This window comes from Pantoea sp. CFCC18177, from assembly GCF_059412425.1.
Genome location: NZ_JBNBPL010000019.1, coordinates 1 through 57,407, shown reverse-complemented (window position 1 = coordinate 57,407; position 57,407 = coordinate 1). Strand labels below are relative to the sequence as shown.

At 54.1% G+C, this 57,407-nt stretch carries 55 protein-coding genes (1 of these 55 running past the window's edge); 30 read left to right on the top strand and 25 right to left on the bottom strand.

Annotated features, from left to right (window positions below):
* Nucleotides 1–369 carry the beginning of an alpha/beta hydrolase gene (locus ACPUC8_RS18260; RefSeq protein WP_331436246.1) on the bottom strand. It extends 381 nt beyond the left edge of the window, so only the first 369 of its 750 coding nucleotides appear in the window; it begins with the start codon at nt 367–369; its stop codon lies off the left edge, out of view.
* 423 nt (nt 370–792) lie between these two features.
* Here ACPUC8_RS18260 and ACPUC8_RS18255 point away from each other — a divergent pair, with 423 nt between their 5' ends.
* Entirely contained in the window at nt 793–1,920 is a 1,128-nt protein-coding gene (locus ACPUC8_RS18255; protein WP_039328448.1) for an EpsG family protein, read from the top strand.
* 240 nt (nt 1,921–2,160) lie between these two features.
* Nucleotides 2,161–3,201: an acyltransferase family protein gene (locus tag ACPUC8_RS18250; protein WP_039328447.1), complete on the top strand. Its 1,041-nt coding sequence runs from the start codon at nt 2,161–2,163 to the stop codon at nt 3,199–3,201.
* 112 nt (nt 3,202–3,313) lie between these two features.
* Here the strand turns inward: ACPUC8_RS18250 and ACPUC8_RS18245 are convergent, their stop codons facing one another.
* The gene (locus tag ACPUC8_RS18245) at nt 3,314–4,306 is read right to left on the bottom strand and encodes a LacI family DNA-binding transcriptional regulator (protein WP_494926948.1); all 993 of its coding nucleotides are present in this window, start codon (nt 4,304–4,306) and stop codon (nt 3,314–3,316) included.
* A 403-nt stretch (nt 4,307–4,709) separates the two neighbouring features.
* Here ACPUC8_RS18245 and ACPUC8_RS18240 point away from each other — a divergent pair, with 403 nt between their 5' ends.
* Nucleotides 4,710–6,173, top strand: coding sequence for a sugar porter family MFS transporter (locus ACPUC8_RS18240; RefSeq protein WP_058973197.1), 1,464 nt, complete (start codon nt 4,710–4,712; stop codon nt 6,171–6,173).
* 13 nt (nt 6,174–6,186) lie between these two features.
* Here the strand turns inward: ACPUC8_RS18240 and ACPUC8_RS18235 are convergent, their stop codons facing one another.
* The 4 genes from ACPUC8_RS18235 to ACPUC8_RS18220 form a co-directional block, all read right to left on the bottom strand.
* A complete protein-coding gene (locus tag ACPUC8_RS18235; protein WP_039332079.1) occupies nt 6,187–7,320 on the bottom strand; it encodes an ROK family protein in 1,134 nt (377 codons plus the stop codon).
* A 15-nt stretch (nt 7,321–7,335) separates the two neighbouring features.
* Nucleotides 7,336–8,076, bottom strand: a complete 741-nt coding sequence (gene dnaC, locus ACPUC8_RS18230) for a replicative helicase loader DnaC (RefSeq protein ID WP_039332076.1) — start codon at nt 8,074–8,076, stop codon at nt 7,336–7,338.
* On the bottom strand, nt 8,076–8,612 hold the full coding sequence (dnaT, locus tag ACPUC8_RS18225) for a primosomal protein DnaT (RefSeq protein ID WP_039332074.1): 537 nt from the start codon (nt 8,610–8,612) through the stop codon (nt 8,076–8,078). The genes dnaC and dnaT overlap by 1 nt, the downstream gene beginning before the upstream one ends.
* A gap of 97 nt (nt 8,613–8,709) precedes the next feature.
* Nucleotides 8,710–9,402 carry an autotransporter gene (locus tag ACPUC8_RS18220; protein ID WP_494926947.1) on the bottom strand — a complete coding sequence of 231 codons (693 nt, stop codon included), beginning with the start codon at nt 9,400–9,402 and terminating at the stop codon, nt 8,710–8,712.
* Nucleotides 9,403–9,597: 195 nt separating this feature from the next.
* Here ACPUC8_RS18220 and ACPUC8_RS18215 point away from each other — a divergent pair, with 195 nt between their 5' ends.
* The 9 genes from ACPUC8_RS18215 (at nt 9,598) to ACPUC8_RS18175 (ending at nt 18,922) form a co-directional block, all read left to right on the top strand.
* Nucleotides 9,598–10,158: a DNA-3-methyladenine glycosylase I gene (locus ACPUC8_RS18215; protein WP_039332070.1), complete on the top strand. Its 561-nt coding sequence runs from the start codon at nt 9,598–9,600 to the stop codon at nt 10,156–10,158.
* Between the two features lie 109 nt (nt 10,159–10,267).
* A complete protein-coding gene (locus ACPUC8_RS18210) occupies nt 10,268–10,930 on the top strand; it encodes an OmpA family lipoprotein (protein ID WP_039332068.1) in 663 nt (220 codons plus the stop codon).
* 160 nt (nt 10,931–11,090) lie between these two features.
* Nucleotides 11,091–12,095: a LacI family DNA-binding transcriptional regulator gene (locus tag ACPUC8_RS18205; RefSeq protein WP_494926946.1), complete on the top strand. Its 1,005-nt coding sequence runs from the start codon at nt 11,091–11,093 to the stop codon at nt 12,093–12,095.
* A 58-nt stretch (nt 12,096–12,153) separates the two neighbouring features.
* Nucleotides 12,154–13,179, top strand: coding sequence for a LacI family DNA-binding transcriptional regulator (locus ACPUC8_RS18200; RefSeq protein ID WP_058973193.1), 1,026 nt, complete (start codon nt 12,154–12,156; stop codon nt 13,177–13,179).
* 143 nt (nt 13,180–13,322) lie between these two features.
* Nucleotides 13,323–14,072 (top strand): sugar phosphate isomerase/epimerase family protein, encoded by a 750-nt coding sequence (locus ACPUC8_RS18195; RefSeq protein ID WP_039332061.1) that lies wholly within the window; start codon nt 13,323–13,325, stop codon nt 14,070–14,072.
* A 10-nt stretch (nt 14,073–14,082) separates the two neighbouring features.
* Nucleotides 14,083–15,021, top strand: a complete 939-nt coding sequence (locus ACPUC8_RS18190; protein WP_494926945.1) for a sugar kinase — start codon at nt 14,083–14,085, stop codon at nt 15,019–15,021.
* A gap of 253 nt (nt 15,022–15,274) precedes the next feature.
* On the top strand, nt 15,275–16,555 hold the full coding sequence (locus ACPUC8_RS18185) for an MFS transporter (protein ID WP_494926944.1): 1,281 nt from the start codon (nt 15,275–15,277) through the stop codon (nt 16,553–16,555).
* Nucleotides 16,556–16,626: 71 nt separating this feature from the next.
* Entirely contained in the window at nt 16,627–17,601 is a 975-nt protein-coding gene (gene ghrB, locus ACPUC8_RS18180) for a glyoxylate/hydroxypyruvate reductase GhrB (protein ID WP_039332054.1), read from the top strand.
* Between the two features lie 82 nt (nt 17,602–17,683).
* On the top strand, nt 17,684–18,922 hold the full coding sequence (locus ACPUC8_RS18175; RefSeq protein WP_039332052.1) for a valine--pyruvate transaminase: 1,239 nt from the start codon (nt 17,684–17,686) through the stop codon (nt 18,920–18,922).
* 7 nt (nt 18,923–18,929) lie between these two features.
* Here ACPUC8_RS18175 and ACPUC8_RS18170 read toward each other — a convergent pair whose 3' ends face one another.
* Nucleotides 18,930–20,378, bottom strand: coding sequence for an aminotransferase-like domain-containing protein (locus ACPUC8_RS18170; RefSeq protein ID WP_494926943.1), 1,449 nt, complete (start codon nt 20,376–20,378; stop codon nt 18,930–18,932).
* A 170-nt stretch (nt 20,379–20,548) separates the two neighbouring features.
* On the opposite strand from ACPUC8_RS18170, the gene ACPUC8_RS18165 reads away from it, so the two are divergent.
* Genes ACPUC8_RS18165 through ACPUC8_RS18140 form a run of 6 tightly spaced genes read left to right on the top strand, consistent with a single transcriptional unit; the run spans nt 20,549 to nt 26,268 of the window.
* Nucleotides 20,549–22,015 carry a hypothetical protein gene (locus tag ACPUC8_RS18165; protein WP_039332048.1) on the top strand — a complete coding sequence of 489 codons (1,467 nt, stop codon included), beginning with the start codon at nt 20,549–20,551 and terminating at the stop codon, nt 22,013–22,015.
* Nucleotides 22,016–22,032: 17 nt separating this feature from the next.
* Nucleotides 22,033–23,310, top strand: a complete 1,278-nt coding sequence (locus ACPUC8_RS18160) for an ATP-grasp domain-containing protein (protein WP_494926942.1) — start codon at nt 22,033–22,035, stop codon at nt 23,308–23,310.
* The gene (locus ACPUC8_RS18155) at nt 23,298–24,008 is read left to right on the top strand and encodes a class II glutamine amidotransferase (protein ID WP_058973173.1); all 711 of its coding nucleotides are present in this window, start codon (nt 23,298–23,300) and stop codon (nt 24,006–24,008) included. The genes ACPUC8_RS18160 and ACPUC8_RS18155 overlap by 13 nt, the downstream gene beginning before the upstream one ends.
* Nucleotides 24,009–24,013: 5 nt before the next feature.
* Nucleotides 24,014–24,814, top strand: coding sequence for a 2OG-Fe(II)-dependent halogenase WelO5 family protein (locus ACPUC8_RS18150; protein WP_494926941.1), 801 nt, complete (start codon nt 24,014–24,016; stop codon nt 24,812–24,814).
* A 27-nt stretch (nt 24,815–24,841) separates the two neighbouring features.
* A complete protein-coding gene (locus ACPUC8_RS18145; protein WP_039332041.1) occupies nt 24,842–25,342 on the top strand; it encodes a YbaK/EbsC family protein in 501 nt (166 codons plus the stop codon).
* Nucleotides 25,343–25,362: 20 nt separating this feature from the next.
* The gene (locus tag ACPUC8_RS18140; protein ID WP_494926940.1) at nt 25,363–26,268 is read left to right on the top strand and encodes an EamA family transporter; all 906 of its coding nucleotides are present in this window, start codon (nt 25,363–25,365) and stop codon (nt 26,266–26,268) included.
* Nucleotides 26,269–26,316: 48 nt separating this feature from the next.
* On the opposite strand, the gene ibpA is transcribed toward ACPUC8_RS18140, so the two are convergent.
* Nucleotides 26,317–26,733 carry a small heat shock chaperone IbpA gene (gene ibpA, locus ACPUC8_RS18135; protein WP_039332036.1) on the bottom strand — a complete coding sequence of 139 codons (417 nt, stop codon included), beginning with the start codon at nt 26,731–26,733 and terminating at the stop codon, nt 26,317–26,319.
* A 278-nt stretch (nt 26,734–27,011) separates the two neighbouring features.
* Between ibpA and ACPUC8_RS18130 the strand changes: the two genes are divergently transcribed.
* Entirely contained in the window at nt 27,012–27,359 is a 348-nt protein-coding gene (locus ACPUC8_RS18130) for a YceK/YidQ family lipoprotein (RefSeq protein WP_039332087.1), read from the top strand.
* Here ACPUC8_RS18130 and ACPUC8_RS18125 read toward each other — a convergent pair.
* The 15 genes from ACPUC8_RS18125 to dnaA all read right to left on the bottom strand — a co-directional run bounded on the left by ACPUC8_RS18125 (nt 27,337) and on the right by dnaA (nt 45,218).
* Nucleotides 27,337–28,599 (bottom strand): YidR family protein, encoded by a 1,263-nt coding sequence (locus ACPUC8_RS18125; protein WP_494926939.1) that lies wholly within the window; start codon nt 28,597–28,599, stop codon nt 27,337–27,339. The two genes, ACPUC8_RS18130 and ACPUC8_RS18125, sit on opposite strands and share 23 nt — an antisense overlap.
* Nucleotides 28,600–28,800: 201 nt before the next feature.
* Nucleotides 28,801–30,093, bottom strand: coding sequence for an MFS transporter (locus tag ACPUC8_RS18120; RefSeq protein ID WP_494926938.1), 1,293 nt, complete (start codon nt 30,091–30,093; stop codon nt 28,801–28,803).
* Nucleotides 30,094–30,331: 238 nt separating this feature from the next.
* A complete protein-coding gene (gene dgoD / locus ACPUC8_RS18115; RefSeq protein WP_039332030.1) occupies nt 30,332–31,480 on the bottom strand; it encodes a galactonate dehydratase in 1,149 nt (382 codons plus the stop codon).
* The gene (locus ACPUC8_RS18110; RefSeq protein ID WP_494926937.1) at nt 31,477–32,094 is read right to left on the bottom strand and encodes a 2-dehydro-3-deoxy-6-phosphogalactonate aldolase; all 618 of its coding nucleotides are present in this window, start codon (nt 32,092–32,094) and stop codon (nt 31,477–31,479) included. Before ACPUC8_RS18110 ends, dgoD begins: the two co-directional genes overlap by 4 nt.
* Entirely contained in the window at nt 32,078–32,953 is an 876-nt protein-coding gene (locus ACPUC8_RS18105; RefSeq protein WP_494926936.1) for a 2-dehydro-3-deoxygalactonokinase, read from the bottom strand. The genes ACPUC8_RS18110 and ACPUC8_RS18105 overlap by 17 nt, the downstream gene beginning before the upstream one ends.
* The gene (locus ACPUC8_RS18100; protein WP_039332021.1) at nt 32,950–33,648 is read right to left on the bottom strand and encodes a FadR/GntR family transcriptional regulator; all 699 of its coding nucleotides are present in this window, start codon (nt 33,646–33,648) and stop codon (nt 32,950–32,952) included. The genes ACPUC8_RS18105 and ACPUC8_RS18100 overlap by 4 nt, the downstream gene beginning before the upstream one ends.
* 257 nt (nt 33,649–33,905) lie before the next feature.
* Nucleotides 33,906–34,715 (bottom strand): sugar-phosphatase, encoded by an 810-nt coding sequence (gene yidA, locus ACPUC8_RS18095; protein ID WP_058973179.1) that lies wholly within the window; start codon nt 34,713–34,715, stop codon nt 33,906–33,908.
* A gap of 88 nt (nt 34,716–34,803) precedes the next feature.
* Nucleotides 34,804–36,093, bottom strand: a complete 1,290-nt coding sequence (locus ACPUC8_RS18090) for an MFS transporter (RefSeq protein ID WP_494926935.1) — start codon at nt 36,091–36,093, stop codon at nt 34,804–34,806.
* Nucleotides 36,090–36,584: a NanQ anomerase/TabA/YiaL family protein gene (locus ACPUC8_RS18085; RefSeq protein WP_039332015.1), complete on the bottom strand. Its 495-nt coding sequence runs from the start codon at nt 36,582–36,584 to the stop codon at nt 36,090–36,092. Before ACPUC8_RS18085 ends, ACPUC8_RS18090 begins: the two co-directional genes overlap by 4 nt.
* Nucleotides 36,585–36,657: 73 nt before the next feature.
* Nucleotides 36,658–37,581: a dihydrodipicolinate synthase family protein gene (locus ACPUC8_RS18080; protein WP_081998095.1), complete on the bottom strand. Its 924-nt coding sequence runs from the start codon at nt 37,579–37,581 to the stop codon at nt 36,658–36,660.
* A 44-nt stretch (nt 37,582–37,625) separates the two neighbouring features.
* Nucleotides 37,626–38,822, bottom strand: a complete 1,197-nt coding sequence (locus ACPUC8_RS18075; RefSeq protein WP_039332010.1) for a PfkB family carbohydrate kinase — start codon at nt 38,820–38,822, stop codon at nt 37,626–37,628.
* 197 nt (nt 38,823–39,019) lie between these two features.
* A complete protein-coding gene (gene gyrB / locus ACPUC8_RS18070; protein ID WP_039332008.1) occupies nt 39,020–41,428 on the bottom strand; it encodes a DNA topoisomerase (ATP-hydrolyzing) subunit B in 2,409 nt (802 codons plus the stop codon).
* 17 nt (nt 41,429–41,445) lie between these two features.
* Nucleotides 41,446–42,531 (bottom strand): DNA replication/repair protein RecF, encoded by a 1,086-nt coding sequence (recF, locus tag ACPUC8_RS18065; RefSeq protein WP_039332085.1) that lies wholly within the window; start codon nt 42,529–42,531, stop codon nt 41,446–41,448.
* A gap of 180 nt (nt 42,532–42,711) precedes the next feature.
* Nucleotides 42,712–43,812 carry a DNA polymerase III subunit beta gene (gene dnaN / locus ACPUC8_RS18060; protein WP_039332006.1) on the bottom strand — a complete coding sequence of 367 codons (1,101 nt, stop codon included), beginning with the start codon at nt 43,810–43,812 and terminating at the stop codon, nt 42,712–42,714.
* A gap of 5 nt (nt 43,813–43,817) precedes the next feature.
* On the bottom strand, nt 43,818–45,218 hold the full coding sequence (gene dnaA, locus ACPUC8_RS18055) for a chromosomal replication initiator protein DnaA (RefSeq protein WP_039332004.1): 1,401 nt from the start codon (nt 45,216–45,218) through the stop codon (nt 43,818–43,820).
* Between the two features lie 602 nt (nt 45,219–45,820).
* On the opposite strand from dnaA, the gene rpmH reads away from it, so the two are divergent.
* The 9 genes from rpmH (at nt 45,821) to ACPUC8_RS18010 (ending at nt 53,582) form a co-directional block, all read left to right on the top strand.
* Nucleotides 45,821–45,961: a 50S ribosomal protein L34 gene (gene rpmH / locus ACPUC8_RS18050; RefSeq protein WP_000831330.1), complete on the top strand. Its 141-nt coding sequence runs from the start codon at nt 45,821–45,823 to the stop codon at nt 45,959–45,961.
* A gap of 14 nt (nt 45,962–45,975) precedes the next feature.
* Entirely contained in the window at nt 45,976–46,335 is a 360-nt protein-coding gene (gene rnpA / locus ACPUC8_RS18045; protein ID WP_034830013.1) for a ribonuclease P protein component, read from the top strand.
* Complete coding sequence (gene yidD, locus ACPUC8_RS18040) at nt 46,299–46,556, top strand: membrane protein insertion efficiency factor YidD (RefSeq protein WP_007893564.1); 258 nt, start codon at nt 46,299–46,301, stop codon at nt 46,554–46,556. Before rnpA ends, yidD begins: the two co-directional genes overlap by 37 nt.
* 2 nt (nt 46,557–46,558) lie before the next feature.
* On the top strand, nt 46,559–48,205 hold the full coding sequence (yidC, locus tag ACPUC8_RS18035) for a membrane protein insertase YidC (protein WP_039332001.1): 1,647 nt from the start codon (nt 46,559–46,561) through the stop codon (nt 48,203–48,205).
* An 83-nt stretch (nt 48,206–48,288) separates the two neighbouring features.
* Nucleotides 48,289–49,659: a tRNA uridine-5-carboxymethylaminomethyl(34) synthesis GTPase MnmE gene (gene mnmE, locus ACPUC8_RS18030; RefSeq protein WP_494926934.1), complete on the top strand. Its 1,371-nt coding sequence runs from the start codon at nt 48,289–48,291 to the stop codon at nt 49,657–49,659.
* A gap of 160 nt (nt 49,660–49,819) precedes the next feature.
* Nucleotides 49,820–50,068, top strand: coding sequence for a helix-turn-helix domain-containing protein (locus tag ACPUC8_RS18025; RefSeq protein ID WP_039331998.1), 249 nt, complete (start codon nt 49,820–49,822; stop codon nt 50,066–50,068).
* Nucleotides 50,068–51,378: a type II toxin-antitoxin system HipA family toxin gene (locus ACPUC8_RS18020; RefSeq protein WP_039331996.1), complete on the top strand. Its 1,311-nt coding sequence runs from the start codon at nt 50,068–50,070 to the stop codon at nt 51,376–51,378. Before ACPUC8_RS18025 ends, ACPUC8_RS18020 begins: the two co-directional genes overlap by 1 nt.
* A 150-nt stretch (nt 51,379–51,528) precedes the next feature.
* Nucleotides 51,529–52,119 (top strand): malonic semialdehyde reductase, encoded by a 591-nt coding sequence (locus tag ACPUC8_RS18015; RefSeq protein WP_039331995.1) that lies wholly within the window; start codon nt 51,529–51,531, stop codon nt 52,117–52,119.
* A gap of 413 nt (nt 52,120–52,532) precedes the next feature.
* Nucleotides 52,533–53,582, top strand: a complete 1,050-nt coding sequence (locus ACPUC8_RS18010) for a methyl-accepting chemotaxis protein (RefSeq protein WP_039331994.1) — start codon at nt 52,533–52,535, stop codon at nt 53,580–53,582.
* Here the strand turns inward: ACPUC8_RS18010 and ACPUC8_RS18005 are convergent.
* Nucleotides 53,564–54,076 (bottom strand): flavin reductase family protein, encoded by a 513-nt coding sequence (locus ACPUC8_RS18005; RefSeq protein WP_039331993.1) that lies wholly within the window; start codon nt 54,074–54,076, stop codon nt 53,564–53,566. The two genes, ACPUC8_RS18010 and ACPUC8_RS18005, sit on opposite strands and share 19 nt — an antisense overlap.
* Nucleotides 54,077–54,367: 291 nt before the next feature.
* Between ACPUC8_RS18005 and ACPUC8_RS18000 the strand changes: the two genes are divergently transcribed.
* Entirely contained in the window at nt 54,368–55,117 is a 750-nt protein-coding gene (locus tag ACPUC8_RS18000; protein WP_039331992.1) for a 4'-phosphopantetheinyl transferase family protein, read from the top strand.
* A 31-nt stretch (nt 55,118–55,148) separates the two neighbouring features.
* Here ACPUC8_RS18000 and ACPUC8_RS17995 read toward each other — a convergent pair whose 3' ends face one another.
* Nucleotides 55,149–56,462: an NCS2 family permease gene (locus tag ACPUC8_RS17995; protein ID WP_039331991.1), complete on the bottom strand. Its 1,314-nt coding sequence runs from the start codon at nt 56,460–56,462 to the stop codon at nt 55,149–55,151.
* A 151-nt stretch (nt 56,463–56,613) separates the two neighbouring features.
* Between ACPUC8_RS17995 and yieH the strand changes: the two genes are divergently transcribed.
* Entirely contained in the window at nt 56,614–57,273 is a 660-nt protein-coding gene (yieH, locus tag ACPUC8_RS17990; protein ID WP_039331990.1) for a 6-phosphogluconate phosphatase, read from the top strand.
* The last annotated feature ends 134 nt before the right edge of the window (nt 57,274–57,407 follow it).

Below are 57,407 nucleotides of genomic sequence, written 5' to 3'. Positions count from 1 at the left end.
AACCTGATCCTGCGCATCAACAGCCGTGTAATTATTGGCGTCGGGGCTGTTACTCACATTGGCGGCGAGGAATGCCCCGGCTGAAAACCCCATCACGCCAATCTGATTGGAGGCAATGCGATAGTCTGCCGCATGGCCCCGAATCATGCGCATCGCTCGCTGCACATCAGAAAATGCATGATTCCGGTTAACCTCAGAACCCCCGCGCGGCATACGATAAATTAATACAAACGAGGAATACCCTTTTTGGCTCAGCACCTTTGCCACATCGAGCCCTTCAGCGTCCTGCATAATATAAGAAAAACCCCCACCGGGAATGATTAGCACAGCCGAGTGATTATTTTTCCCGATCGGTGGAACATAAATCATTTCTGGAGAATCGACATTTGTGACAGCGCGATTATTGTTGGTCGGGTTTTTACTAAAATTAATAAATTTATTATTTCCTGACACTTCATTTGGCCAGACAGGAATTTCCTTATTGGCAAACGCAGCCGGAAGATACAACAAGAAAAGCACTGCCGATAAATGAGGGAACTTCATCTCTATGACTCCAAATCCTGAGTAAAATCAGTAACAAATGACAAAACCAAAAGTTTCCCTAAGGCTTCGCTGCCCAACGCCTGTCCCAGAGAGAATCAAATCAAATGAATAACCCTGATAAAGTAACAAATAATATTACTCACCTGCACCCACTATAATACTGGGCCAAGAAAAATTAGACTTTTCTCATGTTTACGTTAACAAGGCCATATGTTATAAGTAAATTTTAAACTATAAGAATCTGTGACCATGGGAATTTACTGGATCATAAGTCTTAGCCTGACTTTTGTCGCGCTTGTCGAAGTCATGTTAAGTAAAAATGAAAACACAGCACAAATCAGATCATACGTTTATTTTGTTGCCGTTGTCGTGTTATTTACTTTCGGCGGAATTCGTGGTCTGGGAACAGGTCTGGATGATTTCCAGTATCGTGATTTCTTTGTTCACTTCGTCGATAAAATTGTTATTGAAGGATTCTGGCGTACCGCAGAAGAATTCCGCTACGAACCCGCGATCTACGCCATAGCAGGTCTCACACGTGTATTTACCGCCAATCCCGATATCTTTATCTATGTCTTTACGGTGATCGCGGTCTGCGTCAATGCCTGGTATTTCCGCAAGCTGACACCGCTGCCGATTGTGGCTCTGGCCGTCTACTCTGCTCACCTGTTTATTAACAAAGACATGAACCAGATTCGATTTGGTTTATGTTCCGCGTTCTTAATGGGCTTTGTGTATCATATGTCCCGCCGCAGTAAATCTGGGATGATCACCACCTTTATTCTCTCCTTTATCAGCCACGCAACCGGGATTATTGCCCTGCTCATTCCCATGGCGATGATTGTGAGGAAAAACAAATATATTCCTATTTTGATTGTGGTGGCCAGCTTGCCCCTCGCCTTTATGGGCAGCTCTGCGTTGATTGCTGTGCTTTCCAGCCACCTCGGTGGATTGGGTGACAGGGCAATGGGTTACGCTAACCAAGAATCGACCCAGGATCAGGGTATCCTGACGCTCTCAAACCTGAAGAATATCGGCTTTGTATTTATCTTTAGCTTTATGCTGTTGAGCGACAGAATCAAAAACTTCGACCCGGTGAAGTTTAATACTTATTACATTCTGGTCATCACGTTCGCGATTGGTGCGGGTATCAGGATGGCGCTGCAGGACTACGCCTCCGGTGGCCGACTGGCAAACTACCTGTTGCAAGTTGAACCGGTGCTTATTTCCCTCTGTATTTGGGAAACCAAAAAACTCAAGAAAGTTGCGGCCGTCGCGATTACCGTTTTAATGGTACTCTATTATCTTTATTACAATACCATTTCCAGTAAACAGTCGATAACCGGTTACGAAGTTTCACAAACATTTAAGCTGTAACACCCAATACCTAAACGCTAGCCTCCGGGCTAGCGTTTTTTTATTTCTCAGATAAAGCCGATAGACGCATAAGGAAATTCTGAATGTTTTAGTGGTACTGGTCATCGCTTGCATTTTTCTTTCCATGAACCTCTAATAGACTCACATCTGCGCCAGCAGAGTTAGGAATATTCTTAGCAATTTTAAACCAGGTTATTCAAGACTCACTGGCGCCAAGTCACTCAATGAAAGAATGCAGATATGAACGAAAAAAATAATTTTGATATCGTCCGGTTCTCGCTCGCCTTTATCGTCATGCTGGTGCATGCCGCTGAAGTCACCAGAAGTGCCGATATTCGGTTCCTGTCTCAATTTTTAAATAGTGACTTTGCCGTACGAGGTTTTTTCGCAATAAGTGGATTCCTTATTGCGAAAAGTTACTTAAGAAGTAAATCACTCACGTCCTATTTTATTAAGCGCGCTCAACGTATTCTTCCCGCTTATATCTTCGTCATTGTTCTCTGCTTCGTAATTGGCATGTGTCTGACGACGCTGCCGCTGATGGATTTCCTGAAAAATAAAGAGACCATCAAATATCTGATCGCTAACTTCTCATTCCTGAACTTCATTCAGCCTTCACTGCCGGGTGTGTTTACCAGCAACCCTAACCAGCCGATGGATGGTTCACTGTGGACGATCAAAGCTGAGCTGACACTCTATGTGCTGCTGCCGTTTATCGTACCGCTGATGAAGAAAAGCCCGCTTAAAGTCTGGAGTATCATTTTCGTTATCTCCTGCGCGTGGTTCTTCTACTTCACCTCGCTGTATACCGGGCCGAAGGCTGACACGCTGGCAAAACAGTTTGTTTCACTCTCTTCTTTCTTCTTCTTTGGCAGTCTGTTGGCGATACATCAGCCGACCTTCGATCGCCTGAAGGAGATTACGATTGTGTCTCTGGTGGTGTTCCTGCTGTTCAAGAATACCCAGTATTCCTTCATTATTGAGCCGATCGCCTTCTCGTCCGTGGTGATTCTGTTCTGCACCAACCTGTGCAAAGAGGTCAAGATCAGCCAATACGGTGACCTGTCTTACGGCATGTACCTGTACCACTGGCCGATTATTCAGGTGCTGCAGCATTTTGGTTTGTTTGCCACCAACGCCTTTATCGGCCTGGGATTGACCATCGTGATCACGCTGGCACTGGCTTACACCTCGTGGAATGTGCTGGAGAGCCGTTTCCTGAAGCGCGCACATCACAAACAGCCTTCGATCGCGCCACCGACCAATATCGCACGGGATTGAGTCCCGACGCATCAGGTCGCCATTAATGGCGACCCTACGGCAATCGTGAGGGGTTAGTGGCGACAATCGCGCGATATTCGTAGGGTGCGCATGAATGCGCACCGGTTTCATCTCAGATGGTCGCACCCATGGAAAGCCGGTAATGCAGGTTGACCTGTTCGATGGTGGGTTGCTGATTGATCTTTTTCAACACGATCTCGGTCGCCACTTTCCCCATCTCAAATCGTGGGGTGATCACGCTGGCTAAGCGCGGCGTGGTCGCCTGACCGATATCAAGTCCGTGGAAACCGGCAATCGCCATGGCCTGAGGGACCGCAATACCTGCGGCCTGGCACTCCTGCAATACCCCAACCGCCAAATCATCATTGGTACACAGAATGGCATCCATCTCCGGATAGAGCTGGCGCGCCAGCGTCATCATGCCGGTACCAATCGATACTGAAGAGACCTTGTTCGGCACAATACGCCCTGCCGGAAAACCTGCCGCTTCTACCGCATCACGATAACCCGCATAGCGCTGCTCATCACGGCGATCGGACATCGAACCAAAGTAGATGACGCGCTGCTTGCCGCTGGCCAGCAACATGGATGTCATATCATAGCCTGCGCGATAGTTATCAAACCCCACGTTAATGCGCCCGTTTGCCTCGGTAAGGCCCATCACTTCTGCCACAGGGATGTTGGCGGCATTGAGGTATTTCTCAGCGCGGACGGTGTGCACCGATTCCGTCAGAATCAGCCCTTTGATATTGAACGCCAGCACGGTAGCGATCTGCTCTTCTTCGCGCTGGGCGTTGTAGTCATAGTTGACCACCAGCGTCTGATAGCCGTGCGTACTGGTCACGGACTCAATACCCGCCAGCAAATCAGCAAAGATTTGGTTGTTAAATGAAGGGATCAATACACCGATGCGCGGCTGGCTTTGGTTCGCCACGGCGGCGTTTTCAGGATCGGGGATGTAGCCGATTTCGGCAATCACGCCAGCGATTTTCTCCGCCGTTTCCGTTTTGACCTTTTCCGGCGTGCGTAAATAGCGGCTAACCGTCATTTTGGTGACGCCCGCCAGGGTAGCAATATCGTCCAGAGTGATGCGCTGCGTTTTCATTGCGACGTCCGCAAAGATGGCCTGTCAATCAACGTATTATGCCCGTTGCCCGCCAAAAAATGAAACGAACACACAGTATCAATGATGACGAAAAATCATCGTGAAATTGCAGAATGAAAATTTCAGACATTTTCAATAGAAAACAAAAAATGCAATGTTGTTTTATAGCGATTTGATAAGAAACCCATCATTTCAGCCATTTATGGCCCTGACGAGATCACGACCAACAGCAATTTTCGCAACCTCCTTCACACTTTCTGGAAAAAATGATCCAAAAACCATCATTTAGAACATATATTCCATGATGATTACCTCGAGTGAATAACGCTGAACATCGATAACCTACACCACTCCTCTTTCTGAACACGTAACGTTCAGGCTGTAGAGACAAGGGGCTATAACAATGGATACCAGGCAAAAACGCTACAACATGAAGTACGTCATCCTTTGCTGTACCGTCGCGGCATTTGGCGGACTGTTAATGGGTTATGACTCTTCTATCATCTCCGGTGCAATTGAACCATTAAGCGAATACTTCCAGCTGACGCCCGCAGAGACCGGTTGGGCCGTTTCGAATATTCTGCTCGGCAGTTTAGTGGGTTGTTTTATTGCCCCGCGCCTGAGCGATAAATTAGGCCGTAAAAAGTCCCTCGCTATCACCGCATTACTGTTTACCGTTTCGGTGATCGGCACCGCCATCGCACACAACTTCACCGTGTTCGTGCTGTTCCGAATGATTGGTGGATTAGCCATTGGTCTGGCTTCGGTGATCTCCCCCATCTATCTGGCTGAACTGTCACCGTCGAAATTTCGTGGCCGCACCACCGCGCTCTATGCAGTGTGCTGTGTGGGCGGCCAGTCGGTAGTGTTGCTGACGAACTACTTCATCACCAAGTCCATGCTGCCAGAAGCGATGATAGCCATGGGCTGGCGTTACATCCTGGCCACCGCATTGGTGCCTTGTGCGCTGTTTATTTTCTTCATCGCTTTTATTCCAGAGTCACCACGCTGGAACGTGCTGAAGGGAAAATACAATGAAGCACTGGATACCCTGACCAAAATCTCCAACCGCGAACATGCCGAAAGCGTGTTCAATGAAATTAAACACTCCTTCTCTGAGAAGACCGCGCAGCAGCATAAAGCGCGCCTGCGTCTGGATAAAACCACCATCCCATTACTGGTGATCGGTATTGGTCTGGCCGTGGGTAACCAGATCAGCGGCATCAACGTGATTCAGTATTTTGGTCCAACGTTGCTGAAAAACGTCGCGGGCAGTACTGATTCGGCCCTGCTGCAAACCTTCTGGCTGTCGATTTGTCAGTTCATTGGCGTGCTGGCGGGCATGATGCTGATTGATAAGATAGGTCGTCGTAAACTGCTGTTGCTGGGCGCGATCACCTCTTGTGTCTGCCTTGCTTACTCGTTTATCGCCTTCTTCTATCATCTGCCGGGTTTACTGGCGGTGGTGGGTCTGTTCGCATATATGATTTTCTTTGGCATGACCTGGGGTCAGATTGTCTGGACGGTGCTGGGCGAAATCTTCCCGACGGAGATTCGTTCGATTTGCGTGGGAATTTCCATCTGTGCGATGTCGCTGGCGAACTTTGTCATCAGCAGCACCTTCCCAATTATGAACAGCAGCCCGATGTTACTGGATCTGTTCCACGGCGGCTTCCCGCTGCTGCTGTTCGCGATTTTCTCGCTGGGTATGTACTTCTTCACCTTCCGCTATCTGCCAGAAACAGCCGGCGTATCGCTGGAGAAAATCCACGGCTTAGTGCTGGAGAAGTTTAACGTCGATGCGGAGTTGCCGCAGAGCACCACCAGCAGCAAGGCCAGCGAGTCGTTTGATATCCCACGGCATTGATTGCGCAATCCAATTAATTCACCGCGCGCTCATACTGCTCGATCACCGCCAGCGCCAAACCGTTGGCGGGATCAATACGCTGCGGCAGGAAATGCAGCTGAGTATGGCTAAAGGTAAATGCCAATGTGCCATTCTGTGCCGCTTGCTGCACCGCCTGCACAAAAGCAGGATGCGCATTCCACGGCCCATCAATAATAATACTGGCCGGATTCACCAACTGCATCACATGACTGAGTGCGTGTCCCACATGATGACCGGTTAACGCCATCACCTCATCAACGATCTGCGGTTCACTCGCCGCGTTTTGCCAGCGCAAACCGGTTTTACGTTGTCCTAACTGCTGCTGGATCGCCGGATGGCTGACCAGCGTTTCCAGACAGCCTAACCGACCACAGCTACAGCGCAGACCTTGTGGCTGCACCTGCATGTGCCCAATCTCACCGGCGGTCCAGCTGCCGCCGACAAACACTTCCCCTTGCTCAACCAATGCGCCGCCGACACCTTCGCCAATGCGCAGGTAGAAATGGCTTTGTGATTTATCCAGGTCAAGCTGCTGCACCGAGAGCAGCGCCGCCGCTTTCACGTTGTGCATAATGCGCAGCGGCAAAGTGGTGGCACAGCTCAGCGGTGTGAGTACATCAACATCCTGCCAGTCAAGGTGGGCAGAAAAGTGCACCCAACCACGCTGGGGATCGATGATGCCGGGGAAACCCACGGCGATGCCCAATAGCTCGGGATGAGCAGCGTGCAGTGTCTGGCACACTTCCGCCAACTCCTGCAGCAGCAGCGCAGGGTCGGCCGTGTTGGAGTGCCAGGTCTGTTCGGCAATCACCTGAGAGTAATAGTCGCAGACCCGCCAGTGAATGGCGTTGCGCTCCACCATGATGCCAGCATTTTTCAGCTTTTCTGCGCGCAGCTCTATCTCGATTTTTGGCCGCCCGGCGGCAGCCACGCTCACCGGACCGAGCTCATTGATCAGCCCTTGCGCCAATAAATCATCGACAATTAGGGAAACGGTGTTTTTGCTGAGCTGAAGCGCGAGTGCCAGATCCTGGCGAGAGGTGATGCGGGTGGTACGCAGTTGCGTCATCACCCGCTTAAGATTGTTGAGTCGCAGTAACGCGGGACCTTTACCGGCTGCTTTCATTGCGCGCTTACCTAATCAATACTCATCGCCGCGCACGCGGCTACGGTAGCTTTCCCAGTCGAAACGTACCCACAAACTGGTGCCAAGGCGCATACGGTCCATCACGCGTTCGCCCAGCAATCCGTTCATCCCAGCAGGATCAAGATTGGACAGCATGCCGGTGGGCCGTTTTGAAGAAGAACGACGATCAACAATCTGGTTAATGATCACTTTTTCATAGCGTGACTCACTCTGCATGCCGATCTCATCGATCACCAGCAGATCCACATGGCTGAGATCCTGCAGCAGACGCTCTTCAGTAATATCACTGCCGCCACTGAAGGTGCCTTTCATGCTCGACATCAAATCGGCCACAGTCACAATCAGCACGCTTTTGCCACGCAGGATGAGATCGTTACCAATGGCCGCCGCCAGATGGTTTTTACCGGTGCCGGGACGGCCAGAGAACACAAAACTGGCGATGCTGTTGTCGAATCCGGCGGCATATTCCCGCGCCAAAGCCAGCGCCTTGCGCTGGCCATCGTTCTCAACGCGGTAGTTGTCGAACGAGCAGTTCATATGCAGTTCACGGATACCGGAACGCCCCATGATGCGCTGCATTTTCATGGCGCGGTTTTCCCGCACGATGGCTTCAGATCGCAGACGGCCCTGCTCCTGATTCCACGCCAGCAGCTCTTTACCGTTTTTAAATTTCGGTTGCACATCCGCAGGCATAAATTTTTTCAGGCGACTGAAAAGATCGTTCGGCGTTTTCATCACTCACCTCGGAATCCATCGGGAATATCGTAATTGGTATTGCTGACCTGAGTTACGTCACGCTTCGGCTGTCCGCCGTTGGCCGCACGGTTCATCTGCACGCTGCGCGCCAGTTTCTGCTGCCACTGCACATGATGAAACAGTCGGCCTTCCGCCTGCCAGTAAGCAACAAAAGTCGCCAACTCGGCAGCCGTCACCGGCTCGCTGAGTGCGATGCCCCAAATGGCGGCCTGGCGCTGAAAATCCTGATCGGGCTGCCAGCCCTGATACAGGGCGAATTTCCCCACCGGCGTACTGATCGGCGCGGCATCGGTATGAAACAGGCTGTCATCCAGGGTGACATCATTCGGCTGCTGCGCGGCGGCTTCCAGCGCCAGCAAGTGCGCCAGGCGCTGCGGCGTAATGGCATAAAATGCCGGCGCATTGTTGTGCAACACCGCCAGCACACCGTTATCGGCCTGCTGCAACACGGCAAGCGGATCCTGGCAAAAGCCATCCAGCCCCACCAGCGTTGAAGATAAGATTTTAACTGACATGAAGAAACCTGACGTTGACTAACCTGAAGTATTTAGCGTACAGCTTCGGCACTAAGCGGCCAGTGTACCTGTTTTAATGCGACGGATCGCGCAGGAATTAGAAGCTGGCGCTGACGCCGAGGCTGTAAATAAACTGTTCACCGCTGATCACCGCACCGGTCTGAGAGAAAGAAGCAAAGGCCGCCAGATTTTGCCCCAACGGGACATTCGCGCCCACGCTCACATCCACCCAGCGGCTCTCCTGATTGATTTCTTCAGGGCGATCGCGCGTGGCTAGCGGGTTATCGTAGTTCAATTGATGGCTATAGCTAACCTGTGCCCAGGGTGAAATCCAGCCAAGTGTGGAATCAACGCGCCAGCCCAGTGACGCCACATGCCCGGCGTTGTTGCCATCAACAAATTCGCACTTCGGGCAACTCAGATGGGAGTCATCTACGGCAAATTGCGCCACCGGTCCGGTGCTGACCGTCTGGCTCATTGGCATTTGCCAGCCCGCTGAATAGCGATTAGCGAAAGGCGCATTACCCACGCTGGCCGTTTCACTGTGCAGCACCATTGCGCCCTCATCCGGTGAATTCAGCACGGCATCCATCAAGCTGATGTCGTTATTTTCTGTCAACATCAGGCGATTACTGGAAATCTTTTCCGCCAGTATCGCGTTGTAATCCGGCACATTATCCCCGCTGGCCTGGCCCCAGGCATTGGCAGACATGGCCGTAAATAACAGCCACACACCGCCAAAAGCCAGCATGCGAATGTGCTGGCCTGTCCGCTGACTTTTCTGCAACATGAAAGACTCCTGACGAGCCAGAAAGGGATCGGGTTTTAAGGTTATGGATACCTGTCATCATCTGCCGTGCAGCCAACGCAACTGCTCCACGAAAAATGACAGGTATATTATCGGCACCCTTTGATTAACTATTAATCGATTCTGAGATACGTCAAGAGATTAACAGCTTTTTCCTCATGCTAAGGGAGTGATGCAATGCAACGTTGTGGCTGGGTAACACAGGATCCGCTCTATCTGGCGTACCACGATAACGAGTGGGGCGTACCGCAAACTGATAAGCGTGCCTTATTTGAGATGATCTGCCTTGAGGGACAACAGGCTGGATTGTCCTGGATCACCGTGCTGAAAAAACGTGAAAACTACCGCCGCGCCTTCCATGAGTTTGACCCCCATGCTGTCGCCCGGATGGATGAGGCTGATATGCAACGTTTGCTGCAGGATAGCGGGCTGATTCGCCATCGCGGCAAACTGGAAGCGATAATCAATAATGCGCGTGCGATGCTGGCGCTGGAGGCTGAGGGCGTAGACTTTTCAGGCTTTATCTGGGCATTTGTCGATAACCAGCCGATTTTACACCGTTTCGCGGATTATAAACTGGCCCCTACCACCTCTGAGCCTGCCATTGCGCTATCTAAAGCGCTAAAGAAGCGTGGTTTTAAATTCGTCGGCCCCACAACCTGCCACTCTTTTTTGCAGGCCTGTGGCTTGATCAACGATCATCAAACCAGCTGTTTCTGCCATCCCGATAATCTTTAACGCAAATCTTTACATTTTAAGACTGGGCCTCACGTATTTCCCCATTATTGAACGGCATAATAACCCCGTTTGGGGCATTTTCCCCGTTTGACTTTGTGAGGGATTTCCAATGAATAAGCGTGTTTTGGCGCTGGCCTTGTTACTGAGCGGCAGCGTGGCGCTGTCGGGTTGTACCACCAATCCTTATACCGGCGAATCACAGGCCGGTAAATCGGGCATCGGCGCGGGCCTGGGTGCCGTGCTGGGTGCGGGCGTGGGTGTGTTGTCATCCTCGAAGAAAGATCGCGGTAAAGGGGCACTGATTGGTGCCGCATCCGGTGCCGCACTGGGCGGCGGTGTTGGTTATTACATGGATGTGCAGGAAGCGAAACTGCGCGATAAAATGCGCGGTACTGGCGTCAGCGTAACGCGCCAGGGCGATAATATCGTGCTGAATATGCCGAACAACGTGACCTTTGACTCGAACAGCAGCAACTTAAAACCGGCAGGCGCCAACACCCTGACGGGCGTGGCGATGGTCCTCAAAGAGTATCCAAAAACCGCCGTGAATGTGGTGGGCTTCACCGACAGCACCGGCACACGTGCGCTGAATATGAAATTGTCACAGCAGCGTGCGGAAAGCGTGGCCAGCGGTCTGATTCTGCAAGGTGTGGCGCAGAACCGTCTGCGTACGCAAGGCATGGGCCCGGATAATCCAGTTGCCAGCAACAGCACAGAAGCCGGTAAAGCACAAAACCGTCGTGTCGAGATTACGCTCAGTCCGCTGGGCTAATTCTGTCGCCGGTCTGCTACTGCAGATCGGCGTTTGTGCGCTTTTTTGCGCGGTATTTAGCGCTTTTTGTGTAAGAAAACGCTCAATAATCGTCAACCGATAGAGCCGAAAAATACTTTATGCTAGCGTGATCAAAAATTGATCAGTGGAACATCTCATCATGTCGCTAAAAGCCATTGCTGCGGCCCTCGGCCTCTCTGTTACTACCGTGAGTCGTGCGCTAAATGGCTATGATGATGTGGCGGAAGCCACGCGCAAACGGATTGAAGATGAAGCCACCTCGCGCGGCTATCGCCCTAATGATGCTGCCCGTCGCTTAAAAACCGGCCGAGCCAACGCCATTGGCTTGGTCTTTCCCGTCAGCACCGCCTCCCTCAATGACAGCTACTACAGCGAAATGCTGCAAACACTCGATCAGCGCCTGGCGCTGCATGAAATCGACCTGATGATTCTGCCGGACAAGCCGCACGATCAGCACCGTACTGTCATGCGTATGTTGCGCAGCGGCTCGCTGGACGCGCTGATTTTGACGCACACCCTGCCGCACGATCTGCGCCTGGAACGCCTGCAACAAAAGGGGTATCGCTTTCTGACGCTGGGTCGCAGCCAACTCCCACAGCCTTACGCATGGTTCGATTACGACAACCATGCAGGCACCCTGTTAGCTGCAGAACACTGCCTGCAGCAGGGATGGACGCGTCTCGCCTATCTCGGGGGCGACGAACCCTTTACCTACATTATCGATCGTCGCCAGGGCTTTGTGGATGCGTTCACCCAGCACCAGCCCTCCATTGCGCCTACCATGCTGGCGGCGCTGCCCGTCACCCGACGCTCGGGTTATCAGCAAACGCAGCGCTGGCTGTCGCAGGACATCGCACCTCAGGCAATCATCACCGATTGCGCGCCGCTGGGCGAAGGCGCGGCGATTGCGCTGCAACAGGCCGGACGCCTGAGCGGCTCACGAGCGATTCCGCTGTTTGTTTATGACGGCCTGCCGCACGACTCGATTATTGACGAACCCGTGAACGCCATTCTGCAATTATCGCAACAGCGCATTGGCGAACGCGTGGCAGAGATGGTGCTGCAACTGCTCGAAGGTGCGCCCCTCGAGACCCTGCAAACACTGTGGCAACCGATGCTGCGCCTCACTTCTGACGCACAATGATTGCGTGACGCCTGCGCTGTGGTAGTCTTCGCCTGATTGAATTATTCAGGTATCCGCAATGAAAACCAGGCCGCCACGAGCCACAATCAGTGACGTTGCCCGTACGGCAAAAACCGGTAAAACCAGCGTTTCCCGCTACCTCAATGGCGAAGTGAATGTGCTCTCGCCCGATCTCAAAGCACGTATTGAACAGGCCATCGCCGATCTTGATTATCGTCCAAGCCAGATGGCACGCGGCCTGAAGCGCGGACGCACGCGCCTGATTGGCCTGATTATTGCGGATATCACCAACCCCTACTCGGTGGATGTGTTGAGCGGCATTGAAGCAGCCTGCCGTGCGCAGGGCTTCACCCTGCTGATGTGTAACACCAACAACGAAGTCGACCGTGAGCAGTATTACCTGCAACTGCTGAGCAGCTATCAGGTCGAGGGGATTGTGGTGAATGCCGTCGGTATGCACGAAGAAGTGCTGAAACGCCTGCAGCAGTCGATGCTGCCCATGGTGCTGATTGACCGCAAAATCCCTGACTTTGCCTGCGATGTGGTGGGCCTGAATAACCCTGAAGCGTCGCATATTGCCACGCAGCATCTGTTGGATAATGGCTATGATGCCCTGCTGTTCCTCAGCGAACCACTCGGTAGCGTCAACACCCGTCGTGAACGTCTGGCTGCGTTTCATGACACCTGCAAAACACGCGCGCACGTCTTGGCTGAAAACGCCGAAGTGCCGCTACATCAACCAGAACAAATGGAAAGCGTATTGCGCGCCTTCCAGCAACGTCATCAAGAGAAGCGCTGCGCCGTCATTGCCGCCAACGGTGCATTGACGCTGCAGGTGGCGCGCGCTTTACAGCGCCTGGAACTGCGCTGGGGCGAAACCATCGGGCTGCTGGGCTTTGATGAGCTGGAGTGGGCCGCACTGGCAGGTGTCGGGATTACCACCCTGAAACAGCCCACCTGGCAAATTGGCTATGCCGCGCTGGAACAAGTGATTGCGCGTATTGATGGCAATGAACAGCCGATCAGCGAGCAGGTTTTCTCCGGTGAATTGATTGTGCGCGGCTCCAGCCAGCCGCTGCGCTAAGTCCCCTCCCTTTGGCTCACTTCGTGAGCAGGATCATAAATCCGCACTCTGTGGCTTTCTTTTGGAACCGGTTCCATTTAGGTTTTTATCATGATGTTTGTAGGGTGCGTGTTCAGACGCAATGGCCTCAAGGAGAATCGAAAATGGCACATCCGGAAATTATCGTGGTCACCGCCGCTTACGGCACACAAAAAGTCGCGGAACTGGGCGGGCAAACGGCACTGCTGCCAATGATTAAAGCCGCGGGCGCAGATGGTGTAGAAATCCGTCGCGAACTGTTCAGCGAAGACGATTTGCTGCGTTTGCACACGCTAAACAAGGCATTGGCTGAGCAGCAACTCAGCGCCAGTTACTCGGTACCCGAGGCGTTGTGGTTAGAAGATGGCACGTTGAACCCGCGCCTGGCCCAGTTCTTGTTAGAAGCCGAACAGATCGGTGCCAAGCGGCTTAAAATCGCCCTCGGCCATTTCGTCGGCCTCTCTGATCCGCAGTTGGTTGAGGTGCTGGCGGCATCGCCGGTGACGCTGGTGGTCGAAAATGATCAAACGCCTGACAGCAAACTCGCGCCGATGGTGAACTTCTTCCATCGCGCCTGTGATGCGGCGTTACCGCTGGATATGACTTTCGACATGGCTAACTGGGTGTGGACAGGTGAAGACGCTCTGCAAGCCGCAGAACAGCTGAGCCGCTACGTCAGCTACATCCATGTTAAGGCCGCCGTACCGCACGGTGAGACGTTCCGCGCCATCGCGCTGGATGAAACCGACGGAAGCTGGCGACCGCTGCTCAGTGCACTGCCAAAAGATGCGCCGCGCGGCATTGAGTTCCCGCTGGAAGGCGCAGATCTGCTGGCGGTAACCCGTCACTACGTTGATCTGCTGCGTGCGGTGTAAGGAGTCGACCATGAAGCGACTTGATGTGGTGACGATAGGCGAAGCGATGGCGATGTTTATCGCGCAACAGGCGGGCGATCTCGCAGCGGCTGACCACTTCGTTAAACGCATTGCCGGCGCGGAACTGAATGTCGCGATCGGGCTTGCGCGATTGGGCTTGCAGGTCGGTTGGGTCAGCCGCGTCGGCGACGACAGCTTCGGACGCTTTACCTTGCAGCAGTTGGCGAAAGAGAATGTCGATCATCACTGTGTGACCACGGATGCGCGCTACCGCACCGGTTTTCAGCTCAAGTCGCGCGTTGATGACGGTTCAGACCCTGAAGTGGAGTATTTCCGCCAGGGCTCTGCCGCCAGCCATCTGTCACCCGATGATTTCGACGCCGATTATTTCGGGAGTGCACGCCATCTGCATCTGAGTGGCGTGGCCGCCGCGATCTCCGCCAGTTCACTGGAACTGAGCAAACATGCTGCCAAGGAGATGCGCGTACGCGGTAAAACCATCTCCTTTGATCCCAATCTGCGCCCGGTGCTGTGGCGCAGTGAAGAAGAGATGCGCAAGCAACTGAATGGGCTGGCAGAGTACGCAGACTGGGTGCTGCCAGGCGAGAAAGAGGGGCAGATCCTCACCGGCTATCGCCAGCCGGAAGCTATCGCTGATTTCTATCTTGATAAAGGCGTGCGTGCCGTGGTGATCAAAACCGGCTGCGACGGTGCCTGGTACAAAACCGCTGAGGGCGAAAAAGGCTCGGTCGCGCCGATTCTGGTCGAGAACGTGGTGGATACCGTTGGTGCAGGCGATGGTTTTGCCGTCGGGCTGATTAGCGCACTGCTGGAAGGTCAATCACTGCCGCAGGCGATTCTGCGTGGCAATAAAATCGGCTCGCTGGCGATTCAGGTCGCGGGCGACAGCGAAGGGCTGCCCACGCGCGCGGCTCTGGGGGATTATTAATCACCGGTCGCCATAAGTGCGTACCTGACTAATCCTTCTGTCTCTACACCCAAAATAATTCGAATCCCCTCATGGGGCCTACTCTTGGTTCAGGAAGGCGGCAAGTGCATGAATCCTCGGGAGCTTACTGGAGTAAGTGACAGAGGAGAATGCACGTAGCCAACGCACCTGAAATTTGAAGTATGAAGGGTATACAACACTATTCCGAGGCACATCCATTGAATGTGCCCGCCTCAAAACAGAGGAGTCACCCATGAAATCGCAGACAATCGCGCCAAAACGCTGGTGGTTTATCATGCCCATCGTGTTTATCACCTACAGTCTGGCGTATCTGGACCGGGCGAACTTTAGTTTCGCCTCTGCCGCAGGGATTAATGACGATCTCGGCATCACCAAAGGCATGTCATCGCTGCTGGGTGCCCTGTTCTTCCTTGGCTACTTCTTCTTCCAAATCCCCGGCGCGATGTATGCCGAACGCCGCAGCGTGAAGAAGCTGATCTTCTGGTGCCTGATTTTATGGGGCGGCTGCGCCTCTTTAACCGGCGTGGTGAGCAATATCCCGATGCTGGCTGCCATCCGTTTTGTGCTCGGCGTGGTTGAGGCTGCGGTGATGCCGGCGATGCTGATTTACATCAGCAACTGGTTCACTAAATCAGAACGTTCACGAGCTAATACCTTCCTGATCCTCGGCAACCCGGTCACAGTGCTGTGGATGTCGGTGGTGTCTGGCTATCTGATTAACGCTTTCGGTTGGCGCGAGATGTTCATCTTCGAGGGCATTCCCGCCGTGATTTGGGCGGTGGCCTGGTGGTTCCTGGTGCAGGACAAACCCACACAGGCCAAATGGATGAGCGACGAAGAGAAATCGGCGTTGCAGGCACAGTTGCAGAAAGAGCAGGAGAGCATCAAAGCGGTACGCAACTATGGCGAGGCGTTCCGTAATCGCAACGTGATTATTCTGTGCATGCAATATTTTGCCTGGAGCATCGGCGTGTACGGTTTCGTGCTGTGGCTGCCGTCCATTTTGCGTAACGGTACGCAGATGGGTATGGTGGAAGCCGGTTGGCTTTCTGCGGTGCCATATCTGGTCGCCACTGTCGCGATGGTGGTGGTGTCCTGGGCATCGGATAAAACACAAAATCGTAAGCTGTTTGTCTGGCCGCTGCTGCTGATTGGTGCGCTGGCGTTCCTCGGTTCGTATCTGGTGGGTTCCAGCAACTTCTGGCTCTCCTATACGCTGCTGGTGATTGCTGGAGGTGCCATGTACGCGCCATACGGTCCGTTCTTTGCCATCATTCCTGAGATGTTGCCACGTAACGTCTCAGGCGGTGCCATGGCCCTGATCAACAGCATGGGTGCGCTCGGTTCCTTTATCGGTTCCTGGATTGTGGGCTATCTTAATGGCGCGACCGGCAGCCCCGCCGCTTCCTACATTTTCATGGGTGCCGCGCTGCTGGTTTCGGTATGGCTGACGTTGATTGTCAAACCGGCTGAGAACAAAACATCGCCGATTCATGGCGCAAAGCACGCGTAAGGATGTGCCTTAGCGCGTCCATTGCCACGGGAGGCCTGAAGGCCTCCCCGACACATTTTGAGGGAGATATGATGAAACCTGCTGTGATTCTGTATAAGAGCCTGCCCGATGACCTGCGCGCGAAGCTCGATGCCCATTTTACCGTGACCGAAGTGAATAACGTTGCGCCAGAAACCGTGCAGCAACACGCGGCGCAATTTGCTGAAGCGCAGGGTTTGCTGGGTTCCGGCGGGAAAGTGAATGGCGATCTGCTGGCGGCGATGCCCGCGTTGCGTGCCTGCTCGACGGTGTCGGTGGGATACGACAACTTTGACGTCGAGGCACTAAACCAACGCAAAGTGCTGCTGATGCACACCCCGACCGTGCTGACTGAAACCGTGGCCGATACCATGATGGCGCTGGTGCTGAGCACCGCCCGCCGTGTGACGGAATTGGATAAATGGGTCAAAGCGGGCGAATGGAAGAAGAGCATCGGCCCGGAATATTACGGCACCGATGTGCATCACAAAACCCTCGGCATTCTCGGCATGGGCCGCATCGGTCTGGCGCTGGCACAGCGTGCGCACTTTGGCTTCGGCATGAACATTCTCTATAACGCTCGTCGTCAGCATGAAGAGGCGGAAACGCGTTTCGGCGCGCGCGCCTGTGACCTGGAAACACTGCTGAAAGAGAGCGATTTTGTCTGCATCAGCCTGCCGCTGACCGAACAGACGCACCACATGATCGGCGCAGCACAGCTTAAGCAGATGAAATCCAGCGCGATTCTGATTAACGCAGGCCGTGGTCCGGTAGTGGATGAACAGGCGCTGACCGCCGCACTGAAGGACGGCACCATTCATGCTGCGGGTCTGGACGTGTTTGAAGTAGAGCCGGTTCCCGCCAATGCGGAACTGCTCAAGCTGCCGAACGTGGTGGCCCTGCCGCACATCGGTTCTGCCACCCATGAAACGCGCTACGGTATGGCACGTGATGCGGTGGATAATCTGATTGCCGCACTGAGCGGCAAAGTCGAGAAAAACTGCGTTAACCCACAGATCCAAGGTTAAGCCCGCTGCTTTAGCCATTGCGCCTGCCCGCTGCGGGCGCTATGGTGGTTGCCCATTCCCGATCACAATGTTTTAACTTCCTATGTCCTTTTCTCAGTTCGGCGACAAATTTACTCAACATTCCGGCATCTCACGTCTGATGGAAGACATGGGTGAAGGCCTGCGCACGCCTGGCACCATTATGCTTGGCGGCGGCAACCCGGCGCAGATCCCGGCCATCAATGATTACTTTAATCAGCTGCTCCAGCAGATGCATCAGGACGGCAAGCTGAGCGAAGCGCTGTGCAATTACGATGGCCCGCGTGGCAAAGCGTTGCTGCTGGATTCACTGGCGAAGATGCTGCGGGAGGAGCTGGGCTGGCCGATTACGGCACAGAACATTGCGCTCACCAACGGCAGCCAGAGTGCGTTTTTCTACCTGTTTAACCTGTTCGCGGGTCGTCGCGCTGACGGCAGTAAAAAACGTGTGCTGTTCCCATTAGCGCCGGAGTATCTCGGATATGCCGATGCGGGATTAGAAGAGGATCTGTTCGTTTCCGCCAAACCGAACATCGAGTTACTGCCAGAAGGCCAGTTTAAGTACCACGTCGATTTCGAGCACCTGCCGCTGAACGATGATGTGGGCTTGATTTGCGTGTCGCGTCCGACCAACCCAACTGGCAACGTGATCACCGATGACGAACTGATGCAACTGGATGCGCTGGCGCAGCAACACGGCGTGCCGCTACTGATTGATAACGCCTACGGTGTCCCTTTCCCCGGCATCATCTTTAGCGAAGCGCGTCCGCTGTGGAACCCGAATACCATTCTGTGCATGAGCCTGTCGAAACTCGGACTGCCTGGCGCACGTTGCGGCATTATCGTCGCCGATGAGAACACCATCAGCGCCATTGGCAACATGAACGGCATTATCAGCTTAGCACCCGGCAGCATTGGTCCGGCGATCGCCAATGAGATGATTGCGCGTGGTGATTTGCTGCGTCTGTCAGAAGAGGTGATCAAGCCGTTCTATCAGTCCAAGGTGAGCGAGACGATTGCGATTCTGCGTCGCTATCTGCCGGAAGACCGCTGCTTGATCCACAAACCTGAAGGGGCGATTTTCCTCTGGCTGTGGTTCCGCGATTTGCCGATCAGCACCGAAGCGCTGTATCAACGCCTGAAGGCACGCGGCGTGTTGATGGTGCCAGGTCACTTCTTCTTCCCTGGTCTGGAACAAGCGTGGCCGCATACCCATCAGTGTATGCGCATGAACTATGTGCCGGATGCAGAGAAGATTGAACGCGCGGTACAGATTCTGGCGGAAGAGCTGGATAAGCTTTAAAGGCTGCTTAATCCGCTGTTAACGACAGCTGGCACCACTGTGCCAGCTGTTTGATCGCCTCTTCCACTTCAGCATTCCAGCCAAACCCGGCGTTGAGTCGGAAACAGTGATCGTAGCGGTGGTCAGTGGCGAAGATATGCCCCGGCGCAATGCCGATCCCCGCGTTGCGCGCTTTTAGAAACAGAGCGCGCACGTTTAACGCCTGCATCGGCATCTCCACCCACAATACGTACCCGCCCTCCGGCTCTGATACGCGCGTGCCCGCCGGGAAATAGCGCAGCACCGCCTGGCGCATATGGTGGATTTGATTCTTCAGCTCACGGCGCAGTTTGCGCAGGTGCGCATCGTAGCCGCCACTGCGCAGCAGTTCGGCAATCGCCGCCTGTGAAAGTACCGAGGTGCCCATGCTGGTGGTGTACTTCAGTGAGGCAATCTTGCGCATGTAGTTGCTGCTGTGCACCCAGCCAATGCGAATGCCGGGTGCCACGGTTTTTGAAAAGCCGCTGCACAGGATGGCATTTGGGCTGAAAGCGCGCATCGGGAACGGACGCCGCTCGCCAAACGCGGTGTCACCAAAGATATCGTCCTCGATAATCACCACATCGTTTTCATCAGCCTGACGCGCGATGTAGGCCTTCTGCTCGTTGGGAATGCTTTTGCCCAGCGGATTATTGATGTTGTTGATGGTGAGATACGCCTGCACCGCTTTGCGCTGGAACAACGCCGTAAGCTTGGAGACGTTAACGTAGCCCTCAGGCCCAGCTTCAACTTCAATCACCCGCAGGTTGAGGTTGTGCAGCATCTGTAACAGCACAAAGTAGCAAGGTGACTCCACCGCCACGATGTCACCAGGACGCGTGGTGGCGCGCAAAGCGAGTGAAATGGCTTCGATGCAGCCATTGGTGATCAGGATGTCATCCGCGCTGATATTGCAGCCATAATCCACTGCGCGTCGGGCGATTTCTGCCTTGAGTGGCGCATAGCCGGTGCCTTTCACCGTGTTACCCAACAGTGCCGGTTTGCTGTAACCCATCTGACGCATCAGCAGGCCAATTTTCTTAACCGGATAGAGGGAAATATCGCCGTTCGCCAGATCCAGCCTGACGCGACAATCGGAGCCCAGCATCGCCAGATGCAGTTCGGTTTGCTCATCCAGCGGCGCCACTTCGCGCGGCTGTTCGCTGTTAAGTGGCACAGGCAGTGACTTTTCCACTTTACGCGGCGCAACAAAAAAACCGGACTTAGGACGCGCCACAGCGTAGTGCTCATCCTCCAGCGTGCGTAATGTTTTCAACGCGGTGGTCATGCTGACACTGTACTGTGTGGCCAGCGTACGCACTGAAGGTAAACGGCTGTCCGGCGGCAGCGATCCGCTGTGAATGGCTTGTTTTATCTGCTCTGCGATCTGACGGTAACGACTACTCTGACTCTCCTGTTCACTCGCTCCAGCCGCCATCTGTTCCACCCCATATCGTACACATCTGTGCGTATCCCTCAGATTACATTCAAAGTACTTTAGGTTGCATCTGTTAATTCAGCTTCAGACATTCATTGCGTTTCCTTTTCCCGTGGTTTGCCGCCAGCACGGCAAACGCGTTTTTAATCGCCAAAGGATGAAGTCAAAAAATGAATAATCTGCCCACCATGATGAGAGAAATAGAAGGCTACCTGACACCCGCCATTATCGATTCTGCTCAACGCTGCTCTCGCCGTTTACTCGATGCCCTACCCGATAGTGAAAATCCTGCTCGCAACCGCGTGCTGCTTGCGTATGGCGGCGGTAAAGACAGCAGCTACATGGTGGCCTATGTGCGTTACATTCAGGGGCTGATCTGGCAACAGCAGGGCAGCACCTTCCAGCTCCGTATCAGCACTAACCGTCACGCGGCGATGAATGACAGCGTGATGGAGAATATTGACCGCGTGTACCGCGCTTTGCGCATCCACAACGATGATTTTACCGAGTGCCTGGTGACCGATGGCTTGCAGATCCGCGCTTTCGATCGCCACTTACCGATGCCCGACAGCGTGCGCCAGCAGAATCGCAACGATGTGCTGATGAATGGCCACCGTTTTCGCGCCGATGCACGTTCCACCTTCTGCAACGCCTGCAACCTCAGTATGGTGAACTCCTTTGGCCTGGCGGCGCACTACGCGGGCGGCGTCGATGTGATCATCACCGGTGATTCCCCACAGGAGCAGACCGCCTACCTCGCCTGGGCGCGCCACTTGTCACGCCTGTTTGATGCGCCTGTGGCGGATAAATCACGCGGCTTTAGCGGTTTCCTGCAAACCCTGGATGGCGTGGCAGAGCGCTATTTTGCCGATATCTACGGTGCCGATCAGGTCACGCCTGCGCATCGCATTACCTGGCAGCTTGAGCGCGATCCCCTGTTCTTCAATATCTACCAGGACACCGCCTATGAAGCCGGTGCGCACTGGGCCCTGCTCACTGAATTCATGCATTTCCGCTTTGATGAACTGATGTTCAGCTTCTCCGAATCGGACTGCGGCAACCCGACGTTAATGGCACATATTCGCGGTCTGCGTGCGGAGACGCTGATGCAGCGCAGCTACGCCGAAGGCATTCGCGAATATGTGCGCTTTGCCCTCGGCTTGATGGAGAAGAAAGATTTCCCGCCGCAGCTGATCAGCGAAATGGCCGCGCGTTATCAGGACGATGCAGCGATAGAACGGGCGCGTGAGCGTGCCGCCCGCTTTGCTGAACAGGCTTTTGGCCTGAATGAGACACAGTTGGTGTGCATGATCTATTCGCCGTTTATCGCGCAGGGCCACCAGCTCAATGCCTGGTTACAGCAGTTAACCGATGCACCAGATGAGCAGGCGGTGCGTGCGCTGCTCAGCAGTGACAGTGATGACGTGCTGCTGGCTCAGCAGTTGGAACGGCTTTCGGGTCTGACGATTGCGCAAATGCGCCAGTGCTGGCGCAGCGCACAGGTCAACACCTTGCTGGACGGAACGCGTGGTGATGCGCTGTCGCGCGTGCTGCGTTTCGATCCACATAAAGCCGTGATTCAGGTCAACAACGGTGCCTTGCAAGACATCGTTACGGAAGTGATCTCCGGGCGTTAACCCGGTAAGGCGACGCGATGAGAAAGATTTTCCTGCAGATTGGTGCCACCCGTGACGGACAAAATCCCTATTGCGCGGTGGCAAAACGTGAAGGCTATTTTACCGTGCTGGCAGAGATGGGCGACTTCGTCGACTACCAGAGCCTTAGCCTTCAGCTCCCGTTCGATCTGATTGTGCGTCTCGATCGCCCGGAAAATCCGTGGGATGTGTTGCAGGCATGCCTGCGGGCCGGGTTACTGGAACACCCTCAGGTGGTACTGGCAGGCTTCGAAGCCTACAACGCCAGCGCCGGTCGCGTGCGTGAGTTGCTGGCCGGGCCGGATGCCGGTCCCTGTTTTATTCCACCGGACAAATATGCGCAGCGCATGGCGTTACGCAAAGCCTGGCCGCGCTTTCCCCAGCCGGAGTTCCGCTTCTTCGCCTCGCCGCTCAGTATTCGTGACGCGCGTGATGCGCTGCTTTACCCCTGCGTGATCAAACCGGTTGATGGGGGCGGCGGGCTGGGTATCTGGTTAGTAGAAGAACCCAGCCAGCTGGATGCCGCCGTCGCCAAGCTGGTGGAAACCATGAACTACGGCGGACGCGGCTTTAGCGGCTTTATTGTCGAGAGCTGGCTGGCGGGCGATGAATACTCGCTGCAGGGCGTGGTGGATAACGGTCATGCGGTGGCGCTGACCTGCTGTCAGAAGGTGATCGAGCACCAGATTGATGAGGAAGGCAGTATCAGCTTCTACGAATCCGGCCATGTTGCTATGGCAGCGCAACAGCTGCCTGCCGCCTTTGCCAGCCTGATGAGCTTCTGCTGCGAAACCTTTGGCTATCGCCAGGGCGCATTCCACATCGACTTCATCATGGTAAACGGTGAGCCGCACTTCCTCGAAATGGGCTTCCGCTTATCAGGCATGGGGGTGGTGAACCTGGTGGAAGAGGTTACCGGCATCAACTGGGCAGAAGTGGCGTTCCAGATTGAAGCCGGGCGCGGTTTACCCGCTTTGCACTTCCCGCCACAGCCGCAAGCGATTGGACGTTTGCGTTTGCGCCAGCGTCTCCAGCATGACGCCGCCGAGCGCTGGATTGCACAGCATCAGCGCGGGCAGCTCCTGCCGCCGCTGAATCTGCCGGTGCTGGAGGTGTCGTCCCGCTCTTCGCTGTATGCCGATCTCACCCGCCATGCCGGGATTCTCGCCACCTTCCGTCTCACCGCCAGCAGCCGTGATGAGGTACTGGCGGTGTTCAACCATATTCTCGCGGTGCCGACCTTAGCCACACGGAGAGATTTACTATGTGCAGAATGATTGTGGCTCACGGCCAGTTCGACGCCGCCGCGGTGCTGGATGCCGCGCGCGCCATGAGTTGTGGGGAAACCGCCACGCATGAAGGTCCGATTAAGCAGCATCCTAACGGCTGGGGCTGTTTATGGCTGGAACAGGGGCACATTCGCACCCTGCACGGCACCGGCACCTTCGCCGATGCCTTACCGGGCATTGATGTTGATCGCCTGCGCCACTGCCGTTTTCTGGCGGTGCATGTGCGTCATGCCACGTTGAGCAAAAATCAGGGCATCGAATTCTCTCATCCGCTGTGGCGAACCAGTGGCGCCACACAGTGGCACATGATGCATAACGGTTTTTTGCCCACGGTGTATGCCCAGCTTGGCATGGCAGAATCCCGCTTCGACTCCGCCGAATACCTTGAGTACATGGTCGAACAGGCCACGCCAGCCGATTTCACCCGCGACTACCTGCGCGACAAAATGGCGCGCGTCGCACCGGGGGGCAGCGCCGCCAATGCGATTTTCGTTACGCGAGAGAAAGCCTGGGCGTGGCAGTGGCATCCTGAAGATACGCCTTATCCCAACTATTTCACGCTGCACCACCTGCATCACAACAACACCACAATTATCGCTTCTGAACCTATTCCAGCACTGGGCGCGGCGTCTGACTGGCGTCGTATGCACAACCATGAACTTTATGAATTTCCATTGGGGGAGTGATCAGCATGGCCATTTTCAATCAGATACGCGTTATCAATCCGAAGATGTTTGTCGAAAGCGCCTGGCTGGATGACATCGTCACCGCTCGTGTGCCATTGCTGGTGTTGCGAAATTTTCTCACGCCAGACGTGCGCGAAGCGGTAGTGGATGATTTGCAGCAGTGCCGCGAGCAGGTTCGCGTATCGCACTATCCCAATGGCGCGCTGACTACACTTGGCCCTTATCTGGCCAAACACACCCGCGAGCCGGAAAATTACTTCACCGAGCTGCGCGATATTCAGCCTGCGTTGCCGCCATCACTGCACTGCCTGCGCGACCAGGTTTACAACTGGGTTAAGCACTCATTGCGCCTGGATAGCCTGCAAACCGCCAGCGAACCCGATCTGGGCCACTATGCCGGTTCCATCGTGCGCTTCCACGCCAACGGCGTCGCCAATCCACTGCATAACGACAATATCGTGCGCGATGCCGCTGGCAGTGGTCTGGCGGTGACGCAGATTCTGCATCAGCTGAGCTGTGTGGTCTGTTTGCAGGAGTGCAACGCGGGCGGTGAACTGCGCATCTTCAACAAGAAGTGGCAGCCGGTTGATGAACGTTTCAAAACCCAGGGCGAACTCGGCTATCAGAGCGGCGTGGTAGAAGACAGCGAAGTGTGCGAATTCTCTCCGCGCAGCGGCGATATCTATCTGTTTAACCCGGCGTTTTATCACGAGATTGATCGCGTGGAAGGCGACACGCGAATCACCTTGGGCTTCTTCTTTGGCCTGACCGACAAAAAAATGAAGCACGCCATTGCCTGGAGTTAACGCCAGGCCTTCGACGAGGAAAAGAGTATGAATACCTATGAGAAAGTGATTGCCCTACTGGATGAACACCGCGCCGACTACCGCGTGGTGGAGCATGAAGCCATCGGCCAAACCGACGTGATCAGTGCGATTCGCGGTAACGATCTCCATCAAGCGGCCAAAGCGATGGTGCTGGAGGTCACCATGCCGGAGGGGGCGGAAGCACGCTACCTGCTGGCAATCGTGCCGGGCGACTGCAAGATCAACTTCAAGAGTGCCGCGCGTGCCATTGGCGGCAAGAAATCCACCTTCGCCGCGCCAGAGCAGGCGCAGGCACTGACTGAATGTGTGATGGGCGCTGTCCCTCCGTTTAGTTTTGATGACCGACTGGCGTTGCGGGTTGATACGCGCCTGCGCGATGTCGGCACCTTGTGGTTTAACGCCGGGGCGCTGGAGCGCTCTGTGGCGCTGAATGTGAATGATTTCTTTGATGTAGTCGGTGATGACTGTTGTGCAGACATCGCCACTCCGGTGACGGCGACCGCCTGAAGCGGCAGTAAGGAACCTGTATGTCAGTAAAAGATATGATGTTAGCGCTGTGTGTGGTGGTGGCATGGGGGGTGAATTTTGTGGTGATCAAGCTGGGTCTGCACGAGATGCCACCTTTCTTGCTGGCGGGGCTGCGCTTTGCCCTGGTGGCCTTCCCGGCGATCTTCTTTGTAAAGCGGCCGCAGATCCCGCTGCGCTGGCTGGTGGTGTACGGCATGACCATCAGCTTTGGTCAGTTCGCCTTCCTGTTCCTCGCCATTAAACTCGGCATGCCTGCGGGCCTGGCCTCACTGGTGTTGCAGGCGCAGGCGTTCTTTACCCTGCTGCTTGGGGCGCTGTTTCTGGCAGAAAAGCTGCGCTGGAACCATATCGCCGGCATTTTCGTGGCGACACTCGGCATGTTTATGCTGGCAACCGCAGGGATGGAGGGGCAAACCACAGCAGGTATTACCCTGACCACCATGATGCTGACCTTAGCGGCGGCGCTGTCCTGGGGACTCGGTAATATCACCAACAAGATCATTTTGCGTAATCGCAATGTGCCGGTGATGTCACTGGTGGTGTGGAGTGCGCTGGTGCCGGTGGTACCCTTTTTTGCCTGCTCCTGGTGGTTTGATGGGGAAGCGGAGATCGTCACCAGCCTGCTCAACATCTCATTGCAAACGGTGCTGGCGCTGATTTATCTCGCTTTTGTGGCTACCATTGTCGGTTATGCGATTTGGGGCAACCTGCTCAGCCGTTATGAAACCTGGCGTGTTGCACCGCTTTCACTGCTGGTACCGGTGGTGGGCATCCTCAGTGCAGCGCTGGTGCTCGACGAAACCCTCTCCCCGCAGGAGATCATCGGGGCATTAGTGATCATTCTCGGCCTGCTGGTGAACGTATTTGGCGGGATGGTAAGTCAGCGATTATGGGTGCGGACCTGACGGAAAACATATGGGCGGCCTGAGGGCCGCCCTTCGCGTTATCGGTGATTAATTCAGGATTTCAATCCGACGCGGTTTCGCCTCTTCCGGAACGATGCGTTCCAGATCGATGCTTAACAGACCCAATTCGAGGCGCGCATCGCGCACTACAATGTGGTCTGCCAGCTGGAATTTACGCTCAAAGTTACGCTCAGCGATGCCTTGATACAGGTACTTACGTTCCTGTTGCTCTTCTGCATGTGCCCCGCGGATCACCAGCACATTATCGTGCGCCGTGATATCCAGTTCACTCTGAGCAAAGCCCGCGACGGCAATGGTGATGCGGTAGTGGTTTTCATCCACCAGCTCAACATTATAAGGAGGATAGCCACCATTGGCCTGGTTCTGATTGGACTCAAGCAGGCTAAACAGACGGTCGAAACCAATAGCCGAACGATAAAGCGGAGAGAGATCAAAGTTACGCATAAAAAGACTCCTGAAAATCAGCAAGTTTTGGCAACCTTCCACCATGGACAGGTTGTGCGGCCTGCAGCTGTCCCTATCGGCGACAGCAGCACGACCGTAGTGTAAAAATGGGTGCGCTGAGGGAGCTTTCAAGGGGCATCGGTATTTTTTTGCAGCAATTCTGTCGAAATAGCATACACTCAGGAGTTCTTCCCTTGTCTGACACGACATCGCCATAGAGCCATGCTGTCAACAAGAGACACACTCCAGCCAGAGACCTGGCTGTAGGGATGATGATGATGAAAATGATGAAATGCTTTCCACTGACAGGCTTGCTGGTCTGCGGTGTTTTGACTACCTCAGGTTGCTCCAGCGTCATGTCTCACACGGGCGCCAGTCAGGGCTATTATCCCGGCACGCGCGCCAGCGCAGACTTAATTGCCGATGACAATACCAGTTGGGTGATCAAGCCACTGGCCGCCATCGATCTGCCCTTCTCCGCTGTGCTGGATACCGTCCTTTTACCGTGGGATTACTTCCGCACTGACCATGATTCAGCGCATGAGCGTGTGCTGCAGAGCGAAAAAATGGCTGGCACTGAGGCCAGCCTGGCGACGGCAGCGTCTATGCCGCCGACATCGCACTAACGCAGAACAGTTGTCGCCAGCCCTCGACCTCTCGCATATACGCGATCTGTTTCCCATCGGGTGACCAGACCACCGCATCACCCGATGGCGGCTGTGCGCTGCGTGCGGTTAAACGTGTGCACTGGCCTGTCGCCACTTCACAACGCATGACGCTGTTATCACAGATAAAGGTGATAGCTTCACCAGAGGGTTGCCAGCTAAAAGAAGACTGAATGCTGCTGCTCAACTGCGTGATTTGGCGCGGTGTGCCGCCATTGGGTGAGACACTCCACAGCTGCACAACGCCCGCATCGTCCGCCAGCAAGAAGGCAATCGCACTGCCATCGGGAGCCGCACGTAGCCAGTGGCGTGGCTGTAATGCCAGCCCTTTGCTGTGTGTGATGCGCCGCTGCTGCACCCCCGCCGGTGGCGCAGGTAGCGTGTCTGCGGTGCCCTGCAACGGCGCCGAGCCTGCTTTGGCGTAATCGCCTGATGCCTCTGGCAGATCCACCACAAACACTTCTGGCACTTTGTCGCCATTGGCGGCACGGGTATCGCCAATAAAGGCCAGCGCCCAGCGCTGCCAGCGGCCATCCGCTTTCTGGTAGCCGCGATCGCCAATCCAGCACTCTTCATAAGCACGATCGATGTGATCGCTGCCTGGCTGCGGATCGCGCGTGGTCTGACTCACCAGCACGCAGTAATGGCTGCCATCATATTCACGTGGGTGCTGTTTGGGGGGGCATACCGGATGCAGCGGCACGGCAACGCCCACGTTGCGCAGGTCTTCACGTACATCTTTCTCATGCATCACGTGATCGTTGTAGGTGAAGCTGAGGCGCGATCCATCCGGGCTAAAAACATGAACATGGGAGCCGCCGCGCAAAGCGCCTGGCGTGAAGGGTGCGGTGATATCGCAGGCATCCAGATTTTCGGCATTGCCCTGCTGCACGATGACGCCACGGCGATGATGAAAATCGTAGTGCCAGTGCGCATCGGGATGTTCAGGGCCATGGATACAGACATAGCGCTGTGGGAGATCTGGGCTGACCGTCACCACACCGACGTGCGCCCCATCGCGTGCCTGATACAACACTTCTACTGCGCCATTCACTACGTTGACGCGCTCGATGGTTAAGCTGGTAAATGATGCACCGGAGGGCCGTACGTCAAAGGCCAGCCACTGGCTGTCGGCGGTCCAGACGTTGATATTGGTGAGCTGATGATGACGCTGTGCAAAAGTGAGTTGTTTTTCTGACATGAGGCAACCTTACATCCAACTGTTGCCGAACAAAGTACGCGAATATGGGATGAGGTGCAGCAATTTTGCCATTGGTGTCGCGGCTTAACCAGGTCGCCATAAATGGCGACCCTACAAGCATCGATACGGTTTTTCGTAGGGTGCGCATTGATGCGCACCGGCATATATGGCAACCCGACGAAGAACCTGTGCAGTTGGAAATCAACCCACGCGCTTCACATCCCCCACCAGCAGGATGTACGACAGCGCACCGATCAAGGCGACAGCTGAGATATACACCAGCGCAGGCGCAAAGCCATAATCCTGCGCCAGATAACCCACCACCAACGGCACCGTAATGCCGCCCAGTCCGCCGATAAAGTTGAACATCCCCCCGGTTAACCCAATCAGCCTTACCGGAGCGAGCGAAGACACCAGCGACCAGGTGATGGAGGCAAAGCCGTTACCGAAGAAGGCGATCGCCATCAGCGTCATAATCCACACCGGATCGTTAGTGTAGTTCGCGCCCATGATACAGGTGGAGATCAGCAATCCGCAGATGATCGGGGTTTTACGTGCAAAGCCGAGCGAACGGCCACGGCGTACCAGCCGGTCCGCCACGATGCCAGACAAAATCACACCGACAAAGGCAGCCAGGAACGGCACGGTGGTCATAAAGCCTGCTGTCAGGGCAGAAATGTGTTTTTCCTGCGTCAGGTAGTTCGGGAACCAGGTCAGGAAGAACCACAGCGTGGAGGTCACGGCGAACTGGCCGAGGTACACACCACACAACTTACGGTGAAACACCAGTTTCCAGTCAGCGGCCGTCAGTTTGGTGCGCGTTTTTTTCGCTGCGGGCGCATCGCCATCCACCATCGCCCCACCTTCACGGATGTAATCCATTTCAGCCTGGTTGATGCCTTTACTTTGACTGGGTGCCTGATACACCTTGATCCACACCAGTGACCAGATAATGCCGATGCCACCCGTGATAATGAATACCCAGTGCCAGCTCAGCAACTCCTGAATCCAGATCAGCAACGGCGTCAAAAACGCGAGGCCGACAAACTGCCCTGAGGTGTAAAAACCGACTGCCGATGCACGCTCCTGCTCCGGGAACCAGCTGGTGACCAGACGGTTATTAGTCGGAAAAGCCGGGGCTTCAAATACACCGGTAATGGCACGTAATCCAATCAGCGATAATAATCCGCTGGCAAAGCCCTGGAATAAGGTCGCCACAGACCAACCGAAAATGGCAATAAAATAGGTTAAGCGTGAACCAACGCGATCGAGGAACCAACCGCCGGGAATCTGGCACAAGGTATATAACCAGGCAAAGGCAGAAAACACGTAACCCATTTCCGCTTTGCTAATGCCAAACTCTTCCTGAATATGCGCCGAGGCAACGGCTAAATTGGCACGATCGACGTAGCAAATCACCACCGTAATAAAAATCATCAACAGCGTAATATAGCGACGCCGCGTCGGTTTAGCCTGAACAGCAGAGAGATCCATGGTGTTTCTCCGTTGGTATAGCGGTGCAATGTATTGCGCATCCTTGCAAGATGCGCGATAAACCGCGCCGCTACAGGTATAGGGGTAAGTAAAACCGCATTAGCGATTAATGTTGGGTGCCAGAAAAAAGGGTGAGCGAAGCCCTATGCCTTATTTCAGTGGCATATCTTTATCTACGAGATTTTATAAATTCTTATACTCTAAATAATTCAACCTTCAGCGTTAAGCATGACGGGTATTACCATTCAGCCACCGATCCATCTGGGAAACGCCATAATGGGTTACGCCAGTCCGGCGCATTTTTACTGCGTTCAATCACCAGCTCTTCATTTATTTCCACGCCGAGGCCCGGTTTATTCAGAGGATAGAAGTGGCCATCGTCCATTTTGAAGTCATCTTTATTGATAACGTAATCCAGCAATTCAGCACCCTGATTATAGTGAATGCCCATGCTCTGCTCCTGGAACACCGCATTACGAGACACGAAATCCACATGCAGGCAGGCAGCCAGCGCGATCGGACCTAATGGGCAGTGCGGAGCCAGCGCGACATCGTAGGATTCGGCCATCGCGGCAATCTTGTAGCACTCGGTAATACCACCGGCATGCGACAGATCCGGTTGCAGAATGGCCAGGCCACCCGCTTCCAGCACGCGTTTAAACTCGAAGCGCGAGAACATACGTTCGCCTGCTGCGATCGGGATATGGGTTTGCGCCGCCAGACGCGGATAGTATTCCGCTTGCTCAGCCAGCACCGGCTCTTCAATAAACAGCGGGCGATAAGGTTCCAGCTCTTTGATCAGCACTTTCGCCATCGGCGCACTGACACGTCCGTGGAAATCGAGGCCGAACTCAATCTGGTTACCGAAGGCTTCGCGGATCTGCGCCACGGTGTTCACTGCGGCATCGACTTTGCGTGAGTTATCGATAATGCCCATCTCTTCACAGCCATTGAGTTTGAAGGTGTCGAAGCCGATGGAACGCAGCTTTTTGATGCCGTCCACCACCTCTTCAGGTCGATCGCCCCCCACCCAGCTGTAAGCCTTGATGCTGTCACGTACCAGGCCGCCCAACAGCTGATACACCGGCACACCCAGCGCTTTGCCTTTGATGTCCCACAATGCCTGATCGATACCGGCGATAGCACTCATCAGAATCGGGCCGCCGCGATAGAAGCCACCGCGATACATCACCTGCCATAAATCGTTGATGCGCGCCGGGTCTTGGCCAATTAAATATTCCGACAGTTCATGTACGGCCGCTTCCACACTGCGTGCGCGCCCTTCAATCACCGGCTCGCCCCAACCGACAATGCCTTCATCGGTTTCAATTTTCAGGAACATCCAGCGCGGCGGCAGGCGATAGGTGGTCAGTTTGGTAATTTTCATTTAACAGCGTCCTTATATGCAGCAATAAATGCGCGAGCCTGTTCCACAGTGCGCGACAACGGTTGGCCAGCGCGATAGAGATCGCTGCCTAACCCCGCGCCAATACACCCTGCGGCGATAAATTCATGTAGGTTTTCCGGTGTCACGCCGCCCACGGCAAACACCGGCACCTCTGGCGGCAGCACCGCTTTCAACGCCTTGATGTAAGCGGGGCCAAAGGCCGACGACGGGAAGATTTTCAGCGCCTGCGCACCGGCTTGCAGTGCCGCGAAAGCCTCGGTGGCAGTGGCACAACCGGCGGCCACCGTCATGCCTTTGGCGACGGCCTGGCGGATCACCGCCGCATCGGTATTGGGTGTCACCACCAGCTTGCTGTTCAGCGTGCTCAGGACATCGACCTGCGCCGGACTCAGCACTGTTCCGGCACCAATCAGCGCTTTATCACCAAAGGCCTGCACCATCGCGCCGATACTTTTTTCCCATTGCGGGGAATTCAGCGGGATTTCGATGGCATCGAATCCGGCTTCAATCAGCGCTCCCACATGGACTTCCGCTTCATCCGGGGTGATGCCACGCAGAATGGCGATCAGCGGTAATTTAGTTTGCCAGGTCATCTGCAATACTCCTTATTCCATGCTGGAACGCGCGGTCGCCTTCCAGGGTGACTGAATCCACGCCGATAAACTGCAGCGCCTGTTGATATCGCTGCGCCAGTCCACTGCTGGCAATAATGATGACCGGTTGGCTGCTGGCTGCTTTCTGCGTCATCAACGCCACTTCGTGACCAATCAGCAATCCGGATAAAAAGTCGCTGATATGACGACGCTCGCGCGCGCCCAGCACATGAGATGCACGCACCTCAAACAGTCTGGCGAGAATCGATGCGTCGTGACTGCCCACCTGCAACCCTTCATTGAAGGCAGCAGGGCTGGCCTCCTGCTCAGGTAAACCGGCGCCAATCAGTGACTGTTTCAACAACAAATGGTGCAGCTCACCCGTCATGACGGTGCGAAAATCATGCACGCCGTTTTGCTCGACCTCGACCCATTTGGCGTGCGTGCCTGGCATCACATAGCGTTGCGCAGGTTGCAGCGCCATTGCGCCCAACAGTTGCGTCTCTTCGCCGCGCATGACGTTGTAGTTGTCATCACGTTCGACGCTCAATCCAGGCACGATCCACGCTTTATCTTCGACGCGCGTCAGGCGGCTGCTCAGTTGATTCAGCGCCACCGGGCAAGCCAGATAGGGAACGGATAACCAACCGGCATTACTGCCAACCATCCCGGCCATCACCACCGGCACATCGTTGACAGGCCAACCGTCGGTAATCTGGGCAAAGACTTCAGCCGGTGTGCGGCCACCAAGGCGCGTCACACCCGCTTCCGAGCGACGTTCATCCACACAGGTGCCTTGCTGATAATGCCAGGCACGCAGGTTGGTTGAACCCCAGTCAATCGCGATATAGCTGCTCACAAAATCTCCTTGAGTCGAGCCGTGGAGCTGGCGATCATCGCTTTTGCCGCCTGCTCCGCCGCATCACCATCCTGATGTCGGATGGCATCAAATAGCGCTTTATGTTCGGCCAGGGTACGCGGCATGTTGCCGGCATCCGCCATGTAGGTTTTCGCAAACACCGCTTTCTGTAGCTGGCTGATCGCCACGTTAAGCTGCTGCAATACCGGATTGTGCACCGAAGCCAGCACCGCTTCGTGGTAACGGATATCCGCCTCGTTAAAAGCTTCTCGATCGAGATGATGGGCAACCATATCGTTGTAGGCCTGCTCAATTGCCGCCAAATCGGTCGACGTGGCGCGTTCCGCCGACCAGCGAGCAATCTGCGGCTCCACCAGCACGCGCACTTCACTCATGGCGGCAATCAGACGCGGGTCCTGATCGTGCGCCAGTGCCCATTGCAGTACATCGCTATCAAGGTAATTCCACTGATTGCGCGGGGTAACAAAGGCGCCACGATAGCGTTTCATCTCCATTAACCGCTTGGCCATCAGCGAGCGAAACACCTCGCGAATAATGTTGCGTGAGGTGCCAAAGCGCTCACACAACTCCGCTTCAGCAGGCAACGCGGCCCCCGGCACAAACTTCCCTGCGACAATCTCTTCACCCAGCGTCAGGATGATGCGCTCGGTTTTACTTAATTGTTCTTGCGTCATGATGTTCCATTCAATGAAAGGCGGTAGCCCATCAGATTACTGCTTTCGCGGTGTGAAACCTAACAAACGCCTGGGTCTGTGACGCAGATTGTAGTACTAATAACTAAAGTTGTACTACAATCTGGATCACAAAACAGACAATCCAAGCGCATGAATGAGCACGCGATCGTTGTAGGGTTGCCCTTTATGGCGACCAGGAGCGAAGGAAGGTTCAATCAGAAGTGCGGACAGCAGCACGCCGTCCGCAAAGGAAAGGATTACAGCACTAACTCTTCAATGGCGTGCGCTACGCCATCTTCCATATTGGTTTTGGTGACAAACTGCGCGATATTTTTAACCGAATCAATGGCATTGCCCATCGCCACACCGGTTCCGGCATATTCGATCATCGCCAGGTCATTCTCCTGATCGCCAATCGCCATCACTTCCGACTGCTGCAGGCCCAGTTTGTCCGCCAGCATTTTCACGCCATAGCCTTTGTTAACCAGCGGGTTGAGGATTTCCAGGTAGTAAGGCGCGCTTTTCAGAATGGTGTAGCTGTCACGGGCACGCGACGGCAGACCCGCAATCGCTTTATCCAGCAAATGTGGCTTGTCGATCATCATCAGTTTCGGGAAACGCGTGGCCGGGTCCATCTCTTCTACCGCGCGGTAACGAACCGGGATACCGGTCAGGCTGGCTTCATGGATGGTGTATTCGCTGATGTCTTTGTTCGGCGTATAAAGGAAGGATTTATCGAATGCCTGGAAATGCACGCCGAGGTCACGCGCCAGCTGTTCCAGGTAGAGGAAGTCATCGAAACTTAACGTCTTTTCCGCGACCACGTCGCCGTTATCCGCACTGTGTACCAGCGCACCGTTGTTGCTGATGCAATACTGGCCGGGCTGCTGCATATCAAGTTCCATCAGATAGCGCTCGACGCCAACAAATGGGCGACCGGTCGCCAGCACAATGGACACCCCCTTATCACGCGCGCGGCTAATCGCTGATTTCACTGCTGCCGTGACCTCGTGTTGCGGGTTGAGCAGTGTGCCGTCCATATCGATCGCAATCAATTTTATCGCCATAACATCCTCGGTTAAGTCAGAGTTTGTTTAATGCTAGCGCGATTCAGCTCACATTGACCAGTTAATCGACAGAGGACGGCATCTTCAGTTATTTCGCGGCAAGTGGCTTACGCACAAACAAGCCGTAGCTCAACGCCCCTAGCATCAGCAAACCCGCCCCCAGCAAGAACACATTGGTAAATTTGCCGGTGCTATCGAGGATGATGCCGGTGACAATGGGTGCCATTGCGGCGCCAAGGAAGCCGCCAAAGTTTTGAATCGCACCCAGAGAGGCCACTTGAGATTTTGGCGCGATATCGCTGGCTAACGTCCAAAGTGCGCCCTGTGGCATCTGCGAGCAAAAGTAACCCATGGCCAGCAAGCCAATCGCCAGTGGCGTGCTATCCACAAACGGAATGGGTGCCACGAAGCACGCAGCCAAGGCCGCGCCGGTCACAATCGGCACCTTTCGTGCGGTAATCGCTCGTACGCCACGACGCACGAGGCGATCAGACAGCATGCCGCCGACCAGTACGCCCAGGATACCCGCGAAGAAAGGAATTGAGGCGATCCAGCCTGTCGCTTTGAGGCTGAAACCAAGCGATTTTTCCAGATAACCTGGCAGCCAGGTAAGATAGACCCAAATGGTAAACATGATGGAGAAGTTACCGATCACCATAAACCACGTGGTGCTATGGCGGAACAGTGCACCCCAACTGGCCTGCGCTTTTTCTTCCGGTCCAGCCACACTGCGATGGCCGGCGTGCAATAGCGCATCTTCACGTGCATTCGGATCGCGATAGAACTTCCACCATGCCAGCAGCAAAGGAATACCCATTAAACCAATGGCGACAAACATACCCCGCCAGCCCAAGGTTAGCAGCAACACGGTCAGAATCGGTGGGGCAATCGCATTGGCAATTTGTGATCCCGTATTGATGATCGCGGTGGGTAAGCCACGCTCTTCATCACCAAACCAACGGTGAGTAATCTTGATACCCGAGGTGAAAAATGGCGATTCGGAGATGCCCAGCATCATACGCAAGCCATAGAAAAAGCTGTAGCTATTCACAAATGCCGCCAGCACGGTAAACGTGGACCATAATCCCAGCGCCCAAGAGAACATTTTCCTTGGACCAAACTTATCGACTAGCCAACCAGCAGGCAGGTTCGCCAGCGCGTAAGGCCAGAGAAACGCGGAGAGTAATAAACCCATTTCGGTTTGCGAGAAGCCGAATTCAGCGGCAATTGTGGTGTTAGCGATGCTGAGGTTAGCGCGGTCCAGGTAGTTAACCACCGCCGCCAACAGTAAAAGCAACACAATGCCCCAACGCAGTTTGCTTACCGCCGTGGTTGGCGCTAGGGTCGCATCGGATAACGTATGCGCGGAGGGTTTCATGATGCCTCCTGCGGGGCGACGAACAAGTCGAGATGGATTTTAATCACCGCTTTGCGAATGCGCTGTACTTCGGGAGCGGCACAGCAGGGACGATGAACATCGTGCGGGAAAAACAGCGCAAACTGGCCCGGCGTCAGCGTAATCATCGACTCATCAATGGTGTCCTGATAAAACACCACATCGCGCTCACTGCGCAGATCTTCAGTAATGAGATGTTGTGGATGGGCACGCGCCACCCCGATGCTTTCACGTCCTTCCAGTAAATATTGGATATCAACATAGTTAAAGTGCGATTCTGCGCGGCGATCGCTCGCCGGTTCGGTCTCCATTTCCTGAACCAGACAGAACATCTGATTATTGGGGAGTAAATCGTATTTCCCCGCCTCCAGCTGGCTAAAATCGGTATCCGCAATCCAGCGAATGGCCTGGTCAACTATGGGATGAAAAGCGTGGCGCTCGCGCGGCCAGTCCAGTCGATCGCATACAATCATGATGTTTTCCCGTGTCGTTATCGTTAGTGGGTTCAGGTACAGCGGGAGGATAAACATCCTCCCTTCAGAGGATTTATTTTGTTACGCGTGGCTGCCACAGCTCGCTGCCATCTCGGATTTGATCGAGCAGTACGCCCAATCCCCAGAATTTTTCCAGCACGTTGTCTTTATTCACACGACAGTGCTCAGAGGCAAACGTGCCGAGGCGCTGATGATAAATTTTGGCGTTTTTGGGATAGCCAAGAGTTTCCGTTACGGCGCTTAATGACAGGAACAGTGACAGTTCATGAGCTTTTTCCGGTTGCTGTGCGCCGTGGTGATAGAGCCAGTGATACAGACCAGGATGGAAATTAGTGAAGACACCGCTGAACCCTTTGGAACCCGCCTGCATGGCTGGCCAGGCAATGGCTGCATTCGCATTGATCACTGCTAACGGAGTGCCTTCTGCCAGCTTGACGCGACGTTCAACGGTGGGCAAATCACAGCTCACATCTTTGAGCACCGCGAAACGACCGCTGTTGGCGCAGAAGCTAAATTCTTCATCTGTTAACAGGCGACGATAGGGTGCCGGGCACTCGTAAAGACCCAACGGCAGGTCGGCAGGCAACGCTTCCAACAGCGCATTGAGATGGGTATAGAAGGTTTCACTGCCTTGATTTTGCGGATCGAGATGGTTGGTCACCAGCACCAACGCGTCGATGCCCGTTTTGGCCATGGCTTGCAGCTCGGTGATTTGCGCGGTCAAATCATCGCTGATGTGGCCAGATGCAATCACGGGTACACGCCCCTGCACCTTATCCACCACGAAGCGCGCCAGATCAATACGCTCGTCCAGACTGAGATATTGCATCTCGCTTGACTGGCAGACGGCGAACAGCGCATCGACACCTTCTTGCAAATACCATTCGATTAATTTCTCCAGTCCGGGGTAATCAATCTGGTTATCAGCAGTAAACGGGGTCAGCATGACCGGAACAATACCTTCAATCTTTTTCATCATCTCTCCTGCCAGCGGAAGGCCGCTGTGATTAGTTGTCTGGTTTATCGTTGTTGAAGTCTGGCAAGTACCTGCTGACGATCGGGCATATTGCTTGCTCCTTCTCGCTCAACAGCCAGTGAAGCAAAGGCAGAGGCCCAGGTTGCGGCCTGCAGTAGACTTTGTCCCTGAGCTAAGGCCGCAGCCAGCGCGCCATTGAAGGCATCCCCTGCACCGGTGGTATCTACGCTCAACGCCGGAAATGCCGGGATATGGTGGAATTTTTGGTTATCAAATAGCAGAGCACCGCGAGAGCCCATGGTGATGATCAGTCGCCTTGCGCCCAGCGCAACAATGGCCTGCGCCGCCGCACGTGCACTCGTGAGATCGAAGATTTCAATGCCAGAAAGACGCGAAGCCTCTGTTTCGTTCGGCGTGAGAACATCAATCATCGGCAAGCAACTCACCACGTCGGCTGAAAACGGTGCGGGATTCATGATGACGCGAACGCCTAAAGTGTGGGCGAGACGGATGGCACTGCGCGTGGCTTCGAAGTTGTTTTCCAGTTGCAGCAACATCACGTCTGCATCCGTTAACTCGTGCGTTAGCTCGGCAATTTCTTCATCGGTGACGGTTTTATTCGCACCCGAGTAGATCGCAATCATGTTCTCGCCATTTTCCTGCGAGACGTAAATGATCGCGCTGCCAGTGGGCTCGCTATCTGTCTGATAGAGGCGGAAAGAGTGAATGTCGGAGGCTGAGAGGTGATCGAATGCAAATTGGCTGAACTGGTCAGTCCCTACTTTGGCAACAAAATGGACACGTGTACCGGCACAACTGGCGGCCATTGCCTGGTTGGCACCTTTGCCGCCAGGTCCCAGCGTGCTTCCCAACGCCATCAATGATTCGCCACTTTGTGGAAAGCACGCCACTTTCGCAACGATATCAACGTTAAATGCACCAAGGATGCAGACTTTCCCCTGCTTACCCGACGATTTACCCGATGCTTTGCGCGATTGCAGACGTTGAAGCAAAACTTCGAAGTTACCGCTTTCGCTGATGAGTTTTTCTTGCAGATTGCGGCGTAAAGCAATTGCACCGCCATAACAGCGTTGCACTAAGCCCTGTTGCGCCAATGCACTCAGATCGGTGCGAATGGTTTCCCTTGTCACACCGAGTTCGCTTGCAAGTCCATTCACCGTGACGCGTTCGTGTTCATCCAGCCATTGTAAAATTTGGCTGCGTCTTTCTTCCAAAAACATGCGCTTTCCTCCGCTTCGCCCGCAAGCGTAAGGGAGACGGCTATCTATGAAAGTGATACGGATCTCAACGATCGGGTAAAAACGGAAGCAAACAAAAACTAACGCAGATGTTTTTTAAGGAAAAAGAAGTTTGTCAGGCGGATACCAAAATACGGGGAATAAAAAAACCCTTCCCGATTGGGAAGGGTTGAGTCACATCAGATATCGATATTGGCCGCTTTCAGCGCATTCTCTTCGATGAAGGCGCGGCGCGGTTCGACCGCATCGCCCATCAGCGTGGTGAACAGCTGGTCGGCAGCGATGGCGTCTTTAATGGTGACGCGCAGCATGCGGCGGCTGTCAGGGTCCATGGTGGTTTCCCACAGCTGCTCTGGGTTCATCTCGCCCAGACCTTTATAGCGCTGTACTGACAGACCACGGCGCGACTCTTTCACCAGCCACTCAATCGCCTGCTCGAAGCTGGTGACTGGCTGACGGCGATCGCCACGTTCAATAAACGCATCTTCTTCGATCAGGCCGCGCAGTTGCTCGCCCAGACCACAGATTTTGCGGTATTCCGGCCCATCAATGAACTCGCTGTCCATGGGGTAATCCGTATCCACGCCGTGGGTGCGCACGCGCAGTACCGGCTCGAACAGGTTCTGCTCGCGGTTAGCACGCACGTGGGCCATATAGCTGCTGCCATGTGCTTCGCGTTCAGTCAGGTAAGCAACTAAACCATCAATCCAGCTTTTAACGGCGGCTTCATCACTGAGGTCGCTCAAGGTTGGATGATAGATCAGGCCGCGCAGCATCGCCGATGGGAAACGGCGCTCCATGCGTTTAATCATGCGCTGGGTGCTGTTGAAATCACCCACCAGGTTTTCCAGCGGCTGGCCGCCCAGTGCCGGTGCGCTGGCGTTGGTGTGCAGCGTTGCACCGTCCAGTGCGATAGCGATCTGGTACTGGTCCATCGCTTCATCATCTTTAATGTACTGTTCTTGCTTGCCTTTCTTCACTTTATACAGTGGAGGCTGAGCAATGTAGACATGACCTCGCTCGACAATTTCCGGCATCTGACGATAGAAGAAGGTCAACAGCAGCGTACGGATGTGCGAGCCATCGACGTCCGCATCGGTCATGATGATGATGCTGTGATAACGCAATTTGTCCGGGTTGTATTCGTCACGACCGATACCACAACCGAGTGCGGTTATCAGGGTCGCCACTTCCTGTGAAGAGAGCATCTTATCGAAACGCGCTTTCTCCACGTTCAGGATTTTACCCTTCAGCGGAAGGATGGCCTGGTTCTTACGGTTACGCCCCTGCTTCGCAGAGCCGCCCGCTGAGTCCCCTTCCACTAAGTAGATTTCAGACAGTGCAGGGTCGCGTTCCTGGCAATCAGCCAGTTTGCCTGGCAGACCTGCCAGATCCAGCGCGCCTTTACGACGTGTCATTTCACGCGCACGGCGTGCCGCTTCACGCGCACGTGCGGCATCGATAATTTTGCCGACCACGATTTTAGCGTCTGATGGGTTCTCCAGCAGGTATTCGCTCAACAGTTCGTTCATCTGCTGTTCAACTGCAGATTTCACTTCAGAAGAAACCAGCTTGTCTTTGGTCTGTGAGGAGAACTTCGGATCTGGCACTTTCACCGATACCACAGCAATCAGGCCTTCACGCGCGTCATCACCGGTCGCGCTGACTTTAGCTTTTTTGCTGTAGCCTTCTTTATCCATGTAAGCATTCAACGTACGCGTCATCGCAGCACGGAAACCGGCCAGGTGCGTACCGCCATCACGCTGTGGAATGTTGTTGGTAAAGCAGTAGATGTTCTCCTGGAAGCCATCATTCCACTGCAACGCCACTTCCACGCCAATGCCATCTTTCTCGTTAGAGAAATAGAACACAGTGGGGTGAATCGGGGTTTTGTTCTTGTTGAGATACTCAACGAATGCCTTGATACCCCCTTCGTAATGGAAGTGGTCAGCCTTGCCGTCACGCTTGTCTTCCAGACGAATTGAGACGCCAGAGTTCAGGAACGACAGTTCGCGCAGGCGTTTCGCCAGGATGTCGTACTCAAACTCCACCACGTTGGTGAAGGTTTCGTAGCTCGGCCAGAAGCGCACACGGGTACCGGTTGCGTCAGTATCACCGGATACAGCCAGCGGTGCCTGCGGCACGCCGTGCTGATAAATTTGCTGATGCACTTTGCCTTCGCGACGGATGGTAAGCTCCAGCTTCTGGGACAGGGCGTTGACCACTGAGACGCCGACGCCGTGCAGACCACCAGATACTTTGTACGAGTTGTCGTCGAACTTACCGCCGGCGTGCAGGACGGTCATGATCACTTCCGCCGCAGACACACCCTCTTCCGGGTGAATGCCTGTCGGAATACCGCGGCCATCATCCTGAACAGACACGGAATTATCTGCATGGATGGTGACAACGATGTCACTACAGTGACCGGCGAGCGCTTCGTCGATTGCGTTATCCACGACCTCGAATACCATGTGATGCAGACCGGTGCCGTCATCCGTATCGCCGATGTACATGCCCGGGCGTTTGCGTACCGCATCAAGCCCTTTAAGAACTTTGATACTTGAGGAGTCATAAGAATTCGACATCAACGTTTCTCGCTCATTTAATCTTCAGGTTGAACCGCTATTTTACCCTGTTCCACGCGGAACATCTTGCCCTTTTCGTCACTCATGTCGATTACATGTTCGACACCAATGGCACTGACAAATACCTGAGCCTGCGTGGCTTTCAGGCGCTCGGCCAGCAAACGACGACGGGTGTCATCCAGCTCCGAGGCAAAGTCATCAATCAGGTACAAACAACGACGTCCGCTGCTGCGCGTCAGATATTCCCCCTGCGCCAGGCGCAGTGCACACATCAGCAGCTTTAATTGACCGCGTGAGAGTAAATCTTCCACCGGCGTGCCCTCTGCACGAATGCGAAAATCCGCTTTGTGCGGGCCGCTGGCGGTATAGGTGAGCGCACGATCGCGCTCGAAATTGCGTTCCAGGAGTTCGGCGTAATCGCTCTCTTTATCCCAGCCGCGCTGGAACGAAAACGACAGCTCAAACTCCGGTAAAAACTGACCACAGGTGGCGATGATCTCTTTAGCGATCGCCGCACTGTATTCGGCGCGCCATTGGCTGATTTGCTCGGCCAATGGCACTAATTCTTGATCCCACGGGCGAATCTGGCTGTAGCGAGAGACCTGACGCAGCGCCGCATTGCGCTGTTTCATCAAGCGTCGCAAGTTGTTCCACGCATTGAAAAAACCGGGTGCAGAGTGGAAGCAGCCCCAGTCAATGTAGGCTCTACGGTATTTGGGGCCGCCGTTGAGCAAAGTAAACCCTTCCGGTGTGATCAACTGCATCGGCAGTAACTGCGCCAGTTCAGCGACTTTGTGGCCATCACTGCCGTCGATACGCACCTTGCTATCGCCGGCACGATTTTTGGTCAGCCCCACCGCCAACTCACGCTCACTGCCTTCGATACGACCATGCAGGACAAACGCATCCTGATCGTGACGAATCACGCGTCCGGCCTGCAAACTGCGAAACGCACGACCGTGCCCAAGGGTGTAGATCGCCTCCAGCACGCTGGTTTTTCCACTGCCGTTAGCGCCCACGAGAAAATTAAAGCCCGGCGCCAACGTCAGATCGGCCTGCTCAATATTACGGAAATCTTTAATCAGGAGGCGGGTTAAAGCCATGAACGAGTCCAACTGCACATTGAGAAGTGGTTTTTCACCTGACCCTGCAATCGAGGGCGTTAACGGCGAAGCTAGTTTGCGCACGGCCAGCGCGCAGGCCCTGGGAGCATACTGAAGTATGTGACCAGGGACGAGCACTGCCCGGGGGCAAAATAGCGAGTAAGTTAGCCCGTTTTAAGATCACAAGCGCATAGGCATAACGACGTATGCCGCCGCTGGGCTGGCGACATCTTCAATCTGCACGCTCGAAACCCCATCCGTCAGCAGCAAACGCACGTTCTCGCACTTCAATGCATTCAGCACATCCAGCACGTAACTCACGTTAAAACCAATCTCCAGCTCGGTACCGCTGTAAGACACATCCAGCATCTCTTCCGCTTCTTCCTGCTCAGGGTTATTCGCGGTAATTTTGAGTTGATTTTCGGTGATATAGATGCGAACACCGCGGAACTTCTCATTTGAGAGAATCGCTGCACGGGCAAATGCCTGCTTTAACAGATCGCAGCCCGCTTCGAGCACTTTATCCGGGTTCTTCGGTAATACGCGGCGATAATCCGGGAAACGGCCATCTACCAGCTTGGACGTGAAGATAAAGTCACCCACGTGCGCACGAATGTTGCTGCTGCCAATCTGCACTTGCAGTGGGGTTTCGCCACCGTCCAGCAAACGCACCAGCTCAATCACCCCTTTACGCGGGACGATAACCGAATGGTTCGGCAGCGCCTGACCAATCGGCATCGAACATACCGCCAGACGGTGACCATCAGTGGCGACGGTGCGTAGCTCTTCACCTTCGGTTTCAAACAGCATGCCGTTGAGGTAGTAACGCACATCCTGATGCGCCATCGAGAACTGAGTGGCTTCGATCAAACGTTTCAACGTCGCCTGCGGTAAGGTGAATTCTACCTCACTCTGCCAGTCATCCAGATTCGGGAAGTCACTGGCGGGCAGCGTCGATAAAGAGAAACGACTGCGGCCAGAACGTACCAGCATTCTGTCACCTTCCAGCGTCAAGCTGATTTCAGCCCCTTCCGGCAAACCGCGGCAAATATCGAGGAATTTACGCGCCGGCACCGTAGTGGCGCCTGGCTCGTGGGGCTGCGTCAGGGCAACGCGAGCCACCATCTCCATTTCCAAATCGGTGCCGGTCAGACGCAGTACGCCTTCACTCACCTGCAACAGTAAATTTCCGAGGATCGGTAAGGTCGGGCGTCCACCCAGTGGGCCGCTAACCTGTTGCAGTGGTTTCAGCAACTGCTCACGTTCTACAATAAATTTCATATGCGTCAGGAAGATAGTGTTCGAATTAGGTTAGAGAAATCTTCTTTGATGTCGTGGCTCTCTTCACGCAACTGCTCGATTTTACGGCAGGCGTGGAGCACGGTGGTATGGTCACGCCCACCAAACGCATCACCAATTTCCGGCAGGCTATGGTTAGTCAGCTCTTTCGCCATTGCCATCGCCATCTGACGCGGACGTGCCACCGAGCGCGAACGGCGCTTCGACAGTAAATCCGCCACTTTAATTTTGTAGTACTCGGCCACCGTCTTCTGAATGTTGTCGATGGTGACCAGCTTTTCCTGCAGCGCTAATAAATCGCGCAGCGCTTCGCGGACGAAATCGATGGTAATCGCGCGGCCAGTAAAATTGGCATTGGCGATGACGCGGTTCAGCGCCCCTTCTAACTCACGCACATTCGAACGCAGACGCTTAGCAATAAAGAAGGCGACTTCACCTGGCAGGCGAATATCATTTTCGTCCGCTTTCTTCATCAGGATCGCGACGCGTGTTTCCAGTTCGGGAGGCTCGATCGCGACGGTCAATCCCCAGCCAAAGCGCGATTTCAGACGATCTTCTACACCGTTGATCTCTTTAGGATAGCGATCCGACGTCAGAATGATCTGTTGATTACCCTCCAACAGCGCATTGAAGGTATGGAAAAACTCTTCCTGCGAGCGCTCTTTGTTGGCAAAGAACTGGATGTCATCGATCAGCAACGCATCAACAGAGCGGTAATAACGCTTAAACTCTTCGATCGCGTTATTTTGCAGTGCTTTAACCATGTCCTGCACAAAACGCTCAGAGTGCATGTAAACCACTTTGGCATTGGGCTTGCGCGCAATAATGCCATTACCAACCGCATGCAAAAGGTGGGTTTTACCTAAACCAGTGCCGCCATAAAGGAAAAGCGGGTTGTAAGCGCCGCCTGGGTTATCCGCCACCTGACGTGCCGCCGCGCGCGCCAGTTGGTTAGATTTACCTTCAACGAAATTGTCGAAGTTATGGCGGTTATTCACATTAGAACGGTAGGTGACATCCGCTGGCGCAGGCACGGAATCCCAGCTTGGGCGCAGAATTTGCGCCGGAGCAGGACGGCTTTCAACCGGCGTCGGGGTGCTGTAAGTCGCCATCGCGGGCTGGCTGGCTGCCACCTGAGCAGCCGGGCGTGTGCCCACTTCAAAACGCAGCAACGGCACATTCGCACCGCAGAATTCATTCAGCAGCCCATTGATACTATTGAGATATTTATCCCGAACCCAGTCGAGTACAAACCGATTTGGTGCATACAAGGTCAGCGTATTGTCGTTTAATTCAGCCTGCAGCGGACGAATCCACATGCTGAATTCGGTGGCAGGAAGCTCATCCTGCAAACGGGCAAGACACTGTTGCCAAAGCGTAAGTGACACGGCGGACTCCACTCGTACAAAATCGATAAGAATTTCAGGCGCTAATAATAGAAACTGTCTTTTTAGACACAGGCGATCAGAAAGCGCCTGCGACCGCTATCCGCGGTAGTCATCCCTGGCGATCGCATTTGAGGATCGTCAGCGGAAGGGCGGATCATAGCGTAAAGCGACACAGAGATCTTCCCTTTCTACACAGTTTTGATGCAATTTATCCACAGGCTACAGAAGCGCTAATGAGTTTACGCTTTCTGCGGAAAAAACGAGCGGGGATCTGGCTGAAAGCTGCAATTTTTCTGGTCGCCTCTCGTTTCCGCGCAATAAATCTGCAAATTGATCGCAAGAAGATCCTGCGCGATCCTTGCGCTTTACCCTATAGCCCGTATAATTCCCCACCCGGCATTATTGCGTGAAGCCTTGATGCCCGGAATCAGCGGGCTGTATCTGGGTTTCCAGGTGCCGCGACCAGCGAAGTAAATTGACTCTGGACTGTACAATTATTACAATCCCGCCTCTTTATTAAAGACACATTGAGGCGTTGGTCGATTTACTGGCCCGAAAACGCGTCACCCAGTGAAAATTTTCAAGTTTAGGTAGAAATCGCCATGAAACGCACTTTTCAACCGTCCGTACTGAAGCGCAACCGTTCACACGGTTTCCGTGCTCGTATGGCAACAAAAAATGGTCGTCAGGTTCTGGCACGTCGTCGTGCTAAAGGCCGTGCTCGTTTGACCGTTTCTAAGTAATAAAGCTAACCCTAGTGGTTAAGCTCGCATTTCCCAGGGAGTTACGTTTGTTAACTCCCACTCATTTCACTTTCGTCTTCCAGCAGCCACAAAGAGCCGGTACGCCGCAAATTACCATCCTCGGCCGACTTAACTCGCTGGGGCATCCCCGCATCGGTCTTACCGTCGCTAAAAAACATGTTAAACGCGCCCATGAACGCAACCGGATCAAGCGATTGACCCGCGAAAGCTTTCGTCTGCGTCAACATGAACTGCCCGCGATGGATTTTGTCATCGTGGCGAAAAAAGGGATTGCTGACCTCGATAACCGTGCGTTAACGGAAGCGTTGGAGAAATTATGGCGTCGTCACTGTCGCCTGGCTCGCGGCTCCTGATCGCCCTGATACGCGTTTATCAACGCGCCATCAGCCCACTGCTGGGACCCCATTGTCGGTTCCATCCCACCTGTTCGCAGTATGGGATTGAGGCCTTACGGCGCTTTGGTGTTGTAAAAGGCAGTTGGTTGACGATTAAACGCGTATTAAAATGCCACCCTTTGAACCCGGGTGGTGACGATCCTGTGCCGCCAAAAACCTTTGATACCAGAGAACATTAACGATGGATTCGCAACGCAATCTCTTTCTCATCGCTTTTCTGTTCGTGTCTTTTATGATCTGGCAAGCCTGGCAGACGGACCACGCTCCGCAGCCACAGCAGACTCAGACCACGCAGAACACAAGCAGCGCAGCGGGTGATGCCGCCTCTTCCGGCGTGCCGGCTAGCGGTCAGGGCCAAACGATCACCGTTAAGACTGATGTCCTGTCACTCAGCATCAATACTCGCGGTGGCGATATTGAGCAGGCACAGCTGCTGACTTACCCGGATAAACTGGGTTCAGACGCGCCGTTCCAGCTGCTGGAAACCACGCCAGCCTTCACTTATCAGGCACAGAGTGGCTTAACCGGCCGTAACGGTCCGGATAACCCGAACAATGGCGCACGCCCGCTGTTCACCACGACACAAGATCACTTCGAAATGGCCGATGGCCAGAGCGAACTGCGCGTGCCGCTGACCTGGACCGATGAGAAAGGTGTGGTTTACACCAAAACCTTCGTCTTCAAGCGCGGCGACTTTGCGGTGAATGTCGACTACAACATCCACAACGCCTCACAGCAGCCGCTGGAAGTGTCGATGTTTGGTCAGTTGAAGCAGACCATTGATCTGCCTAAGCACCGTGATACCGGCAGCAATAACTTTGCACTGCATACCTTCCGTGGCGCAGCGTACTCAACCAGTGATGCGAAATACGAAAAATACAAATTCGATACCATCGCGGATAACGAGAACCTGAACACCACCACCAGCAATGGTTGGGTAGCCATGCTGCAGCAGTACTTTGCCACCGCATGGGTGCCACGTACTCAGGGCAACAACACCCTGTACACCAGCAACCTCGGCAACGGCATTGCAGCCATCGGTTATAAATCTGCACCGGTCACCATTGCAGCAGGCGCACAGCAAGACCTCGGCGCAACCCTGTGGTTAGGACCAGAAATCCAGGACAAGATGGCCGCTATCGCGCCACACCTGGACCTGACCGTGGATTACGGCTGGTTGTGGTTCATCTCGCAGCCACTGTTTAAGCTGCTGAAGTTCATCCACAGCTTTATCGGTAACTGGGGCTTCTCCATTATCGTTATCACCTTCATCGTTCGTGGCATCATGTACCCGCTGACTAAAGCGCAGTACACCTCCATGGCGAAGATGCGCATGCTGCAGCCGAAGATTCAGGCAATGCGTGAGCGTCTGGGCGATGACAAGCAGAAGCAGAGCCAGGAAATGATGGCGCTGTACAAAGCAGAGAAAGTGAACCCACTGGGTGGCTGTCTGCCGCTGGTTATCCAGATGCCTATCTTCCTGGCCCTGTACTACATGCTGTCAGGTTCGATTGAGCTGCGTCATGCACCGTTCATTCTGTGGATTCATGACCTCTCAGCGCAGGACCCGTACTACATTCTGCCGGTCATCATGGGTATCACCATGTTCTTCATTCAGAAGATGTCACCGACCACCGTGACCGATCCGATGCAGCAGAAGATCATGACGTACATGCCGGTCATCTTTACCGTGTTCTTCCTGTGGTTCCCTGCTGGTCTGGTGCTGTACTACATCGTCAGTAACCTGGTCACCATCCTCCAGCAGCAGCTGATTTATCGCGGCCTGGAAAAACGTGGTCTGCACAGCCGCGACAAGAAGAAAGCGTAACGTCTGACTGCAACAGCATCAGCGTATACTCAAAGGGCGGCATTTATGTCGCCCTGTTTTTTTGTTTAAAAAGAAGGTCAATCATGAGCCATAGCCACAGCGATACCATTGTTGCCCAGGCCACGCCTACCGGCCGTGGCGGCGTAGGTATTTTGCGTATTTCTGGCGCGAAAGCCGCTGACATTGCGCAAGCCGTGTTGGGTAAGCTGCCGAAACCGCGTTACGCCGACTATCTGCCGTTTAATGATGCGGATGGCAGTGTGCTGGATCAGGGTATTGCGCTGTGGTTCCCCGGCCCGAACTCTTTTACCGGCGAAGATGTGCTGGAATTGCAAGGCCACGGCGGCCCGGTCATCCTCGACCTGCTGCTAAAACGCATCGTGGCGCTACCCGGCGTGCGTATCGCACAACCCGGTGAATTCTCAGAGCGCGCGTTCCTGAACGACAAACTCGACCTGGCGCAGGCAGAAGCCATCGCTGACTTAATCGATGCCAGCTCAGAGCAGGCGGCACGTTCCGCCGTCAATTCACTGCAAGGCGCATTTTCCCTGCGTGTTAATGCACTTGTGGAAGCACTTACTCACCTGCGCATCTACGTGGAAGCCGCCATTGATTTCCCTGACGAGGAGATAGACTTCCTCTCTGACGGCAAAATTGAAGCGCAGCTGAATGCGGTGATCGGCGATCTGAATGGCGTGCGTGCCGAAGCGCGTCAGGGCAGCCTGCTGCGTGAAGGGATGAAAGTGGTGATTGCCGGTCGTCCCAATGCCGGTAAATCCAGCTTGCTCAACGCGCTGGCTGGCCGCGAAGCCGCCATCGTGACGGATATCGCCGGCACTACACGCGATGTCCTGCGCGAGCATATCCATATCGACGGCATGCCGCTGCACATCATTGATACCGCCGGATTGCGTGAAGCCAGCGATGAAGTTGAACGCATCGGTATTGAGCGTGCGTGGCAGGAAATCGAGCAGGCTGACCGCGTGCTGTTTATGGTCGATGGCACCACCACCGATGCCACGGAAGCGGCCGCAATCTGGCCCGATTTCGTCGCGCGTTTGCCTGCGCAACTGCCGATCACCGTCGTGCGTAATAAAGCCGATATGACCGGTGAAGTGCTGGGCTTAACCGAAGTGAATGACCACTCACTGATTCGCCTCTCCGCGCGCACCGGCGAGGGTGTGGACGCGCTGCGTGACCATCTTAAACAGAGCATGGGCTTCTCGGGCAATATGGAAGGTGGATTCCTGGCGCGCCGCCGCCACTTGCAGGCGCTGGAGTTAGCTGCCGCTCACTTACAGCAGGGTCAGGATCAGCTGTTGGGTGCCCGAGCAGGCGAACTGCTGGCGGAGGAGTTACGCCTGGCACAGCAGTCATTGAGCGAAATCACCGGGGAATTCACCTCCGACGATCTTTTGGGCCGAATTTTCTCCAGTTTCTGTATTGGTAAGTAAACCCCCATCTATACCTCTATTCTCACCCGCTTTAGCAGGTAAAAATTATCTTACCTGTTATAGCGGGTAAAACCAAATTTACCTGCTATAACAGGTAAAAGTTGCTTTACCCGCTACACCGTGTAAATGTAATGCCATTACATTTCCGGGAGCCGCTTCCATGAAAGTCACGAATGCTAAGCAATTGAGCAGCTACCTTAAGGACGTCAGGCAGTCAGAGCGACTGTCTCAGGAAAAAGTGGCCAGTAAAGTCGGCATCCGACAAGACACCGTATCCAACTTTGAATTGCAGCCAGGCACAACCAAACTGGAAACACTGTTTCGTATATTGGCGGCTTTGAACCTTGAGTTGGAAGTAAAACCACGCGGTCAGCAGCAAGAAGTCAGCGGCTGGAAGGAAGAGTGGTAATGGCCGAATTGGACGTTTATATGAACGGCTATAGAGTGGGTATTTTCACCCGCGATAGCACAGGCTCTCATCGGTTTCGCTATGTTGATGAATGGCTAAGCCAGCCGGGAAGCCGTCCAATTTCCCTATCGATGCCGCTACGTCATCAGCCCTACATCGGTGACGAGGTCTACAATTTTTTTGATAATCTCCTGCCCGATAATCCTGAAATTCGCAATCGCATCCTCGCACGTTATCACGCGGATTCAACTCAGCCATTTGATATGCTTGAAAAAGTAGGCGCAGATACGGTGGGTGCGATCCAACTGCTCGCTCACGATGCACCTCCCGGTAACGTGCAATCGATTCATTATCAAACTTTAAATGATACCGAGCTGGAAAAGATTCTGAATGGCTACCAGACCGGCGCTCCACTTGGCATGCTTGAAGAAATCGCTGATTTTCGTATTTCACTGGCTGGGGCACAGGAAAAAACGGCGCTGCTCCGTCTGAAGGATCAGTGGTGCTTACCACAGGGTACAACCCCTACAACTCATATTCTTAAGCTGCCGATTGGTAAAATCCAGAGCCATTCTCATACCATCGATCTCACTAACAGCGTAGAAAACGAATGGCTTTGCACCCTGGTTGCGAAGGAATTTGGTTTGCCTGTACCAGAATGCTTTGTGGTCAATGTGGGCGAATGCAAAGCGCTGGCTGTAGAGCGCTTTGATCGCCGATGGGCATCAGATGCGCGTTGGATCATGCGTTTACCTCAAGAGGATTTCTGCCAGGTTCTCAATATTCCCTCCGCTGGCAAATATGAAAGTCACGGAGGCCCAGGCATTCAACAAATTATGCATTTCCTGTTGAGCTCCGCAGAGGTTGATCAGGATCGCTATAACTTTATGAAAGCACAGGTTCTCTTCTGGCTGCTGGCGGCGACAGATGGACATGCCAAAAACTTTTCTATTTTTATCGAAGCAGAGGGTCGCTTCCGACTGACGCCCTTTTACGACATTCTCTCGGTCTATCCGGTTATTGGGGCAAAAGGACTGCATATCCGCGATGCAAAACTCGCTATGGGGTTGAAAGGTTCTCATGGGAAAAAATATGCAATCGAGCAAATCTTTCCTCGTCACTTTCTGGCAACAGCCAAAGCGGTGGGATTCGATAAAACAGCGATGGAAGATATCCTGCAAGAAATGAGTGCCAGTATTGATGAGGTTATCGAACGTGTGACGTATCAGCTGCCTGATAATTTTCCGATCGAAATTCAAACGACGATCCTGGATGGACTCAAAGCACGTTCGGCTCGCTTAACGCTATAGCCGGGCAGATGTAAAACATGCATCTTTGTTATTTGGCTCCCCCTCTCCTTTGCAGTATAACAATCGCGGGTCTGCGCTAAAGCGCACCCGTTCTATCGACTATTCATGCTAAAAAATCAGGCGCGGATGCGACCTGAACAGGAGAGAAACATGAGTACACCGCTCGACAGCGTGGCGCTGAACGCGCTGTTCAATGAAGCCCGCACGCACAGCTACTGGCAGGACAAACCGATCTCTCACGATGTGTTGCAGCAGCTGTACAGTCTGACCGCGCTTGGCCCGACTTCGGCCAACTGCTCGCCGGGTCGTTTCGTGTTTGTCACGTCTCAGGAAGGCAAAGAGAAGCTGAAGCCCGCACTCTCCTCTGGCAATGTGGATAAAACCATGGCGGCACCGGCAACGGTAATTGTGGCATGGGACCCTGAGTTCTACGAAGCGTTACCCAAGCTCTTCCCGCACGGCGATGCGCGTAGCTGGTTCACCAGCAGCCCGGATCTGGCCAAAGAGACCGCATTCCGTAATAGCAGCCTGCAGGCAGGCTATCTGATTCTGGCCGCGCGGTCGCTGGGACTGGATGCCGGTCCTATGTCTGGATTTGATCCCGCAAAAGTGAACGAAGCCTTCTTCAGCGAAAGCAAATGGCAGGTGAACTTACTGATCAATCTCGGCTACGGCGAAGCCAGTAAATTACATGCGCGTTTACCGCGTTTGGGCTTTGATGAAGCCAGCAAATTTGCCTGATAAAGTGCTGCGCCGGGATAAATTTCGGCGCAAATTAAGTTTGAGTATCGATATTTAATATCGTGTTCTTAGGGCAAATTGCCGCATATCGTATTTCTCTTCACCACGAAATTCCCACGATACACCAAAATTAATTATTCTTACCTATTAAACCTGTAGCGCACTCATCACCTTAACCTCTCCCACCATATGATTTTCATATGACATCTAATTTATTGATACTGAACAAATTAAAACAAACCCATTGAAACTTAAGCCAAATGACATATTCAGCTTATTTCATAATAATGACAGCATTAAATTTCCGTGCTTACAATAAATGACAAACAAACTGCCTGTGGCGTTGTAATTCTTATTACCCACGCCATAGATTCGGCTGCATTCCTCTTATGACTCTGAGGGCTGAATATCCCATGACTGATCCGCGTGAAATTGTTGAACTCAGCTATGCCATTCGAAAAATGGCGGATGCCAAAATTGAAGACATTAATGATATTAATCGGGAAACCACCATACTGGCTCTTAATGCTCTAATTGAAGCCGCACGAGCGGGAGAGGCGGGCCGCGGCTTTGCCGTAGTGGCAAATCAGGTTAAACAGGTATCAACCAATATTGGGGACATCACGCAAAGTCTAACCAAAGAGTTATCTGGTTCGCTGTCAGAGCTGACCTCACTCGGAGATGTGATGATTCAGCAGATCCAGCGCCATGAAAGCCAACGCTGTATCGATTTGGCGCTCAATATGATCGACATTATTGATCGCAATCTCTATGAACGTTCTTGCGATGTGCGCTGGTGGGCGACAGATGCCGCGGTAGTTAATTGTGCACTGAATGGCGATGTAGATGCATGCCAACATGCGGCCGAGCGGTTATCGGTGATTCTGGATAGCTATACGGTTTATCTCGATATCTGGATAACCGATGTGCAAGGCAATATTCTCGCCAACGGGCGTGGTGACCGTTATCCACTGCGCCAACAGAATGTTCGTCACCTTGACGCCTTCCGCCAGGCCATTAACACCCGCAGCGGTGCTGATTATGCTGCCGCAGACATCATGACACTACCGCAATTGCATCATGCCGCAGTGGCGACCTATGGCACCGCGATCCGTGAGGGTGGAAGCAACACAGGGCGCGTGCTGGGCAGTCTACTGATATTCTTTGACTGGGCGCCGCAAGCCGCCGCCGTAGTGAATAATGTCCGCCTGAGCAAAGAGGAGTGGACACGCTCACGCTGTATGATTCTTGATTCAAAACATCGCGTCATCGCCAGTTCCGATGCAAACGCGCAGCCTGGCGAGGCTTTTCGCTTGAACACACAGGGGCAAAACTCAGGCAGCTGGCAGCCTGAAAATGGACGCCAGGTCGCTTTTGCCCTGACGCCCGGTTACGAGAGCTATCAGGGATTAGGTTGGTACGGCGTGATTGAACAGCGTGAGGCTCAATCACCCAAGCGATGAAAACCGCTGTTAAAGTAAATCATGGGCTCTGCCGCTTCGCCCGGCAGCGAGATGCCGACGATACGCGCCAGCAGTACGCTATGCGTGTTCCACTCCACCACCTTTTCCAACTGACAGTCAAAACTCACCAGCGCATCAGCCAATACCGGTGCGCCCGTATTCAACGTTTGCCATTCGCCGCTCTGGAAGCGTTCTGCACGACGCGCAGACTGGCTGAACTGGGCGCATAAATCGTCGTGCTGCTCACGCAATACGTTCACGGCAAAGTGGCCCGCATTGACGAAAGCATCGTGGCTGGATGCGCTACGATTAACGCACACCAGCAAACTTGGTGGCTCGGCAGCCAGTGAGCTAACTGACGTGGCAATCAGCCCCAGCTTTTCGCCCTGAAACTCGGTGGTAACCAATGACACGCCCGCGGTTAAGCGACGCATACCATGACGAAATTCATCCAGAGAGATCGATTCCTGGCGAGTAAGTGAGGCTAGTGACATAAAAAACTCCAACGTGCGTGCGGCTGCGATGAGCACGATTACTTAAGGTGGATTGTTTGCGCACTTCGATGTGCTGTTTTGCTGTCCAAATCCTACACCACATCAGGCTGTACGGCATCCTTTACGGACAGAATCAGCAAAAGCGTTATATACAAAGTCGTGGATTGGGATTAGATGCCGCTTCGGTGTTATCTGAATTTTTGGTCATTAGATGTTATGCCGGATGCAAACCCATGAGAAAATTCTTACAATAGATTTGATGATTATCTGACCATTTTCACGGAGCGACAGATGGCTAGTCATTTTGTACGTTGGATGGGAAATTCGCCGCTCTCTTCAGAGCGACTGCGAGTTCCACAGGATGTGATTAGCAGCGCTGAGCGCTTCCCTGATAAGCGCCGCAGCCGCTTTCTTGCCGCACGCGAATTGCTGGCGCAGCTGATGCTACGCGTCTATGGCATTCGTGAACTGCCGCTGCTCACCACCACCAGCAGTGGCCGCCCCTGTTTTGCCGATCCTAACCTCCCTGACTTTAGTATTGCCTACGCGGGCAATATGGTTGGCGTGCTACTGGCAGAAGAAGGTGGGCGTGCCGGGTTGGATATGGAGATTGTGCGTGCTCACAGCCGTCAGACGCAGGATGCCTTAACACAGGATCTCTCCTCAGGTGAGAAAGCCTGGATTAATGCGCAGCAGGATTTTATGGAAGCGGTGACGCAAATCTGGACCCTGCGTCAAAGTATTCTCAAGCTGACCGGAGAAGCGGAGAGCGGGATCGGTACCTTGCAGTTGCATCCGGCCGCGGGCCGTCTGCGTTCCAGCGTATTCCCCGATATTCAGGCGGTGTGTGATGCCGAACCAATGCTGGTGTGGTCGTGCGCGCTTTCTCCCGGCACCGAGCGTCTGTGTCTGTGGGAGATTGATGCCCAGCACCAGTGGCAGCCGCTGCGAGACGTGGAAATGAACAAGCCGAATATCGGTCCGCGCTCACTGCGCCTCACCAGTTTGGTGAGCACGCCACAAGAAATCAGCCATCCATAACAAAACAGGCCGCAATCGCGGCCTGTTTCTATTAATGCGCGTCGATAAACGCGATTTTCAGCACAAACAACAGGGCAACAATCACCACGCACGGGCTGATTTCACGCCAGCGGCCGGTACCGAGTTTCATCACACAGTAAGAGATGAAACCCAAGGCAATACCTTCGGTGATCGAGAAGCTAAACGGCATCATGGCGGCGGTAACAAATGCCGGCACCGCTTCGGTGAGGTCATCCCAGCGCACACGCGACAACGACGCAGTCATCAGCACGCCGACATAGATCAACGCACCTGCAGCAGCATAGGACGGCACCATCGCGGCCAGCGGCGACAGGAACATCACCAGCAGGAACAGAATCCCGGTGATCACCGCCATCAAGCCCGTGCGGCCACCAATCGCCACGCCCGATGAACTCTCAATGTAGGCGGTCACGGAAGAGGTGCCAATCAACGAGCCGGTGACCGAGCTGATGCTATCCACATACAGCGCCTGCTTCATACGCGGGAAGGTGCCTTTCTCATCGGTGAGTCCGGCTTTATCGGTCACGCCAATCAGTGTACCGGAAGAGTCGAACAGGTTGACCAACATAAAGGAGAAGATCACGCCCGCCATGCCGATGTTAAACGCACCTTTGATATCGACCTGGCCCACCACGGACGTCACGGCTGGAGGCGCGGCAAACACACCGCTGAATTTCACATCGCCAATCACCAGGCCAATCACCGTGGTCACCACAATCGAAACCAGCACCGCCGCATGAATATTGCGTGAAGCCAAAATCGCAATGATGAAGAAGCCGAGTGCGCCGAGTAGCACGCTGTGTGAGGTCAGGTTGCCGACCGTCACGATGGTATCGGCATTCGGCACGATGATACCGGCGTTTTTCAGCCCCATCATCGCGATAAACAGCCCAATACCGGCTGTGATACCCACGCGCAGGCTCATCGGGATGTTAGCAATCATCCAGTAGCGCACGCGCAGCAGCGTAAGAATCAGCAGACCCAGTGCGCCCCAGAAAATCGCGCCCATGCCGACCTGCCATGAATATCCCATGGCGCCGACCACCACAAAGGCGAAAAACGCATTTAAGCCCATCGCCGGTGCCAGCGCGACGGGCAGGTTTGCCACCAGCCCCATCAGGATGCTGCCAAACGCGGCGATCAGGCAGGTGGTCACAAATACCGCCTGGGTATCCATGCCGGCTGCGCCAAGGATCTGTGGGTTAACGAAGACGATGTACACCATCGTCAGGAAAGTCGTGAAACCGGCGATCACTTCCGTGCGCGCGGTTGTGCCGTGTTCCTGCAGCTTAAACATGCGCTGCAACAAGCCCTGATTGTTCATTCAACTGTCCCGAAAAAAATTAATCGCCGCGTATCCTATAGATTTTAGCCCGGCAAAACACTGATTATTCGCAACCGGTTGGCTCAGGGTCGCTTTCTGCGCTCAGTGCGATACAGTGTCAGCTGGTTGTTTACTAAAAGGATGATGTGCGATGTCAGTTGAATGTGTTTTTTTCGATTGCGACGGTACGCTGGTCGATAGTGAAGTGATCTGTACGCAGTCTTACGTCAACACCTTTGCCCGCTACGGTATTGAACTCTCTTTGCAGCAGATGTTTGAGCAGTACAAAGGGGTGAAGCTTTACGACATCGTGCGTGATGTACTCGCACAGCATCAGAAAGCGGTGCCGATCGACGAGTTTGAAACCGCTTATCGCGCTGAAGTGGCGCGACTGTTTGACCTCGATTTACAGCCGATTGCTGGGGCAAAACCGCTGATTGAGCAGGTAAAAGTGCCGATGTGCGTGGTGTCGAACGGCACGGTGAAAAAGATGCAGCATTCACTGGGTTTAACCGGCATGCTGCCGTATCTCGATGGCCGCCTGTATAGCGGTTATGACATCAATCACTGGAAGCCCGATCCGGAATTGATGTACCACGCCGCGGAACAGATGCAGGTGCCGATTGAGAAATGCATTCTGGTGGATGATTCAGAAGCGGGTGCGCGAGCCGGCATTGCGGCGGGTATTCCGGTGTTTTATTACTGCGCTGATGCGCACAATCCTGAACTGGACCACCCGCTGGTGACGCGCTTCGATGATATGGCGCAATTGCCAGATCTGTGGCGCGCCAGAGGGTGGGATTTGGTGTAAACCGCGATGCGGTTTTTCGTAGGGTGCGCATTCAGGTGCAAACCGGGCACATAGGTAACACTTTAGACCGGGCACATGGGTAACAGTTATAAATTGGCATAGCAGAGGAGACTCACTATGCCCTGGACTGAGAC

Excerpts from the sequence above, each read along its gene's own strand:
- ACPUC8_RS18255 (WP_039328448.1), top strand. The coding sequence starts at position 793 with ATGGGAATTTACTGGATCATAAGTCTTAGCCTGACTTTTGTCGCGCTT.
- ACPUC8_RS18250 (WP_039328447.1), top strand. The coding sequence starts at position 2,161 with ATGAACGAAAAAAATAATTTTGATATCGTCCGGTTCTCGCTCGCCTTT.
- ACPUC8_RS18245 (WP_494926948.1), bottom strand. The coding sequence starts at position 4,306 with ATGAAAACGCAGCGCATCACTCTGGACGATATTGCTACCCTGGCGGGC.
- ACPUC8_RS18240 (WP_058973197.1), top strand. The coding sequence starts at position 4,710 with ATGGATACCAGGCAAAAACGCTACAACATGAAGTACGTCATCCTTTGC.
- ACPUC8_RS18235 (WP_039332079.1), bottom strand. The coding sequence starts at position 7,320 with ATGAAAGCAGCCGGTAAAGGTCCCGCGTTACTGCGACTCAACAATCTT.
- dnaC (WP_039332076.1), bottom strand. The coding sequence starts at position 8,076 with ATGAAAACGCCGAACGATCTTTTCAGTCGCCTGAAAAAATTTATGCCT.
- dnaT (WP_039332074.1), bottom strand. The coding sequence starts at position 8,612 with ATGTCAGTTAAAATCTTATCTTCAACGCTGGTGGGGCTGGATGGCTTT.
- ACPUC8_RS18220 (WP_494926947.1), bottom strand. The coding sequence starts at position 9,402 with ATGTTGCAGAAAAGTCAGCGGACAGGCCAGCACATTCGCATGCTGGCT.
- ACPUC8_RS18215 (WP_039332070.1), top strand. The coding sequence starts at position 9,598 with ATGCAACGTTGTGGCTGGGTAACACAGGATCCGCTCTATCTGGCGTAC.
- ACPUC8_RS18210 (WP_039332068.1), top strand. The coding sequence starts at position 10,268 with ATGAATAAGCGTGTTTTGGCGCTGGCCTTGTTACTGAGCGGCAGCGTG.
- ACPUC8_RS18205 (WP_494926946.1), top strand. The coding sequence starts at position 11,091 with ATGTCGCTAAAAGCCATTGCTGCGGCCCTCGGCCTCTCTGTTACTACC.
- ACPUC8_RS18200 (WP_058973193.1), top strand. The coding sequence starts at position 12,154 with ATGAAAACCAGGCCGCCACGAGCCACAATCAGTGACGTTGCCCGTACG.
- ACPUC8_RS18195 (WP_039332061.1), top strand. The coding sequence starts at position 13,323 with ATGGCACATCCGGAAATTATCGTGGTCACCGCCGCTTACGGCACACAA.
- ACPUC8_RS18190 (WP_494926945.1), top strand. The coding sequence starts at position 14,083 with ATGAAGCGACTTGATGTGGTGACGATAGGCGAAGCGATGGCGATGTTT.
- ACPUC8_RS18185 (WP_494926944.1), top strand. The coding sequence starts at position 15,275 with ATGAAATCGCAGACAATCGCGCCAAAACGCTGGTGGTTTATCATGCCC.
- ghrB (WP_039332054.1), top strand. The coding sequence starts at position 16,627 with ATGAAACCTGCTGTGATTCTGTATAAGAGCCTGCCCGATGACCTGCGC.
- ACPUC8_RS18175 (WP_039332052.1), top strand. The coding sequence starts at position 17,684 with ATGTCCTTTTCTCAGTTCGGCGACAAATTTACTCAACATTCCGGCATC.
- ACPUC8_RS18170 (WP_494926943.1), bottom strand. The coding sequence starts at position 20,378 with ATGGCGGCTGGAGCGAGTGAACAGGAGAGTCAGAGTAGTCGTTACCGT.
- ACPUC8_RS18165 (WP_039332048.1), top strand. The coding sequence starts at position 20,549 with ATGAATAATCTGCCCACCATGATGAGAGAAATAGAAGGCTACCTGACA.
- ACPUC8_RS18160 (WP_494926942.1), top strand. The coding sequence starts at position 22,033 with ATGAGAAAGATTTTCCTGCAGATTGGTGCCACCCGTGACGGACAAAAT.
- ACPUC8_RS18155 (WP_058973173.1), top strand. The coding sequence starts at position 23,298 with ATGTGCAGAATGATTGTGGCTCACGGCCAGTTCGACGCCGCCGCGGTG.
- ACPUC8_RS18150 (WP_494926941.1), top strand. The coding sequence starts at position 24,014 with ATGGCCATTTTCAATCAGATACGCGTTATCAATCCGAAGATGTTTGTC.
- ACPUC8_RS18145 (WP_039332041.1), top strand. The coding sequence starts at position 24,842 with ATGAATACCTATGAGAAAGTGATTGCCCTACTGGATGAACACCGCGCC.
- ACPUC8_RS18140 (WP_494926940.1), top strand. The coding sequence starts at position 25,363 with ATGTCAGTAAAAGATATGATGTTAGCGCTGTGTGTGGTGGTGGCATGG.
- ibpA (WP_039332036.1), bottom strand. The coding sequence starts at position 26,733 with ATGCGTAACTTTGATCTCTCTCCGCTTTATCGTTCGGCTATTGGTTTC.
- ACPUC8_RS18130 (WP_039332087.1), top strand. The coding sequence starts at position 27,012 with ATGAAAATGATGAAATGCTTTCCACTGACAGGCTTGCTGGTCTGCGGT.
- ACPUC8_RS18125 (WP_494926939.1), bottom strand. The coding sequence starts at position 28,599 with ATGTCAGAAAAACAACTCACTTTTGCACAGCGTCATCATCAGCTCACC.
- ACPUC8_RS18120 (WP_494926938.1), bottom strand. The coding sequence starts at position 30,093 with ATGGATCTCTCTGCTGTTCAGGCTAAACCGACGCGGCGTCGCTATATT.
- dgoD (WP_039332030.1), bottom strand. The coding sequence starts at position 31,480 with ATGAAAATTACCAAACTGACCACCTATCGCCTGCCGCCGCGCTGGATG.
- ACPUC8_RS18110 (WP_494926937.1), bottom strand. The coding sequence starts at position 32,094 with ATGACCTGGCAAACTAAATTACCGCTGATCGCCATTCTGCGTGGCATC.
- ACPUC8_RS18100 (WP_039332021.1), bottom strand. The coding sequence starts at position 33,648 with ATGACGCAAGAACAATTAAGTAAAACCGAGCGCATCATCCTGACGCTG.
- yidA (WP_058973179.1), bottom strand. The coding sequence starts at position 34,715 with ATGGCGATAAAATTGATTGCGATCGATATGGACGGCACACTGCTCAAC.
- ACPUC8_RS18090 (WP_494926935.1), bottom strand. The coding sequence starts at position 36,093 with ATGAAACCCTCCGCGCATACGTTATCCGATGCGACCCTAGCGCCAACC.
- ACPUC8_RS18085 (WP_039332015.1), bottom strand. The coding sequence starts at position 36,584 with ATGATTGTATGCGATCGACTGGACTGGCCGCGCGAGCGCCACGCTTTT.
- ACPUC8_RS18080 (WP_081998095.1), bottom strand. The coding sequence starts at position 37,581 with ATGAAAAAGATTGAAGGTATTGTTCCGGTCATGCTGACCCCGTTTACT.
- ACPUC8_RS18075 (WP_039332010.1), bottom strand. The coding sequence starts at position 38,822 with ATGTTTTTGGAAGAAAGACGCAGCCAAATTTTACAATGGCTGGATGAA.
- gyrB (WP_039332008.1), bottom strand. The coding sequence starts at position 41,428 with ATGTCGAATTCTTATGACTCCTCAAGTATCAAAGTTCTTAAAGGGCTT.
- recF (WP_039332085.1), bottom strand. The coding sequence starts at position 42,531 with ATGGCTTTAACCCGCCTCCTGATTAAAGATTTCCGTAATATTGAGCAG.
- dnaN (WP_039332006.1), bottom strand. The coding sequence starts at position 43,812 with ATGAAATTTATTGTAGAACGTGAGCAGTTGCTGAAACCACTGCAACAG.
- rpmH (WP_000831330.1), top strand. The coding sequence starts at position 45,821 with ATGAAACGCACTTTTCAACCGTCCGTACTGAAGCGCAACCGTTCACAC.
- yidD (WP_007893564.1), top strand. The coding sequence starts at position 46,299 with ATGGCGTCGTCACTGTCGCCTGGCTCGCGGCTCCTGATCGCCCTGATA.
- yidC (WP_039332001.1), top strand. The coding sequence starts at position 46,559 with ATGGATTCGCAACGCAATCTCTTTCTCATCGCTTTTCTGTTCGTGTCT.
- mnmE (WP_494926934.1), top strand. The coding sequence starts at position 48,289 with ATGAGCCATAGCCACAGCGATACCATTGTTGCCCAGGCCACGCCTACC.
- ACPUC8_RS18025 (WP_039331998.1), top strand. The coding sequence starts at position 49,820 with ATGAAAGTCACGAATGCTAAGCAATTGAGCAGCTACCTTAAGGACGTC.
- ACPUC8_RS18020 (WP_039331996.1), top strand. The coding sequence starts at position 50,068 with ATGGCCGAATTGGACGTTTATATGAACGGCTATAGAGTGGGTATTTTC.
- ACPUC8_RS18015 (WP_039331995.1), top strand. The coding sequence starts at position 51,529 with ATGAGTACACCGCTCGACAGCGTGGCGCTGAACGCGCTGTTCAATGAA.
- ACPUC8_RS18010 (WP_039331994.1), top strand. The coding sequence starts at position 52,533 with ATGACTGATCCGCGTGAAATTGTTGAACTCAGCTATGCCATTCGAAAA.
- ACPUC8_RS18005 (WP_039331993.1), bottom strand. The coding sequence starts at position 54,076 with ATGTCACTAGCCTCACTTACTCGCCAGGAATCGATCTCTCTGGATGAA.
- ACPUC8_RS18000 (WP_039331992.1), top strand. The coding sequence starts at position 54,368 with ATGGCTAGTCATTTTGTACGTTGGATGGGAAATTCGCCGCTCTCTTCA.
- ACPUC8_RS17995 (WP_039331991.1), bottom strand. The coding sequence starts at position 56,462 with ATGAACAATCAGGGCTTGTTGCAGCGCATGTTTAAGCTGCAGGAACAC.
- yieH (WP_039331990.1), top strand. The coding sequence starts at position 56,614 with ATGTCAGTTGAATGTGTTTTTTTCGATTGCGACGGTACGCTGGTCGAT.